Genomic DNA, 57,088 nt, shown 5'->3' with positions numbered 1-57,088 from the left:
GCGTCCGCAACCGCTCGATGTTCCCGACGCGGTAGGTACGCACGCGCGGCCCGGCGACGAGGTACCAGACACCGGCCTTGAGGACGAGGCCGAGCGGGTGCAACCGCCGCGTCACCACGCCGGGCTCCGGCGACCACCGGCGGTAGGAAACCTCGACGATCCGGTCCTGCCACAGCGCTTCCGCCGCCGCGAGCAACTGCGGCACCGGGTCCGCTTCGCGGTACCAGCCCGGCGCGTCGAGGTGGAAGCGCTGCCGGATCCGCACGGACGCGTCCCGGTACGGCGTCGGCAGCGCGGCCATCAGCTTCAGCTCGGCCGCGGCCACCTGGGCGCCCAGGCCCAGCTCCGCGGCCGGCTGCGGCAGGCCGGTGAGGAACAGCGACCCGGCCTCGCCGGCGGTCAGCCCGGTCAGCCGGGTGCGGTAGCCGTCCATCAGCTGGTAGCCGCCGTCCGGGCCGGTCTCGGCGTAGATCGGGACGCCCGCGGCCGCCAGCGCTTCGACGTCCCGGTAGACGGTTCGCGGGGTCACGCCCAGCTCCGCCGCCAGTTTCGCCGCGCTCATCCGGCCGCGGTTCTGCAGCAGCAGAAGCAAGGACACCAGCCGGCTCGCACGCACCCGGCGAAGTCTGCCAGCGGCCACTGACAGAAGGTGTCAGTGGCCGCGTCCCAAGATCGCCGTCATGAACGACTTCGACTTCCTCATCGGCTCCTGGACCGTGACGAACCGGCGGCTCGGCAAGCTGCTCGCCGGCAGCGACGACTGGACCGTCTTTCCCGGCACGGCGACCTGCTGGCCGCTCTTCGAGGGCGGTGGCAACCTGGACGAGATCGTCTTCCCCACGCTCGGCAGCCGCGGCTGCACCCTCCGGCTCTTCGACGTCGAGCGCGAGGAGTGGTCGCTGCACTGGGCCAACAGCCGGACCGGGCTGCTCCAGCCCCCGGTCGTGGGCCGCTTCGACGGCGGCCGCGGCGACTTCCACGGCGACGACACCCACGAAGGCGTGCCGGTGAAGGTGCACTACGCCTGGACCGGCACGACCACGTCCTCGCCGCGCTGGGAGCAGGAGTTCTCCGCCGACGGCGGGCGGACCTGGGAATCCAACTGGGTCATGGAGTTCGCCCGCGCCTGAGCGGGCACCTTTTCGGGCGCTTGACACCGCGTCTCGCATCACGCACTTTGTTGCCGAGGACGCAACTTCGTCGCCCGGAGGAACAGATGGCAGCACGGCCCCGGGTGGTCGTCGCCGGTGGTGGCCTGCTCGGCTGCGCGCTGGCGGACGAGCTGACCGAGCGCGGCTGGACCGACGTCACCGTCCTGGGCGCCGGCGAGGCGGACGAGGGGCCGGGCCTGGTGTTCCGGACCGACGCGGACCGCACGCTGACCGAGTTCGCGAAGTACACCGCCGCGAAGTACGGCGGCCTCGACGGCCAGTGGTGCTTCAACCCGGTCGGCAGCCTGGACCTCGCGACCACTCCCGAGCGGCTCGCGGACTTGCGGCGGCGCCACGGCTGGGCGACGTCGTGGGGCGTGCGCGGGTTCCTGCGCACGCCCCGCGAGTGCGCCGACCTGCACCCGCTCCTCGACGGAACCCGGTTGCTGGGCGGGTTCCACGTCCCCGGCGACGGCCTGCTCCACGCGCGGCGCGCGGCCGAAGCCCAAGCCCGGCGCGCGAAAGCCCGGGGCGCGCGGTTCAGCGCCGAAGAAGTCGTGAGGGTCGAACGGGCCGGCGGCCGCGTCACCGGCGTCGTCACGGCGGCCGGCCGGGTGCGGGCCGACGTCGTCGTCTTCTGCGACGGCCCGGACGGGCTCGCCCTGCCCGAAGCGCCGCTGCGGCTGCGGTACGCGCGGACGTCACCGCTGCCGGAACTGGCCGGGCACAACGACGACCACGTCCAAGCGGGCAAGCCCGTGCTGCGCGACCTCGACACCGGGCTGACCGTCCGCGAGCACGTCGACCGGCTCGGCATCGGCGGCGCGTGGGACACGGCGGTCGCGCTCCTGCCGGCGCTGCGGGACGCCGAAGCCGCGACCACGACGACGATCCCGCTGCCCGGCACCCCGGACGGGATGCCGGTGCTGGGCGAACACCCGGAGCTCGACGGCTTCTGGGTGGCGAAGGCCGTCCGCGCCGAGCACTCCGCCGGGATCGCGCGCGAGCTGGCGCGCTGGCTCGTCGACGGGCAGCCGGCGCTCGCACTGCACGGCTGCGACCTCGCCCGGTTCGCGCCGTCGTCCCGGTTCACCGCGGAGCCGGTGCGGACCGGCCCCTTCCACGAGCGCCAGGTCGCGCTGGGCGCGCACTTCGGCGCGGCGGACGGCTGGGCGCGGCCGGACCGGTACTCGGCCGAGGCCGGTGCGGAAGCGATCGTCACCCGCGAACGCGTCGCGATGTTCGACCTGACGTCCGCGCCGCGACTGGCCGTCACCGGCCCCGGCGCCCTGCCGTTCCTGCAGACCATGACGACCGGCGACCTGGCGCACCCGCCGGGAACGCTCACGGGAACGCTCCTGCTCGGCGAAGACGGTGGAGTGCGCGGCCGGCTCACCGTGGCGCGCCTCGGCGACGAACGGTTCCACGTCGGCGCCGGCGGGCGCCTCGACTTCGCGTGGCTGCGGCGGCACCTGCCCGGCGACGGAACCGTCCAGGTCCACGAAACGACCCCGGGGACGTGCTGCCTCGGCGTCTGGGGACCGCGGGCGGACTCCGTCCTCCCGGAACTGTCCACGGCGGACTTCTCCGCCGAAGAGACTTACGTTGTAGACGTCCCGGTCGTCGCGTTGCGACTGTCCACCGTGGGCGAACCCGGCTGGGAACTGCACACGACGGCGGACCTGGGCCGCCGGTTGTGGGACACGCTGCGCGAACGCGACATCGCCGTCGCGGGTTATCAGGCGTTAACGAGTCTGCGGATGGAGGCGGGGACAACCGTCGCCGGCGTCGACTTCACCACCGAGCACGATCCCTACGAGGCCGGGCTCGGGGACGCCGTCCACCGCGACAAGGGGTACTTCCTCGGCCGGGACGCGCTGGCGGGCCGTTCCGCGGCGACCGTGAGCCGCCGGCTGACCCGGCTGACGACCGGGCGGGTCTTACAAGGTAAGGAACCCGTGTACGTCGAGGGCCGCGCGGCCGGGTACGTCACCAGCGCCGGGTACGGCCACACCCTGGGCCACGCCATCGCGTACGCCTGGCTGCCGGTGGAGCACAGCCGATCCGGAACACCGGTGGAAATCGGGTACTTCGGCGAGCGCGTCCCGGGGCGGGTCGCATGAAGCACTACGACGTGATCGTGCTCGGCCTCGGCGGGATGGGCAGCGCCGCGGCGTACCGGCTGGCGCGGCGCGGGCAGCGGGTGCTCGGCGTCGACCAGTTCGCGCCGGTGCACAACCGCGGCTCGAGCCACGGCGGTTCGCGGATCACGCGCCAGGCGTACCTCGAAGGTCCCGAGTACGTGCCGCTCCTGCTGCGCGCCCACGAGCTGTGGGAGAGCCTCGAACGCGACAGCGGACGCCGGCTGTTCACCCGCTGCGGCGGGCTCATGGTCGGCCAGGCGGACTCGCGCACGATCACCGGCAGCGTGGCGTCGGCTCGCGCTTTCGGCATCCCGCACGAACTCTTGGACGCCGGCGAGATCCGCCGCCGGTTCCCGACCATGACGCCGTCGGCGGACGAGGTCGCGCTGTACGAACCGGGCGCCGGACTGGTGTCGCCCGAGGGCACCGTCGCCGCGCACCTGCAGCTCGCCGCGCGGTGCGGCGCCGAGCTGCACCACGAGGAGAAGGTGTTCACGTGGAGCACCATGGCCGGCGGCGTGCGCGTCGGGACCTCGCACAGCTACTACACGGCCGATCGGCTCGTGCTGTGCCCCGGCGCATGGGCCGGCGAGCTGCTGCGCGGCTTCGGCGTCGAGTTCACCGTACGACGTAAGGTGCAGTACTGGTTCGCGCCTTCGGGCGGAGCCGAACCGTTCCGGCGGCATCCCGTGTACCTCTGGGAGGGCGACGGTTACACGTTCTACGGCTTCCCGGCGCACAACGCGTCCGCGGACGGCGTGAAGGTCGCGTTCCACACCGGCGGCCGCGCGTGCACCCCGGACGGCATCGACCGGATGGTGACGGCCGAGGAGGTCCACGAGATCGCTTCGGTCGTCAAACGGCATTTGCCGACGCTGCCGGGAGCTTTCCTCCGCGCGGCGACGTGCATGTACACCGACACGGCCGACGAAAGCTTCGTCGTGGCCCCGCACCCGGAGGAGGAGCGGGTGGTGCTGGCGTGCGGGTTCTCCGGGCACGGCTTCAAGTTCGCCCCGGTGATCGGCGAGATCGTCGCGGACCTGGTGATCGACGGCGCGACGGACTTCCCGATCGCGAGGTTCGACCCGGCCCGGCTACGGGTTTAGCAGCGTCTTCGCGAGCGCTTCGAGGTCGACGTCCGCGACGCCGTCCAGCACGTGCCACGGCGCGAGCCAGCCCGACGCCGCCAGCTCGTCGTACACCGCCGCGCACCGGCGCTGGAGGCCGTCGTCGGTCTCGAACGCGTCGCGCTCGCGGTCAGTCTCCGCCTCGGCTCGCCGCTCGGCGCGCTCGGCCGCCACCGCGGGCGTGACCCGCAGCAGCAGGTGCGCGTCGGGGCGGGGCAGGCCGAACCGCCCGACCTCCAGCTCCCACACCCACTTCACGACTTCGCCGGCCGCGTCCTGACGCAGGCGCGCGGCCGCGTACGCGGCGTTGGACGCCACGTACCGGTCGAGCAGGACGACGTCGTGCGCGTCCCGCAGCGCGCGGATGTCCTCGGCCGCGCCGCTGCGGTCGAGCGCGTAGAGCACGGCCATGCCGTACACCGAGTCCGCGAGGTCGCCGTGTCCGCGGTGCAGCGCTTCCTTGACGAGGTCGGCGTGCACGCTCACGCCGTAGCGCGGGAACGCCAGCTTCGCGACGCTCGCGCCCTTCGCGCACAACGCGTCCGTCAGCCCGTCGGCGAGCGTGCGCTTTCCCGCGCCGTCGAGCCCTTCGATGACCACCAGTCGACCCACGGACGACACACTAACGGTGGTGGACCGGCGGGCTCGGTGGAAGGGGATCGACGCCGAGCCCGCCGGTTCGTCTTCAGGCGGAGATCCTCCGCAGGTGCAGCACGTAGCCCGCGCCGCTGACGGCCAGCACGCCGACGAGGATCAGCAGCGGCACCCAGCCGGTGTCGTGGCCGGACGGTGCCGGGCCGCCGTCGCCGCGGGGCATCACCTGCGACGTCGCGTCGTAGCCGCCCGCCTCGCCTTCGCGGGCGTAGGCCGAGCCGGGGAGCTTGTCCGCGTACCGCGCCGCGACCGTTCGCTGGTAGTCGGCGACGTTAACGGTCGTTCGCTCCGACAACGACGTCAGACGGCCGTCCCTTACGGCGTACCAAGCGTCGATCTGGGGTTCGTGCAGCAGCTGGGCACCCGCCGGCAGGGCGCGGGCGAACGCCGTCTCGACGTCGCCCGAGGCGATGTTGCCGATCTGCCAGGCGCCGTCGTCGCCGCGGACCGACCAGAGCGTCGCGGTCCGGCCGTCGGAGGCCCGCGCGGGCACCGCGAAGTAGGCGAAGTCGCCCGGTGCCGCGCCCGGCTTGCCGACGACGAAGTCCGGCGAGAGCTCGTAGACCGGGTAGGCGTCCGGCTCGACCTGGACCGTCACCGGGCCCTTCGCATCCGGTGCCTGCGCGAAGAACCGCACCAGTGTGTCCTCGAGGCCCGCCGCCGCGGCGTGCGCGGCCACGGCGTCGGCGCTGCTGATGACGGCGGCCTGGGCCGCGCCTGACACCGGTGCCGTCATCAGCAGCGCCGCGCCGGTCAGCACGGCGAGCACGAGCGCCCGCCTGCTCATCGGGAGATCCCGGTGAGCGTGTGCGTCCAGGTGAACGACGAGTTGTGCGTGTAGAAGCCGTAGGTCGACCAGTTGTAGCGCTTGGCCGGGCCGGGATCGCCCCAGTACACCCAGTCGCGGCTGGTGTCGTAGCCGTAGAGAACGTGCGTGTGGCCGCCGCCGGAGCGGTACCCGACACGGGTCTCGACCGGCCGGCTCGCCGCGGTCTGCGTCCGGATGTCGGCGTAGGGGATGCGGCGGTCGAGGTAGCGGCCGGGCGACGCGAACCCGAGCTTCGCGAAGGCGCGCTGCGGGTCGGCGAGGGTGCCCGGGAGGTTCGCGCAGTCCTTTCCGGTCTCGCCGTGGGCGAGCTGGCAGAACCGCGTCTGGCTGACGGCGGTGCCGTGGAAGGCGGCGATGGTGGCGCCCGAGCCCGCCCAGCACCACTGGTTCTTCTGCTGGGACTGCAGCATGATCCGGTTCCGGTACGTCGACGGCACTCCGGGCGCGGCTGCTTGCGAAACACTCGGCGCGACCAGGCACAACAGCAGGCAGACCGCCAACGTGGCGGGTGCTCGGCTCGACTTCACCAACACGGACGGCCTCCTGCTCGAACGTGGGCGAACCAGCGGTGGTCACAACGGTGAACAACGCGGTCACAAGGAGCAAGAACGCCATCTGGATGAACGGACCGTTCCGGGTCGTTGCCGGAACGCGGAACAGTCACCATAACGAGGCCAACCACCCTGAACGGGGGTCGGCACCTCCACCCTACGCTGCTAACGTGAACGTTCCGCGGTGTTCACGCCCAGCGCACACACTGGTCGGGTGAAGGGACGAGCGGTGGCACAAGACGGGAACCTCCCACTGATCATCGATGGCGCCCGCACGACCCGGGCATCGGTCGCCGAGCTGCCGAAAGAGCTGACCGAGGCGCTCCGCACCGGCGAGTTCCACCATGCCCTGAGACTGGCGATCGCCTACCGCGGCCTCTCGCTCGCGCGGCTGCGCGCGCACTTGGCGCTGCGCGGCGTCCAAATCGGACAGTCGACGCTGAGTTACTGGCAACGCGGGCTGCGCCAGCCCGAGGTACCCAAGGCGCTCCCGGCGGTCCGGGCCCTGGAATCGGTCCTCCAGCTGCCCGCGGACGCCCTCGTGGTGCTGATCGGGCCGCGACTGGTCCGGCGCGGCCACCAGCCGGCGGCGTCGTTCCACGACCTGCGTTCCGGTGACATGGGGTCGATCGTCGAGGACCTGCTCGCCGAGCTCGGCGCGTACCCGTCGTCGAACCACTACAACGCCGACCTCGAGCTGCTGTCCGTTCACGACACGATCACCTTCGACGCGGAACACCGTCAGGTCAGCCTGCGCACGCGGCTGGTGACGCGGGCACGGCGGCACGGGCCGGATCGCTACCTCACGGTGTACAACGGCGATCCGGGGTGCCGGATCGACGACGTCGAGCTGATCACCGACGAGGGCTGCCGCGTCGGGCGGATGCGCCGCAACCCGGACGCGGACACGATGGCGACGGAGCTGCTGTTCGACCGCAAGCTCGCCGAGGGCGACATCCACGTGTTCTGCTTCGAGGTCCGCGACGACTCGGGGTCGGCCTCGCCGGGGTACTACCGGATGCTGCGCGACCGGTGCGCGAGCTACCTGGTCCAGCTGCGCTTCGACCGCAACGCGCTGCCGGCCCGCTGCACCCGGCAGGTCCGGGCGCGCGACGACGCCCTGCCGGTGGTCGCGGAGGAGCTGGCGTGCGACATGGGTGGCGTGAGCAGCGCGTTCTTCAACGACGCCGGGCCGGGGCTGGCCGGCGTCGCCGTCGAGTGGAACTGATCACGCGACTCCTTCTCGCAGCGCGGTGAACAACCGCTCGAGACGCGCGCGGTGGTCTTCCGCCACGACGTCCGGGTCGCCGGCGTCGATGAGCCGGCTCGCGGTCCGCACCAGCACCGTGGCGTAGCCCGCGATGAAGAACGCGGCGAACAGCGGCCCGTCGCCGTCGAAGGCCGGGTCGCTCGCGAGCTCCTCGGCGAGGAGCCGCTGCAGGTCCGAACCGATCTCCCGCACGCGCGCGATCAGGGCAGGCGACGCCGCGACCGTCCGGAAGAACGGGATCGCCCCGTCGGCGACGCCGGACAGCCCGTGGCGCTCGTCGAGCAGCCGGAGGGTCTCGGCGCGCAGGGACGCGAGCACGTCGACGCCGGGAGCGCGGTCGCGCACCGCCGAGCGCAGGACGTCGGCCGCGTCGACCTGGCGGTCCAGGAGGAGGTCCTCCTTGCGCGGGAAGTGCTTGAAGACCGTCACGCTCGAGACGCCGGCTTCCCGCGCGACCTCGGCGACGGTGACTTCGTCGAACCCGCGCTCGAGGAACATCCGGGTGGCGACCTGCGAGATCTTCGCCCGCGTCTGCGGCCCGCCGCGTTCCCCGGTCCTGGGCATCCGGCACCCTCCATTGTCTCACTAAACTTAGTCAGTTAACTTAGTGGCATGCTCTCCGAACCGACCACCGGCATTGTCACCGACCCGGCCCCCCGATCCTTGCGGGAGGCGTGGGTGGCCCTGGCCGGGCTGTCCGCGGTGTTCCTCTTCGAGATGCTCGACAACTCGATCCTCAACGTCGCGCTGCCCACGATCGGCCGCGAGCTGCACGCGTCGACGACCGTCCTGCAGTGGGTGACCGGCGCCTACGCGGTCGTCTTCGGCGGGTTGATGCTGGCCTTCGGCGCGCTGGCCGACCGGTTCGGGCGGCGGCGGATCATGCTCATCGGCCTGGTGCTGCTCGGTGTCGCGAGCCTGGCGACCGCGTTCGTCACCACCGCGGAGCAGCTGATCGCCGTCCGGGTGGCGATGGGGGTCGCGGCCGCGATGACGACCCCGGGCTCGATGGCGCTGGCCTTCCGGCTGTTCGCCGACGACGGCCTGCGCGTCCGCGCGACCACCCTCATCTCGACCGTGGGCCTGGTCGGGCTCGCGATCGGCCCGACGGCCGGCGGGTTCGTGCTCGCGATCGCGCCGTGGCAGGTCCTGCTGCTGGTGAACGTCCCGGTGGCCGCGCTCGCGATCATCGGCGTCCGGTTCGGCATCGCCGCGGACGACCCGGCCGGCCTGCACCGCGACCCGGTGGACGTCCTCGGCGCGGTGCTGGGTACGGCGACGGTCGTGTTCGCGCTCGTCGCACCGACGTTGTTCGTGAACGAGGGCGCCAGCGCGTGGGCACCGTGGACGGCCACCGCCGCGGCGGTCGTGGCGGCGGTGTTGTTCGTCGTCCGCGAGCGTTCGGTCCGCTATCCGCTGCTCGACCTCAAGCTGGTCGCGCACCCGCTGGTGTCGAGCGGCCTGGCGTTCAAGGCCGCCGCCGGGCTGGCGACCGCCGGCCTCGGCTACCTGGTGACGCTGCAGCTGCAGCTCGACTGGGGCTGGCCGCCCGCGCTCGCCGCGGCCGGGATGCTGCCGCAGGTGGTCGTGCTCGTCGCGGGCGGCGCGTTCGTCAGCCCGTTCGTGCGCCGGGTCGGCCTCGAGCACGCGGCCTGGATCAGCGCGGCGGCGGTCGTGGCCGGGCTCGCCGTCTACGGCCTGTTCAGCCGGTTCGGCTACCCGTGGGTGGCAATCGCGCTGGTGCTGGTGGCGGCGGGGATGCGCGTGGTGGGCGTCGTCGCGGGCGTCAACGTGCTGCGCGGCCTGCCGGAGAACCGCACGACGATCGGCGCGGCCCTCACCGACACGGCCACCGAGGTCACGTCCGGCGCCGGCATCGCGACCACCGGCACGATCCTCGCGGCGCTGTTCACGGGGGATATCGCGACGACGCACTGGACCGTGCGGCAGACGGCGGAGTTCCGGGAGGCGGTGACGGTCGCGGGCTTGACGCTCACGATCGTCGCGGCGGCGCTCGTCGCCTGGGGATTCGTCCGCTCGCGACGCGTCTAGTGACCGCGGTGCTTGGCGCGGGCTTTGGCCCGGGCCAAAGCCCGCCGACGGGTGGCTTCGGCGGCCGCACGGCGTTTGCGGGCCGCCTTGTTCTCTCCCGCGCGCTCGGCCACCGCTTCCTTCAGCGCCCGCTGGGCGGTGGTCCCGATGCCTTGTTCGCTCTTCACCGGCTTCGCGCGCGGCTTCTGCTCCGGAACGGGCGGGGCCTTGCGCACTTCGTCGGACCCCGAACACCGATCGGGTGTCCTCGTCGAACTGGGCCACGAACTCGCGGGCATCCGGGATCCGGCACGACGCAGCACAAAGGGCCGCCCCGAACACTTTCGGGGCGGCCCTGACCTGCTGAAACGCTGAACCCTCAGTACCGGTAGTGCTCCGGCTTGAACGGGCCTTCGACGTCCACGTCGATGTACTCGGCTTGCTCCTTGGTCAGCTTCGTCAGCTCGCCACCCAGGGCGTCCAGGTGAATGCGAGCCACCTTCTCGTCCAGCTTCTTCGGGAGGCGGAAGACCTCCTTGTCGTACTCCTCGTGCTTGGTGAACAGCTCGACCTGCGCGATCACCTGGTTGGAGAAGCTGTTCGACATCACGAACGACGGGTGCCCGGTCGCGTTGCCCAGGTTCAGGAGCCGGCCCTCGGACAGCACGATGATCGTGTTGCCGTTCGGGAAGATCCACTCGTCGACCTGGGGCTTGATGTTGATGCGGCGGATGCCCGGGTAACGGGCGAGCCCCGCCATGTCGAGCTCGTTGTCGAAGTGGCCGATGTTGCCCAGGATCGCCTGGTGCTTCATCTTCGCCATGTCCTCGACCAGCACGACGTCCTTGTTGCCGGTCGTCGTGATGACGATGTCGGCCTCGGGGAGCGCGTTCTTCAGCGTGCGGACCTGGTAGCCGTCCATCGCCGCCTGCAGCGCGCAGATCGGGTCGATCTCGGTGACGATCACGCGCGCGCCCTGGCCGCGCAGGGACTCCGCCGCGCCCTTGCCGACGTCGCCGTAACCGCACACGACCGCGACCTTGCCGCCGATCAGCACGTCGGTGCCGCGGTTGATGCCGTCGATCAGGGAGTGGCGGATGCCGTAGCGGTTGTCGAACTTCGACTTCGTCACGGCGTCGTTGACGTTGATCGCCGGGAACAGCAGCTCGCCGGCCGCGGCCAGCTGGTAGAGCCGCAGGACACCGGTGGTCGTCTCCTCGGTGACGCCGCGGATGCCCTCGCCGATCTTCGTCCACTTGCCGGTGTCGGCCGCCACCGAGTCGCGCAGCAGCTCGAGGAACACGCGGAACTCGTCCGAGGTGTTCTCGTCCGGGGTCGGCACGACGCCCGCCTTCTCGAACTCGGTGCCCTTGTGCACCAGCATGGTGGCGTCGCCGCCGTCGTCGAGGATCATGTTGGGACCCTCACCGTCCCAGGTGAGCATCCGCTCGGTGCACCACCAGTACTCCTCGAGCGACTCGCCCTTCCAGGCGAAGACCGGGACACCCTTGGGTTCCTCCGGCGTGCCGTGCGGGCCGACGACGATCGCGGCGGCCGCGTGGTCCTGCGTCGAGAAGATGTTGCAGGACGCCCAGCGCACCTCGGCGCCGAGCGAAACCAGCGTCTCGATCAGGACGGCCGTCTGCACGGTCATGTGCAGCGAGCCGGAGACGCGCGCGCCGCGCAGGGGGTAGACCTCCGCGTATTCGCGCCGCAGCGCCATCAGTCCGGGCATCTCGTGCTCGGCGAGGCGGATCTCCTTGCGGCCGAACTCGGCGGCCTCGAGGTCGGCGACGGCGAACTCGATGCCGTTGCGGGTCTGGTGCCGCTTGGCAACGCTTTCGGGGGTCATAGTGGCGATTCCTCCAAGACTCGATGACGTCCGAACACTACCGTTGTCCGCTCGACCTTCCCTAGGATCGCGTAGGAGGCCTCCACCGTGCCCATGCCCGGCCCGGACACCCGCGTCGTCGAAATCCGCGTCGCCGGGCTCGTGGGCACCAGCGGCGAGACCCTGCTCGACGCGGTCTCCACCGTCGACGTCGCCGGCGACGGGCTGGGTCGCGTGATCCGCCCGGCGGACCGGCTGCGAAGGCCGGCGCCCGGGCCCGTGCTGCCGGCGCTGGGCCGGTCGATCCCGCGGACCCTCGAAGGCTACCTGTGGCACGGGATGACGTCCGGCGGCGCCGCGAAGGCGACCTGGGCGCTGCTGTTCCCGTTCTCCCTCGCCAACGTCGCGTTCTGGATGCTGCCGCCGGCCCCGCCCGGGCGACTGCTGCCGCGTGTGCTCGGCGCGGTCTGCCGCGGCCTGCTGCGCGTCGGCGCCCTGCTGCTCACGATGCTGCTGATGGGCCAGCTCGCGGCGATCGCGCTCGACCTGTTCGCGACGCAGTGCCTCGCGCCGGGTTCCGGCTGCCTGCCCGTGGTCCCCGACGTCCTCCGCTCGGTGCCGGCGCGGATCGCGGTCGGCGTCGTTCCCCTGCTGGTCGTGATCTTCGTGCTGCACCGGATCTCGTCGGCGACCTGGGCGGTGCACGCCGACGGCGACCTGACCCAGGGGCCGCTGCGGATGCGCGCCGACCCGGAGACGCCGGCGCTGCGCTGCCTGCACACCGTCGCGGCGCTGGTCTCGGTCGCGCTCCTGCTGCTCGGCGGGCCGTTCCGGGTGCCGGGGAACGTCTTCGACCTGGTGGTGTGGATCGTCACGCTGGCGCTGGTGCTCGCGACGGTCGTCGCGGCCGCGATCGGCGTCGACACCGGCCGCTTCGCCCGCCCCGGCGTGATCACGCTGGCCGCGGCGCTCGTCGTCGTGGCCGCGGTGCGGCTGCGGCCCGGCCCGGGCCCGCTGCCCGGAACCAACGGTGTCGTCGAGGGGCTCGGCGCGGCCCTGGTCGCCGTCACGGTGCTGTTCGCGCTGTTCCTGGCCCCGGCCGCGCTGCTGGCCCGGCCCGGCTGGGTGCACAAGCCGCGCCGGCTGCGGCCCTGGCTGGGCGGCTGGGCGGCCGCGCCGGTACTCGCGCTGGCCGGGCTGCTCGGCGGCGGGTTCGGTGCCGGTCTCGCCGAAGCGCTCCGCCGGCTTTCCGGCGCGGAGCTCCTGCACGTGCCCGATACGTACTTGCTGGTCACGGTCCTGTGGGGCGCCGGGCTGGCGTTGGCGGCGGTGCTCGCCGTGCTGGGCTTCGCGGTCGCCGTCCCGCTGCGCCGGCTGCGCCGCGGCGTCCCGGAGATCGTCGAGCTGATGGAGCACGACGAGCGGCAGGAGGCCCAGGCCGCGGCGGCGTGGGCACGCTCGGCGTGGGAGCGGCGGCACCTGCACCACCTGGCCCTCACGGTCGCCTCGGCGATGTCCGCGGGCGGCGCGGCCCTGCTGGTGCTGCGGTTCGGGTTCGGGCTGGTCCCCGGCTGGTTCGGGCCGCTGTCGGCGATCGGCGTGGTCGCGCTGGGCGCGCTGGCCGCGGGCCTGCTGCGCGTCGTCTACACGGCCGCGCGGACCCCGCAGCGCAGCCGGCACCTGGGGGCGCTGGCCGACCTCGTCTGCTTCTGGCCGCGGGCGGCGCACCCGACCGTGCCGCCGTGCTACGCGCTGAAGGTCGTCCCGGAACTGGCCGCGCGGGCGCGCGAGCACCTCGCCGAACCGGGGACGCGGGTCGTGCTGTCCGGCTACAACCTCGGCAGCCTGCTCACGGTCATGGCCGCCGCCCGGCTGACGGCCGAGCTGCCCGAGGCCGACCTCGAACGCGTCGGCGTGCTGACCGCCGGCTCGCCGCTGCAGTGGGGCTACCAGCGCGCCTTCCCCGCGTTGCTGCCGCAGGAAGCGCTCGAGACGCTCTTCGCCGACCTGAACGGCCGCTGGCGCGCGCTGTGCCGCGGCACCGACATCTTCGGCGGCGGCGTGACGACCTGGCGGCACGAGGTCTCCGACCGGTGGCTCTACGGCGTCGGCTACCAGCCCGAAGGCGGCATCGGGCCGCTGAAGGCGAAGGCCGACGCGAACGGCGTCCTGATCCTCGGCGGCGACCACTGGCTGCCGGACCCGCTGCGCGGCCCGACCGGGCGGCACCGCTGGGCGCCGGGAGTGCTCAAGCACCAGGACTACGTGGTCGACGCGGAGTGGGACCACGCCGTCGCGATGGCCGCCGGCCTCGGCAAGCCCACCGGCGGCGAGCAGGGACTGCTCTTCGGCGACTTCCCCCTGAAACAGTGAAGGCCCCTCGCCGGAGCGAGGGGCCTTCGACCGCGAGCTAGCTCAGCTTCACTCGGAAGCCTTGCGGCGGAACTTCAGCAGTGCGAGCAGGCCGCCACCGCCGAGGATCAGCAGGGCCGCGATCCACACCAGCCACATGTTGTCGAAGCCGGTGTTGGCCAGGCCGCCGCCGGTGCCGGACTCGTTGCCCGCCGGGACGACGGCCGCACCCGTGGTGCTGGTCGGCGCCACCGTGGTCTCCGAGGAGGCCGGAGCGCTCGGCTTCGTGGTCTCGGTCGGCTTGGTGGTCGGCGGCGTCTTGGTCTCGGTCGGCTTCGAGGTCTTCGTGCCGCAGAGGAACCACTTGTCGATGTTCGGCTGCTTGCCCTTGAAGGTCTTGGTCGCCTGGAGGTCCTTCCACGGCGCGGTCGCCGGGAACATCTCGCCACCCTTGCCGACCTTGCCGGGGATGTACTCGTTGAAGCCGTCGTCGCCGCCGATGACGACGATGCGAGTGACGGTCACGCCTTCGTGGACCTTGGTGATGGTCAGGCGGCTCTGGCCCTCACCACCGGTGAAGTCGACATCGCTCTGGTTGAGGTCCTTGCCCTTCGCGCACGCGGCGTGACCCCGGTCCGGGATCGGGTTCGGCCGGTTGTCATCGGTGTAGCAGGCCAGCGCGGAGCCGGCGGTGCCGATGAGGGCGGCGGTGGTCAGCGCCATGATCGCGACGGCGCCGCGGAAGGTACGTCTGCGCATTCAGAACTCCTGATACCGGCGGGGAGTGAGCACTTGAGAAATCTGGGGTCGCGAAACCACCGAGCGTGTGAATCACGCTGCTGTAATTCACCCGTCAGTGGCACACGAAGGATCGAAAGGTATCGCACGTCACTCGACCGGCTACACCGGGTCCCCTTTTAGGTACGAACAGCAAGATCGTCCGATGTGAAGTCGCGCGAAAAAGCCCCGCCGACCTGCGCGAACGCGGATCGGCGGGGCTTCACGAACGAGTGGGTGACGCTAGGCCTCCGGAGCCTTGACGGGCTCGTCGAGACCGTCGGCCTGCCGCTTGCCGAGCAGCGAGTGCCGCCGGCTGTAGCCGAAGTAGATCAGCACGCCCACGATCATCCAGGCGACGAACCGCAGCCAGGTCAGCACCGTCAGGTTCAGCATCAGCCACAGGCACGCGAGGATCGCCAGGATCGGGATCAGCGGCACCAGCGGCACCTTGAACGCGCGGGGCAGGTCGGGCCGCGTCCGGCGCAGGATCAGCACGCCCGCGGACACCAGCACGAACGCGAACAGCGTGCCGACGTTGACCATCTCTTCGAGCTTGTCCGCCGGGAAGAAGCCGGCCGCGAGCGCGACCAGGCCGCCGACGATCAGCGTCGCGCGCTTCGGCGTGCCGTGCTCACCGGTCTTCGCCAGGCCACGCGGCATGAGGCCGTCGCGCGACATCGCGTAGATGATCCGGACCTGGCCGAGCATCAGCACCATGACGACGGTGGTCAGGCCGGCCAGCGCGCCGAAGGAGATGATGTTTGCCGCCCAGTCGACGCCGTTCGCGGAGAACGCCGTGGCGAGGGTCTTGTGGCTGCCGTCGCCCGCCGAAGTCGCGAGGTCCTTGTACGACGTCATACCGACGACCACCAGCGAGACCGCGACGTACAGCACGGTGACGATCGCCAGCGAGCCCATGATCCCGCGCGGGACGGCCTTCTGCGGGTTCTTCGTCTCCTCGGCGGTGGTCGCGACGATGTCGAAGCCGATGAACGCGAAGAACACCAGCGAGGCACCGGCCAGCAGGCCGAAGACGCCGAACGAGCTGCTCGCACCGCCCGCGATCAGGGAGAACAGCGACTGGTCGACGCCGGTCTGGCCCGCGCCGCCGGTCTCGCCCGGCGGGATGTACGGCGTGTAGTTCGAGCCCTTGATGTAGAAGATGCCCAGGATGATCACGAACAGCACGACGGCGACCTTGATGCCGGTGATCACCATCGAGACCCGCGAAGACAGCTTCGTGCCGACGGCCAGCAGGAGCGTCAGGATCGCGACGACGACCAGCGCACCCCAGTCGACGGTCACGCTGCCGATGTCGAACGTCGTCTTGGCGCCCTTGCCGAACAGGTAGCCGAGCACCGTCTCGAGGTAGACCGACCAGCCCTTCGACACTGCGGCCGCGCCGACGGCGAGCTCGAGGATCAGGTCCCAGCCGATGATCCACGCCATGAACTCACCGAACGTGGCGTAGGAGAACGTGTACGCGCTGCCCGCGACCGGCACGGTCGAGGCGAACTCGGCGTAGCACAGCGCCGCCAGCGCGCAGGCGATCGCGGCGAAGACGAACGCCAGCGAGACCGACGGGCCGGCGTAGTCACCGGCCGTCCGCGCCGTGAGCGTGAAGATGCCGGCACCGATGACGACCGCGACCCCGAACACCGTGAGGTCCCACGCGCTCAGGTTCCGCCGGAGCTTGGTATCCGGCTCGTCTGTGTCCGAAATGGACTGTTCGATGGATTTAGTGCGCCACAATCCCGTTCCGGGCACCGTTGACCTCCTGCGGCTGGCCTGCGTGTATCGCGGTACGTCACCCTATCGGGTCAGACGCGTGACGGCTCGCCGAGCGAGCAGGCCTAGTTCGCGAGACTGCGGTCGAGGTCCGGTTCGAGGTAGATCAGCTTCGCGACGGGCACCTTCGCGCGCACGCGGGCCTCGGCGTCGTCGATGGCCGCGGCCAGCTCGGCGGTGTCGAGACCCGGCACCATCGCCAGCTTCGCCGCGACGAGCAGCTCGTCCGGCCCCATGTACTGGGTGCGGATGTGGATGACCCGCTCGACCTTGCCCGCGGCGAGCTCGTCGACGATCGTCGCGAGCACGGGCTCGTTGGCGCCTTCGCCGATGAGCAGGCTCTTCATCTCGACGATCAGGATGATCGCGATGACCCCGAGCAGCGCGCCGATCGCGAGGGTGCCGACGCCGTCCCAGACGGGGTTGCCGGTGATGACGGACAACCCGACGCCGAGCAGCGCGAGGACCAGGCCGATCAGCGCGCCCGCGTCCTCCAGGAGGACGACGGGGAGCTCGGGCTCCTTGGCCTGGCGGATGAAGCCCCACCAGCTCGCGTCGCCCTTGATCTTCTTCGACTCGCCGATGGCGGTGTAGAAGCTGTAACCCTCGAGGCCGACCGCGACGAGGAGGATGACCACGGCGACGATGGGCGATTCGAGCGGCTCCGGGTGGCCGATCTTGTGGATGCCCTCGTAGATCGCGAAGGCGGACCCGAGGGTGAAGAGCATCAGCGCGACGATGAAGGAGTAGAAGTACCGGTCGCGGCCGTAGCCGAAGGGGTGCTCCTTGTCGGCCGCCCGCTTCGACGTCTTCTGGCCGAGCAGCAGCAGGCCCTGGTTCGTGGTGTCGGCCAGCGAGTGCACGGACTCCGCGAGCATCGACGACGACCCGGTGACGAGGAAGCCGACGAACTTCGCGGCCGCGATCCCGGCGTTCGCCCCGAGCGCGGCGATGATCGCCTTGGTTCCGCCTCCAGCTGACACGACCGCTCCCCTGGTTGGTCCTGAATGTCCGGGTGGAGCCTAATAGGGGCGCGTGCCCGCGACGGTCCCCGCCCGGGCTAACGGGACTGCCGCTTTCTGTCGGACCCCTTCGCTACGGTGGCCGTTCCGGCACTGGGGAAGGTGGACATGGCTCACTTCGGCGTGCTCGGGCCACTCGCCGTCGAGGGGCCGCCCGGGCGCTGGGTCGCGCTGCGCGGCGACCGGCAGCGCACCCTGCTGGCCGTGTTGCTGCTCAACGCCAACCAGCACGTCCACGTCGATGTGCTGGTCGAAGCGCTGTGGCCGGAGCGGCCGCCGAAGTCCTACGCCTCGAACCTGCACACCTACCTCTCGCGGCTGCGCGAGCGGATCGACGGCCTGCGCGTCGAGCACGGTCCGCTCGGCTACCGGCTGAGCGTCGAGCCCGGCGAGCTCGACCTGCTCGTCTTCCGGTCGGCCGTCGCCGACGGGCAGCGGGCCGGGGACGCCCTCGCCGCGTCCGGGCACTACCGGCGCGCGCTCGCGCAGTGGCGGGGGCCGGTGCTGGCCGGGCTGCACGTCCCGCGGCTCGACGCCGACGTCGCACGCCTGGAGTCCGAGCGGCTCGCCGTGTTCGAGGACTGCGTGGACGCCGAGCTCACCGCCGGCCGCCACGGGGAGCTGACCGGCGAGCTGCAGGCCATGATCACCGAGCACCCACTGCGGGAACGGCTGGCCGCGCAGCTGATGATCGCGCTGCACCGGGCCGGGCGCCAAGGCGACTCCCTGGAGATCTACCGGCGGCTGCGGACCACGCTGGTCGAGGAGCTCGGCGTCGAACCGGGTGCCGAGGTGCGCCGCGTGCACGCCGCCGTCCTGCGCGGCGAGGACCCGGTGCCGCGCATGCCGCCACCGGTCTGGCCGGTGTGCCAGCTGCCCCCGGACATCGCGGACTTCACCGGCCGCGGCGCCGAGCTCGCCGAGCTGACCGCCGCGCTGGGCAGCGGCGCCGGCGTCCCGGTCGCCGTGGTCAGCGGCGAACCGGGCGCGGGCAAGAGCACCCTGGCCGTGCGCGCCGCGCACCGGCTGCGGGCGCGTTTCCCGGACGGCCAGCTGTACGTGCCGCTGGGGCGGCCCGTCGGCGAGGTGCTGGCCGACCTGCTGCGCGCGCTCGGCGTGCCCGGCCCGGCGGTGCCGGACGACGTCGGCGCCCGCGCGGCGGTGTTCCGCGGCCGGCTGACCGACCGGCGGGTACTGGTGGTGCTCGACGACGCCGGCGACCCCGAGGACGTCCGCGCCCTGCTGCCGGGTACGCCGGGGTGCGCGGTGCTCGTGACGAGCCGGCAGCGCCTGAGCGGGCTGGCGGGCGCGCACCGGCTGCCGCTCGGTCCGCTGTCCGGCGCCGAAGCCACCGAGCTGCTGAACCGGCTCGCCGGGGCACGCGTGGCCCGGGAGGGCGCGGACGCCGGCCGGATCATCGCGGCGTGCGCGCGGCTGCCGCTGGCCCTGCGGATCGCGGGCAGCCGGCTGGCGATCCGCCCGCACCTGCGGCTCGGCGAGCTGGCCGACCGGCTGGAGGACGAGGTCCGCCGCCTCGACGAGCTGACCGTGAGCGATCTGGCCGTCCGGAGCAGCATCGCGCTGAGCCACGAAGGGCTGAGACCCCCGGCGCGGCGCGCGTTCCGCCTGCTCGGGCGGTGCCGGCTCGTCGACCTGCCGGCGTGGGCGGTCACGACGCTCATCGGCGAGGACGCCGACGAGGCCGTCGAAGAGCTCGTCGAGGCGAGCCTGCTGGAGGCGCGCGAGCCGGACGCGACCGGCGAGGGCCGGTACCGGATGCACGACCTCGTCCGGCTGTACGCGGCGGAGGGACCGCCGGAGCCGGGCAGCGGCCCGGCGACGGTGCTGGCGGCAACCCTCGCGCTGGCCGACGCGGCCGCGGCCCGCCTGCCGCGCACGGTGCCGATGCCGGCGATGGCCCACTCGCCGTTCCCGCAGCCGTTGCCGAGTTCACTGGTCGAGCGGCTGCTGGAGCGTCCGGAGGAGTGGTTCGCCGCCGAGCGCGCGAACCTGGTGCGGCTCATCGGGTCGCTGGGGGCGCGGGAAGCGTTGCTGCTGCTGGACAAGCTGAGCGTGTACCTGTACCTGCACGGCCACTACGCCGACATGCGCGCGGCGTACGAAACGGTCTTGGCGGCGACGGACGACCGCCCGTCGGCGGCGATCGCCGAGGCGAACCTGGCGCTGCTGCGGCACGCACGCGGCCAGTACGAGGAGGCGGCGGCCGCGTACCGCGAATGCGCGAAGGAGCTGGAAGCCCACGGCGACCACCGCACGCACGCGTGGGTTTCGGCGAACCTGGCGCGCTGCCTGATCGGGCTGGGCCGCGCCGAAGAGGCACTGCAGACCGCCCGCAGTCTGTCTACTTTGGACGACCAAGTGGTCAGGGAGGCGGAGTCGGCGGCGTTGCTGCGCCTGGGCCGCGTGCCGGAGGCGCGGGAGGTCGACCGGGCGGCGCTGGCGTCGGCCCGGGCCACGGGGGACCCGCGCCGGATCGGCACGGCGCTGCACGGGTTCGCGTGGTCGTCCCTGCTGACGGGCGACGGCGAGCGGGCGCGGTCGGCGATCGCGGAGTCGGTGGAGCTGCTGCGCGGGACGATGGCCCGCTCGGCGCTGGCGAAGTCGTTGCGCACGCTGGGCGCGATCTCGGCGGCGACGGGTGCGCGTCGCGGTGCGACGGCGGCGTTCGAGGAGGCCCGCGCCCTCGCCCGGGATCTGGACGAGCGCCCGCGGGAGCTGTCGTGCACGCGTGCACTGGCGGCGAGCTGGATCGGCGAAGGCCGCGCGGCGCGGGCGATCCCGGTGCTCCGGGCGTGCCTGGACGAGTTCAGCGAGATGGGCGGCAGGTCCGCGACGTGCTTGACGTGGCTGGTGCTGAGCCGGGCGTACGAGGCAGCGGGCTCGCCGGCCGAAGCCGCTTCGGCGGCCGCCGAAGCAGCGGTGCTGTCGGATCCGCGCGACGCGAGCGCGGCAGCCCTGCGCCGAGCCCTGCTGCTCCTGACAGAACCAGCCTGACCCACCACTCCCGCTTGCTCCCGCTTGCTTTCGCTGCTCCCGTGTAGTCCCGCCGATCTCGCGTGATGCCCCTCGAATCACGCGAGATGCCTCGCCAATCACGCGAGATGCCTCGCCAATCACGCGAGATGCCCCGCCAATCACGCGAGATGCCCCGCCAATCACGCGAGATGCCCCGCCAATCACGCGAGATGCCCCGCCAGTCACACGAGACCCGCGCCCGATCATGCGAGATCCCGCCCCGGCCAGGGAAACCCGCGCCGGATCACACAAGATCCGACCGCAACCACGCGAGACCCCGCCAGGCCCACTCCCATCACGCGAACCCTGCCCCCGATCCCCGCCGAGGCCGGCCTTGGGCGTTGCCCGCCGGCCCGGTCCTCCCCGACCGGCCGGCGAGCCACCCCTCCCAGCACCCCTCACCGGAACACCCGGACCACCCGAACACGAGGTGGTGCCGCCCCCTCGCGGCACCACCCCAGCCCACGGGCGCCGGGCGTTGTCCGACCGGCGCCACCCCCAGCGGGCCGGTGACGCGCAGCACCGCACCAGGGTCATCCCTCTGGGTCGATCGTGGCCGAAGCCGCCACACGGAACGCACACGGAAACGTCCGCCCCGGGAACGACGAAGGCCACCACCGGAGGTCCGGTGGTGGCCTTCGCACAAACGTCAGTCCTCGCAGGTGCCCGCGGTCGCGCGGAACAGCTGGGCTCGTGCGCCGTCCAGTGCGCGTACCCGCACCGGTGGGTCCGCCGCCGGCAGCCACACCGACTGACCGCGGCGCAGCTCGACCTTCTCGCCGTCGTCCGCCGTCACCAGCAGGTCGCCCGCCGTGCACAGCAGGATCTGGGGGCCGACGCTGTCGACCGAGATCTCGTCGTCCTGGCCCGGCGCCCACTCGACGCGCGACAGCTCGAACTCCGGCGCGTCCGTCCGGTACACCGAAAGACGGTCGCCGCCGTCGCCGCACTGGACCGGCATCTCGCCGCACGCGAAGTCGACCACGCGCAGCAGCTCCGGGACGTCCACGTGCTTCGGCGTCAGGCCGCACCGCAGGATGTTGTCCGAGTTCGCCAGGATCTCCACGGCCGTGCCGTGCAGGTACAGGTGCAGGTTGCCGGCCGGCAGGTAGATCGCCTCGCCCGCGCGCAGCGTCAGCCGGTTCAGCAGCAACGCCGCCAGCACGCCCGCGTCGCGCGGGTGCGCCTCGCCGAGCTCGAGGATCGTCCGGCACTCGACGGCGAACTCGCCGTGCTCCTTGACGTGCCGGACGCAGGCGTCCAGCACCTCCGGCAGCAGCGAGTCCAGCGACCGCTGCGGCAGCGTGATCCACGTCGTGAACAGCGCCCGCAGCCCCGACGGGTCCGGCTGCGCCTCGATCAGCCCGGTGTACTTCGCCAGCCCCGGCGTCTCGATCGCCTTCAGCAGCTTCACCGTGCGGTCCGGCTCGCGGAACCCGGCCAGCGCGTGGAACTCCGTCAGCGCGCAGACGAGCTCCGGTTTCGCCGTCGGGTCCGGGTAGTTGCGGTTCGACGCGTCCCGCGGGATGCCCAGCAGCTCCTCGCGAGCGTGCCCCTCCGCGGCCTGGGCCGCCGACGGGTGCGCCTGCATCGACAGCGGCTCCTCCGCGGCGAGGATCTTCAGCAGGAACGGCAGCCGCCCACCCCACCGCTTCGCGCAGCGCTCGCCCAGCTGGCCCAGCGGGTCGGCTTCGACCAGCTCCAGCAGGCTCCGCTCGGTCCCGTCGGGGCCGATGACGTGCGACGGGTCGCCCGGGTGGGCACCCATCCACAGCTCGGCCTCGGGGTGCGGCGCGGGTACCGGACGGCCCAGCAGCTCGGGGATCGCCGTCCGCGATCCCCAGGCGTAGGGCCGCACCGCGTTGCGCAGCAGCTCCACTGTCACCTCAACTCCACTCCTTCGGCGCCGGCCGGGGCCGGTGCTCGGCGGGTCTCACGCCCTCGCGGGCGCGAAGCGACCCGCGCCGCCGATGCTGCCCGCCGCCAGCCCGAGATAGACCGCCGCCAGTTCGAACCGCAGCGCCAGCACCGCGGCCCGCACGATTTCGTCGGCCTCGATCTCCTCGGCCGGTGCGATGACCTCCGTTCCGGGCAGCAGATCCTCGGCCTGGTAGCGCGCCGCGTCCGTGGCCGGACCGGTTCGCACCGAGAGGAGCAGCACCCGAGTCGGGATGTCACCTGATGAATCGTCCGGATCGGCGAAGATGTCACGCGCCGCGCCACTCGCCAGTGCGGCGCGCCGCAATGCGGGACGCGCCAATGCCTGACGATAATCCTCGACGTCACAGACGGTAGCAGCGTGGGCGGCAAACGCGTGCGCAGCGTGTTCGCCGACGGCCACCGCGACCGGGTCGAGACCCCACAGCAGGGGCACGCGGTCGGCGACGCGCAGCGCGAGCGCCTTGGCCGGGTTCGCGAACGACTCGCGGGCCAGGTAGTCCTTCTCGGCTTCCACGTCGAGCTGGTCGGCCAACGCCTGGACGTCGGAGACCAGCAGGCCCAGCGCGTTCGCGGTGAGCAGCCCGGCGGCCAGGCCGCGCGGGAAGGCCAGCTCCGGCGGCACCGGGATGCGCGGCGCCAGCAGCACGCCCTTGCCCGCCACGGCGGCCGCGACCGGACCTTCGGCCGGCGCGGAGAGCACGACCGAGGCACCGAAGCGCGCGGCGCGCTCCAACGACGCGGCGAGCTCGCGGTCGCCGGGGTCGTCGGTGTGGGCGAAGACGACGTCGAGCGGGCCGATCCAGCTCGGCACCACCTCGGCGACGACGACCGGGACCGGGCACGACGGCGTCAGCAGTGCCGCGAGCAGCCTGGTGAGCGTCCGGCTCACGCCCGGCCGGTCGATCAGCACGAGGGCGCGCGGGCGCCCCACGTCGAGCCGGTCGGCCAGCCCCATCTCGGCGGCCATCTCGGCGGTCGCGCGCACCTGGGCGCCGGCCATCGCGGCCGCCCGGAGCAGCCCCGCGCTGTCGGCCTCGGCCAGCCGCGCGGGGTCGTCCAGCAGCGAGTCGTCAAGCACTGTCGGCATCGGATTTTCCGCTGTCGCCGGGAGTCCGGGCTTCGTCCAGGAGCAGGACCGGGATCCCGTCACGGACCGGATATACCCGGCCGCACTCCGTGCACGTCAGTGCGTCGGCCTCGGGGTCGTCCGGCGCCCCGGGGCGCAACGGGGCGTGATCGGGCGACGGGCACGCCAGGATCTCGAGGAGCTGGGCGTCGAGCGTGATGGCCATGGTTCCTCCATACCACGCGATGAGGTGTGGTGAAGGGCACCTTCGGGACACAGTTGGGCCCGGAGGCCCGCCCTTCACCGTGGACGGGTCAGCTGCGGATGATCGCGAGTACTTCGTCCACCAGCCCCTGCACGGCCTCGGCGTTCGCGGCCTCGACGTTCAGGCGGAGCAGCGGTTCGGTGTTCGACGGGCGCAGGTTGAACCAGGCGCCGCCCGGCAGCTGCACGGTCAGGCCGTCCAGCTCGTCGAGCTCGACGCCGGGGCGGGTGCCGAAGGAGTCCTTGACGGCCATCATCTTCGCGACCTGGTCGTCGACGGTCGAGTTGATCTCGCCGGAAGCCGCGTAGCGCGAGTACGCGCTGGTCAGGTCGGACAGCGGGCCGTTCTGCTCGCCGAGCGCGGCGAGGACGTGCAGCGCCGCCAGCATGCCGGTGTCGGCGCGCCAGAAGTCGCGGAAGTAGTAGTGCGCGGAGTGCTCGCCGCCGAAGATCGCGCCGGTGCGGGCCATCTCGGCCTTGATGAACGAGTGCCCGACGCGCGTGCGGACCGGCTTGCCGCCGTGCTCGGCGACGATCTCCGGCACGCCCTTGGACGTGATCAGGTTGTGGATGATCGTGCCGCCCGGGTCCTTGGCCAGCTCGCGGACGGCGACCAGGGCCGTGATCGCGCTCGGCGAAACCGGCTCGCCGCGCTCGTCGACGATGAAGCAGCGGTCGGCGTCGCCGTCGAAGGCCACACCGGCGTCCGCGCCGACCTCGCGCACCTTCGCCTGCAGGTCGACGATGTTCGCCGGGTCCAGCGGGTTGGCCTCGTGGTTCGGGAAGCTGCCGTCGAGCTCGAAGTACATCGGGACGACGTCGATCGGGAGTCCATCCATGCCCCCGCCACCACCCTCAGCGGAGGCGCTGCGCGCCGCAGAGCCCATCCCGAAGACCGTGGGGACGGTGTGGCCGCCCATGCCGTTGCCGGCGTCGACGACGATCTTCAGCGGCCGGTTGCCCGACAGGTCGACGAGGTTGCGCAGGTAAGCGGCGTAGTCGGCGAGGACGTCCCGCTCCGACACGGTGCCGCGCTGGCCCTCGAACTCGGGCACGCCCTGCTCGACGGTGTCGCGGATCTCGGCGAGCCCGGTGTCCTGGCCGACCGGGGACGCGCCGGCGCGGCACATCTTGATGCCGTTGTACTTGGCCGGGTTGTGGCTCGCGGTGAACATCGCGCCCGGCAGGTTCAGCGAACCCGAGGCGAAGTAGAGCTGGTCGGTGCTGGCCAGCCCGATGCTCACGACGTCCAGACCCTGCGAGGTGACGCCCTCGGCGAAGGCCGACGCCAGGCCCGGCGACGAGTCGCGCATGTCGTGCCCGATCACCACGGCCGGCGCTTCCGGCTTGATGAGCAGGGCGAACGCGGCGCCGAAGTCGCGGACGAGCGCCGCGTCGAGCTGCTCGCCGACCACGCCGCGAATGTCGTAGGCCTTCACGATGCCCGAAAGGTCTGGCACGCCGTCTCCCCGCGAATAGTCGTCCCGGCGCCCGCTGCGCCGCGCGGAAAGCCTACCGGCGGTGGTGGTGGGTTACGCGTTCAGGCGCGACCGGGGAGGACACGCAGGTGCCCGCGGCGCCCGGAGGGGCCTTCCGGCTCGGGCGCGGGGGCCGGTTTGCCAGGGCGGCCGGCCTCGCGCACGGCCTCGGCCAGCGCCGTCAGCTCGTCGGCCGACGGGTCCGGCGCGGCGAAGGCGCCTTCGTGCCGGACGACTTCCCAGCCCTTGGGGACGGTCAGCCGCAGCGCGTGGGCTTCGCAGAGGTCGTAAGAGTGCGGCTCGGAAGCGGTGGCCAGTGGGCCGACGACGGCGGTCGAGTCGCTGTAGGCATACGTCAGCGTGGCCACAGCCGGCTCGAGACAGCCGGTACGCGAACACTTCCGTACGCTCCGCACGATCCGAAACGATAGCGCGTCGCCGCAAGCTAGTAGGAGCGACACGCGCTGGGACGTGCCGACCGCATAGACTTCCGGGGTGGCGACGGCTCGTGACTACCGACAGCGGCGGCGCTCGCGACGGGACCGGCACGGCCGGGGCCTGCGCGGGACGCTGTACCCGGCGACCCTGCCCGCCGCCGCGAGCCGCGCGGAGAGGTTCGACGCGCTGGTGCTCGACGCGCTGGAACCGATCGAGGCCCGCTGGCGCCACGAGCTGACGAAGCTCGACGTGGCGGTCGACGACGTGCCCGAGGTCCGCGAGAACGGCCGTGCGCCGTCGGACGGCGTGCTGCACGACGGCGCGGTGCCGTTGTCGCGGCTGGTCCCGGCGGGCGTGGACCGGACGGGGATGCCGACGCGCGCGCGGATCGTGCTGTACCGGCGGCCGCTGGAAGCGCGGGCGAAGGATCCGTCGGAGCTGGCCGACCTGGTGCACGACGTGCTGGTCGAGCAGGTGGCCGGGTACCTGGGTGTGGAACCGGACGTCATCGAAGGCGAGTAGCTTCGCGGCGGTTCGCGGGCGGCGCTGGCGGGACGCGCACGAACGGTCCAGTCGCGCCGCTCGAGGTGTGCGAAAGGGCCACTCGCGCCTTCCAGACGTTGCGAAAGGGCCACTCGCGCCCTCCTCGCGTTGCGAAAGGCCACTCGCGCCCCCAACAACCACGCGAAAGGGCCAGTCGCGCCGCCCAAGCCGGGCCCTCACCTCACGGGCGGCGCCGGGCCGGGACCGCCGTCAGCAGCGTGAACAGCACCGCCGCCAACTGCGCGAGCAGCAGCAGGTTCCGTTCCGTGCCCGGGAACTCCATCGTCACCTCGGACGTCGACGGCGGCACCGACACCGCCACCTGGTGTCCCCACGCCGGCACGATCGGCACGCTCTTGCCGCCCACCGATGCCTTCCAGCCCGCTTCCTGCTCCGCCGCGAGCACCAGCAGGCGCCCGGTCGGCCCGTCCGACACCCGGACGCGCACGTCCGGCAGCCCCGCCTGGACCGGCGCCACGCCCGGCGCGTTCCCGGGCGCGCCGCCGCCCGTGACCGCCGCCTTCGCCTGCTCCGGGGAGATCAAGATCACCTGTCCGGCCGGCGGCAGCAGGCGAAGCACGCCACGGCCGTCGGACGTCGGGGCGGCCACCGACACCAGGTCCTTCGCCAGCGGCACGTACGCCTGCGGGTCGACGCCCGCCGGCAGCACCACGAACTGCACCCCCGCCGCTGCCGCCGCGGCGAACGCGCGCTGGACCGCCGCCGCGTCGCCCTGGCCGAGGTCTCGGCGCCACGACGCGAGCCGGGCCGGGGTGCCGGGCGTCGGGGCCAGCTCGTCGTCGCCGTAGTGGGGCAGGCGGCCGCCGATCTGGCGGGTCGCGTCCGTCGCGAGGTCGAGCACCGACCGGCCGGACGCGGACAGCTCCGCCGCCACCTCCGGCGCGAGCGCGGGCCGTTCCCCGGCGCGAAGCGGCCCCTGGCCGCCGACGACCACCGCGCCGGCCGCCAGCGCGAGGAACACCACAACTCCGGCGACCGCGAACACCTTCGGCAGCCACGTCGCGGGCACCCCGGCCGAACCGCCGCGCTGCCACGAGCCGAGCACGACCCACAGCAGCCCCGCGCCGACGATCAGCAGCGGCACGCCGGTGTGGCCGTGCGCGGGTGATCCACCCTGCATCGGCACCGCCGTCACCAGCCGCACCAGGACGAGCCCGCCCGTCCCCAGCGCGGCCAGCGCGAGCCCGCCCGCCGCGAGCTTCGTCGGGCGGACGACGATCGCGATCAGGGCCGCCGCGATCACCGCGACGCCGATCGGCCACGCGCCCGGCCCACCGGGGTCGAGCCCGGCCAGGTCGGTGCCGGACACCGCCGAAGCCGCGCCGCCGAGCCCCTGCACCAGCAGCTCCGGGTGCCGCAGCAGGACCGTCGGCCACGGCAGCAGCAGCGCCAGCGGCAGGAGCACCACGATGCCGACCGACGCGATCCGCCGCGCCAGCCCGGTCGGCGCGGGCAGCACCACGAACCCGATCAGCAGCCCGGCGAGCGCGAGCCCGTGCGCCAGCGGCGAGAACGCGCCGAGCAGCGCCATCCCGATCGCCGACAGAGCCGAGACGTGCAGCCAGCGCGTGTCCGCCCGCACCAGCAGCCCCGCGATGCCCGCGGCCACCAGCGGCAGCACCAGGTGCACCACGACGACGTCGAGCCGGCCTTGCGCGACGCCGGCGGTCGCGGCGGGCAGCAGCGCGTACGTCGCGGCGATGACCGCGCGGACCCAGCGGCGCACGCGCAGCCGTCGCGTCGCCACGTACGCGCTCAGGGCGGCCAGCGGGATGTCGCCGAGGAACAGGATCGCCACCAGCGCGGCCGGGCCGCCGAGCGGCGCGAACACCGCGCCGAGCGTGCCGAGCACCGGCAGCGTCGCCGACGCGGGCGCGCCGGTGCCGCCGGCGATCGCGTGCCACGGCGTCAGGTATGACGACCAGAGCTCGCCCAGCCCGCCGACCGGCAGCAGCTTGCCGCCGAAGAGGTCGAGGCCGAGCCGGGCACGGTTGACGACCAGCCCCAGCGCGGTCATCACGACGAGCAGCACCACCGGCGGCGCGAAGATCGTCGCCGCGAGCACGCGGCGCCGGTTCACCTCGACGAAGACGATTTCCGGCTCTTCGACGGCGGTTTCAGTGGCATCGGCGTCAGTGTCTTCGGCGTCTTCGGTGGCCGAGACCGGTTCGGGTGCGGCGGTTTCCGGCAGCGCGACGGCGACGAGCGTGCCCGGCCGGCGCAGCCCGGATCCGCGCGAGCTGAGCCCGCGCAGGGCACCCGCCGGCAACGCGTCCGGCCCGACGGGACGCGTCTCGCGCGCGTCGAGCGCTTCGGGCGTCACCCACGCCGACTCGGTTTCGACGGTCTCGGGCACGCGACCCAGCGCGAGGTCTTCCTCGACGCCGCGGCGGACCAGCCCGACGACGCCGGCGCGGACGGCGTTGCGCAACCGCGTCACGCGTCCGGTGAAGAGCCCGCGAACCGTTCCCGGCCGCGGATTCCGCCGTCGGCGGGCGCGTGCGGCGCGCAATCCGCCGCGTCCACTGAGGAGGTACGTCGCGGCGGCGAACTCGGCCCGCGCCTCGCCGGTCCGGCGCAGCAGGACGAACGCCAGCGCGCGCAGGAGGGAGAGCAGCGGGAGCCGGATCATCCCCAGCCAGAAGGAAAACGGCGAGCAGTTCACGAGGAACACCCGCAGCCCGTGGGCGCGGTTCGCGGCCGCGAGCGGGGCGGCGACGGCGTCCGCCGCGCGCTGCCCGGTCGTGACGGCGCGCGCGTGCCGCACCCGCGCGGTCGGCACCGAGAGGACGAGCCCGCCGGCGGCGTTCGCGCGCCAGCCGAAGTCGAGATCCTCGCGCAGCAACGGGAATTCGGGGTCGAAGCCGCCGAGCTCGTCCCAGGCGTCGCGGCGCACGAGCGAGCCGGCGCTCGGCACGGCGAGCACCTCGGCGGGCTCGTCACCGAGCGCGGCGACCTGCTGGCGGTGCCCGGAAGCGTCGGTGGACAGGCCGGCTTCGACGATCAGCCGCGGGTCGGTCCAGTCGAGACCGAGCGAGCCGAGCACGGTCGCCGACGGCGTTTTGGTGGCGACGCGCAGCAGTTCGTCGAGGCAGTCGGGCTCGGGCGCGCAGTCGTCGTGCAGCAGCCACAGCCACGCACCGGGGTCGCCCCAGCGCTCGGTGGCGTGCTCGACGGCTCCGGCGACCGCGGCGGCGAAGCCGGTTTCACTCGACAGTGTGATGACGCCGGAGAGCACGGGCGCGGAATCCGGGCCGGGATCGGCGGCCGCCTCGGCGAGCAGCCGCGCGGTCGCGTCGGTGGAACCGGTGTCGACGGCGAGGACGTGCCGGGGCCGGACAGTGCTGCGGCGCAACGAAGAAAGCGCCAGCGGCAGCCAGTTCTCGCCGTTGTGACAGACCACAATGGCCAGAACGGGCGCGGTGCGCAGGGCGGGCGGCGCGGCGGTGCGGGGCAACGACTGCTCCAGATCAAGCGGCGGATCGGTGCGGCCACCCTACGGCCCCGGTCCGTCACCCGATGGTGAACCCACGCCGAGTGTCGGAATCGCCGGTGACGCACGCATCACCGGCGGTTCCCCCCTCTAGACCGCGCGTTTCTTCAGCTTGCGGCGCTCCCGCTCGGACAGACCGCCCCAGATGCCGAAGCGTTCGTCCTTGGCCAGCGCGTACTCAAGGCACTCGTCCTTGACCTCGCAGCCCAGGCAGATCCGCTTGGCTTCCCGGGTGGAGCCGCCCTTCTCGGGGAAGAACGCCTCCGGGTCCGTCTGCGCGCACAAAGCGCGTTCCTGCCAGTCCTGCTCTTCTTCGGTGGCATCGATGAGCTCGGTGAGATCTCCCAGAGCCTGCTCCGGGATCTCGCCCCAACCCATGACGTGCCCCCATTCCTTACCATCGGCTTCCAACCGCACGTCCGCCTCCTCGCTCCCTAGCACTCCCCAGGCTGGCGGTGGTGAAACGACACTCGCCGTCCCCTCGACGACGAATGACATCACTGTGATTACACCCGTGTAGTGCGGTCAGGTCAAGCGGAGTAGCGAGTTCGGGGGACGTTCGGGCCCGATCGCGCAAGGGGACACGCCGGTAACTTCACACCGGGCATACGGAACACTGGAAGCGTGCAGAAGTCAGCAGTGCGCCCCAGCCCGGTCTTCCTCGGCATCCTCGCGCTCACCGTCGCCGGTGGCGTGATGGCCGCGTTCGGTGACATCAACACCGTTTTCGTCCGCGACCGCGACCCGCTGCTCATCGCCGGGGTCGTGATCTTCGTCGCCGCCGGCTGGGTGGCGTCGCTGTCGCTGCACGAGTTCGGCCACGCGATGGTCGCCTACCGCGGCGGTGACTACAGCGTCGCCCACAAGGGTTACCTGACGCTGGACGTGCGGAAGTACACCGACCCGGTCCTGTCGATCATCCTGCCGCTGATCTTCCTGATCATCGGCGGCATCCCGCTCCCGGGCGGCGCGGTCTGGATCAACCGCGGCGCGCTGCGGTCGCGCGGGACGTCGTCGTGGGTGTCGCTGGCCGGGCCGCTGAGCAATCTCGCGGTGGGCGCGGCGCTGGCACTGGTGGTCGCGCTGGTCCCGATGGCGGGCGGCCTGGTGATCGCGATGTCCTACCTGGCGCTGCTGCAGATCGTGACGTTCATCTTGAACATCCTCCCGATCCCGGGCCTCGACGGCTGGGGCGCGATCGAGCCGTACCTGCCCCCGCAGGCCCGCGAGCTCGGCGCCAAGGTCCGTCCGTGGGCGCCGATCATCCTGTTCGCGATCCTGTGGTTCTTCAAGCCGGCGAACACGGCCCTGTGGCAGGGCGCGTACTCGATCTTCGGCGCGTTCGGGGGCTATGTGGACGGTGCGCAGATCGGGTTCAGCGTGTTCCAGTTCTGGAACTGAGGCCGGGCCGGGCACCGCGCGGGAGCTCAGGCGCGGTGCCCGGTCAGCCAGACGTGCGCCCGCTTCCAGACTTCGCGCAGCCCCGATCGCTCGCCGAAGTAGTCCCCCGCCGCGCCGACGACCGGCAACATGCCGATCGCACGGTGCAAGAAGTTCCCGCGTGGCCGCTTCTCCAGCTCCTCGGTGATCCCGAGCAGCCCGCGCCCGAGGCGCCACAGCGTCCCCGCCGCCGCCTTCACCGTCGCCTTGCCGTGCTTCTTCTCCGACGCCGTCAGCTCTTCGGTCAGTCTCGCCGCTTCGTCCGCCTCCGCGGCTTCGTCGTGCTCCGGGTGCCTGCCCGCCGCGAGGTCGGCGTCGATCTCGCGCTCGAACAGCACCGACGCGATCAGCTGCACCCGCGTCCCGACGTCCGTCACGCCGTACTCGCCCGCGATCGCGCACAGCAGCAGCCCCTGTGACGCCGCCCCCAGCGTGTCCTGCACCGGCAGCCGGTCGGCCAGCGCGCCGCCCAGGCCCGGGATCGACGTCAGCAGCGCCGTGAAGCGGCCGACGCGGTTCATCCACCAGCTCGACCGGTCGTAGCCCGTCATCCGCGCCCACGCGGCGGTGCCGGGCACCTTCACCGACGTCACGCCGTGGATCAGCTTCGCCTTGAGCCCGGACTCGACCTCGGCCAAGTCCTCCTTCTCCCGCGCCTGCAAGCCGAACGGATCGGACTCGCGCAGCGCGTCGAGCATCGGCCCGCACGCACGCACGAACGGCCGCAGCACCGCCACGACCTGCTTGTCGGAGATCGCCTCAGCCACGTCCCGGACTCCTTCCCGCGGCCCGGCCCAGCCCGCCGCCGAGCACCAGCGCGCCCGGTAGCGCGCTCGCGCCGAGCAGCACCAGCGCGCGCCAGTCCTGGATCAGCACCAGGTCGCCGCCCGGGCCCAGCAGGCCGAACCCGAACACGACGACCACCCACACCGCCAGGGGTACCCACGAAAGCCCCGGCCGCACCAGCTTCGCCGTCGTCGACACCAGCCACGGCGTCGTGACGGCTCCGACGATCACCGTCACCGGCAGCGGCACGACGCCGACGCGCAGCGGCAGGAAGAACAGCTCCAGCACGGCCAGCAGCACCGTGTCGAAGGCGAGCAGGAGCAGCAGCAGCCTCTGCTCCCAGGTCAGCGGCTCCGGCACCGTCACAGCCCGCCGAACAGGTCGTCCGCCGCGCCTTCGGCCGGGCCGTGGGCCAGGACGAAGGAGTCGTGCGCCGGGATCGGCTGCGCGAGCCCGTTCGTCAGCGCGAAGTACGGGACGTCGCCGTCGACCACGGCCAGCTGCGTCGCGTGCGCGCGCAGGGCCGCCAGCTTCGCCGGGACGTACGCGGCGACGTCGAGCTTCGTCGTGATCTCCTCGTCCGGGGTCACCGGCAGCTCGTCGTCGGGCGGTACGGGGTACTCGGTCTCGCCGAGCCGCAGCGCGGCCAGCCCGGCGCGCACCGCGTCACCCGACGCGACCGTGTGGAACACCCTCGTCACCGACTCCGCGCCCGGCGCCGCCGCCATCGTGATCTCGTGGGCACGAACGTGGTCGGGGTGGCCGTAGCCGCCGAAGGAGTCGTAGGTGACGACGACCTGGGGCCGCACCTCGTCGAGGATCTCCGCGAGCTGCGCCGCCTGCTCGTCGGCGCTCCCGCCGGTGAACGCCCGCGGGTGCGCGGCCGACGGCGTGCCCGCCATGCCCGAATCGCGCCACCGGCCGATGCCGCCCAGATAACGATGTCGTGACACCCCCAGCGCGGCGCACGCGGCCTTCAGCTCGGCGACGCGGTAGCCGCCCAGCTGGTCGGCCGCCCAGGCGCCCAGCCCGGCCAGCTCGGGCAGGCCGGCCATGATCTCGCCCTCTTCACCGAGCGTGCAGGTCACGACCGTCACTTCGGCGCCTTCGGCGGCGTATCGTGCGATCGTGGCGCCGGTGGTGATGCTCTCGTCGTCGGGATGGGCGTGGACGAGCAGCAGCCTGCGCGGTACCGGGGAGATCACGGGTTGAGCGTAATTCCCGTGCTCCGACCTTCGTCGGGGACACCCTCGGTTATCCTCGCGCGAGTCGCGACCGCCGCGTCGCGATCGTCTGTACCCCCACGAAGGGCATCTTGGTGAGCACTGAAGCAACTTCGGCGGACGTCGCCGGCGTGTCCGGATCCGTTCTGTCGATCTCCGACCTGAGCGTGTCGTTCCAGACCGAGGACGGCGTCGTGGACGCCGTCAAGGGCATCGGTTTCGACGTGCAGCCCGGCGAGATCGTCGCCGTGGTCGGGGAGTCCGGCTCCGGCAAGTCCGTCACGTCGATGTCGGTGCTGGGCCTGCTGCCCAAGACCAGCCGGATCGCCGGCGAGCTGCGCCTCGGCGAGCGCAACCTGGCGGATCTCAAAGAGAAGGAAATGCAGAAGATCCGCGGCAACCAGGTCGCGATGATCTTCCAGGAGCCGATGACGGCGCTGAACCCGGTCTACACGGTCGGCTGGCAGCTGCGCGAGGCCCTGCGCTCGCACCTGGACATCTCCAAGGCCGCCGCGGACAAGCGCGCGGTCGAGCTGCTGGACATGGTCGGCATCCCGAACCCCGAGCTGCGGTTCAAGCAGTACCCGCACCAGCTCTCGGGCGGTCTGCGCCAGCGCGTCGTCATCGCCATGGCGATCTCCTGCGACCCGAAGGTGATCATCGCCGACGAGCCGACCACCGCGCTCGACGTCACGGTGCAGGCGGAGATCCTCGGCCTGCTGCGCAAGCTGCGCGACACCCTCGACACGGCGATCGTGCTGATCACCCACGACATGGGCGTCGTCGCCGACATGGCCGACCGCGTCATCGTGATGTACCAGGGCGAGATCGTCGAAGAGGCCCCGTCGCGCGAGCTGTTCGCGTCGCCGAAGGAGGACTACACCCGGCGGCTGCTGGCCGCGGTGCCGGTGCTCGGCCAGCGTCCCGAGGGGCGCCGCCTGCTCGACGACGCCGGGATCGCCTCCGACAGCACCGAGGCGGCCAAGATCGCCGAGGAGATCCGGCTGGCCGACGCCGAGCTGGAGGCCGTGATCGAGGAGGCCGCGCCGGCCCTCGAAATCAAGAACCTGGTGCTCGAGTACCCCGGCCGCCGCGGCCAGGGCAAGAACCGCGCGGTCGACGACGTCTCGCTGTCCATCGCCAAGGGCGAGATCGTCGGCCTGGTGGGCGAGTCCGGCTCGGGCAAGACGACCGTCGGCCGCTGCGCCGTCGGCCTGCTCCAGGCCACCGAGGGCACCGTCGCGATCGCCGGCAAGGACATCACGAAGATGTCGGCGAAGGAGCTTCGCCCGCTTCGCCGGTACTTCTCGATCGTGTTCCAGGACCCGGCGTCCACGCTGGACCCGAAGATGACGATCGGCGAGTCGATCGCCGAGCCGATGGTGCTGCACAAGGTGCTCGGCGGCAAGGAGCTGTCGGCCCGCGTGCGCTCGCTGCTCGACAAGGTCGAGCTGGGCGGGCACTACATGAACCGCTACCCGCACGAGCTTTCCGGCGGCCAGCGCCAGCGCGTGGCGATCGCCCGGGCGCTGTCCCTGGACCCGGCGCTGCTCATCGCGGACGAGCCGACGTCGGCGCTGGACGTCTCGGTGCAGGCCCGCGTGCTGGACCTGTTCCTCGACCTGCAGCAGTCGCTGCAGTTCGCGTGCCTGTTCATCAGCCACGACCTGGCGGTGGTCGACCTGCTCGCCGACCGCGTCGCGGTGATGCAGCACGGCAAGCTCGTCGAGATCGGCACGCGCGACCAGGTGCTGCACTCGCCGCAGCAGGACTACACGCGCCGCCTGCTGTCGGCGGCGCCGGTCGCGGACCCGGTACTGCAGGCGGAGCGCCGCGCGGCCTGGGAGGCCGGCAAGCTGGCCCCCGTGGCCGACTGAGGCTCTGAACGCACGGAAGGCCGCCACCCCTTCGGGTGGCGGCCTTCCGTCGTTCACGGGCTTGGCAGGGGGCCCGGCGTGAAACGGAAGCGGGGGTGACCGGAAACCGGTCACCCCCGCTTCACGCGTTCAGGCGGTCAGGCCTTCATCCTCCGCTGTCGCGGGTCGAAGGCGTCGCGAAGACCGTCACCGATGAAGTTGATCGTCAGTGAAATCAGCACGAGCACGATGAACGGCCCGAAGAACAGCGCCGGCCGCGTCTGCAGCTGGGCGTAGTTCTCCAGGATGACGCGGCCGAGCGAGGTGTCCGGCAGCTGGACACCGAGGCCGATGAACGACAGCGCGGCTTCCGCCAGCACGGCCTGGGCGACCGCGAGGGTCGCGTTGACCGTGATGCTGCCGACCATGTTCGGCACCAGGTGCTTGAAGATGATCCGGAACGTGCCGGCGCCCGAAGCGCGAGCCGCGTCGACGAACTCGCGCTGGGACAGCGACATCGCTTCGGCGCGGGTGATCCGGGCGATCTGCATCCAGCCGAACGACGCCAGCACCAGCGCGACGATGTACCAGGAGCCGCTCCCGAACACCTTCGCCAGGATGGCCGCCGCGGCGATCTGCGGGATGATCAGGAACAGGTCCGTCACCCGCGAGACCGCCGAGTCGGTGAACCGGCGCAGGTAGCCCGCCAGTGCGCCGAGCACGACGCCGACGACGGTCGACAGGATCGACACCGTGAGGGCGATCAGCAGCGAGAACTGGGTACCGCGCAGGATCTGCGACACCATGTCCTTGCCGACCTGCGTGGTGCCCAGCGGGAAGTCGCCGCTCGGCTTCGCGAAGGACGGGAAGGAGCTGTCCTCGTAGCTGTGCTTCCAGAACAGCGGCAGCAGGATGCTGAGCACGATGATCAGCACCAGCACCGCGGTCGACGCCATCGCCAGCTTGTGGTGCAGGAACTTCCGGAGCACCAGCTTGCCCTGGCTCCGGGGTTCGGGCAGCGCTTCCGGCGGGAGGGTGCCGTCCTTGGTCGCGGCTTCGCTCGCGAGAAGGGAGTTCAAGTCAGCCAACGCGAATCCTCGGGTCCAGGATGCCGTACACCAGGTCGGCGATCAGGTTGGCGACGATCACGCTGGTGGCGATGACCACGAGCCAGCCCATCATCACCTGAGTGTCGTTCTTGTTGACGGCTTCCACCAGCAACGTGCCCATACCGTGCCAGTTGAACACCGTTTCGGTGATGATCGCGCCGGCGAGCACCGACCCGAAGTTCACCGAGAACAGCGTCGTCACGGGGATCAGGGCGTTGCGGAACGCGTGCCGGAAGATGACCCGGCCGTTCGCGAGGCCCTTGGCCCGCGCGGTGCGCACGTAGTCCGAGTTCATCACCTCGAGCATCGAGGCCCGCTGGAACCGGCTGTACGCGGCGAAGCTGATCGCCATGATCGACAGCGTCGGGAGCAGGTAGGCACCGATCGTGCTCGTGATGAAGTCCCCGACGCCGTCCGTTTTCAGCTGTTCCGGGCTGGTCGTGCGTAGCCATGGATTGCCGAGGACGTCCTGCAGGCCGAGGTCGCGCACCCACCCGTTGATCTCGATGGCGTAGTTCTTCAGCACGATCGCGATGCAGAAGATGGGCATCGAGAACAGCAGGAAGGCGAGCGTGGTGGCGAGGTAGTCGATGATCGAGTACTGCTTCACCGCGGCGAGCACGCCGACGATGATGCCGATGATCAGCGCGAGGATCTCGGCTCCGACGACCAGCTTGAACGTGACGCCGAAGGCCGCCATCACCTTGGGCGCGACCGGCTGGAGCGCGTTGCCCTGCGCGATCGACGTGCCCCAGTCACCCGACAGGAAGTCCCCGAGCCAGCTGAAGTAGCGCGGCACGACGCCCTGGTCCAGGCCCAGCTTGTGGGAGAGGGAGTCCAGGGCTGCCTTGCTGATGTTCGGGTTGTGCCGAAGCTCGCCGAGCGGGTCACCGGTGGCGGCGACCATCACGAACGACAAAAAGGTCCCGACCAGGAGGACGGGAATCGATATCGCCAGACGGCGAAGGATATAGATCACCAGGTTCAACGAACTGCTCCTCATCCGGGCCTGGTCGTCAGAAGTGCGCTGGACCGCCGCCCGGTTGTCTACCGTAATGGGGGTAACCCTACGGTCAACAGCTACTTCCGGTGGGTACCGGGGCCCGGCTCGTGGCCGGACCCCGGTACCTCCCAGGTCATCTGGAGCGAGGGAAACGAAGAGGCGGGACGAGCCCTACTTCTTCTGCTCCCACTCGCCGACGTTCCACAGGACACCGTTGTAGGACTGCATGTACGCGCGGTCAATGCCCTTGAACGCCCACATGCTCGGCGTCTGGAACAGCGGGAGCGTCGCGTACTTGTCCGCGATGGCCTTGTCGGCTGCCTGGTAGCTCTGCAGCTTGACCTGCTCGTCGGTCGCGCCGACCGCGGTCTTGAACGCCTCGTCGATCTTCGGGTCGCAGAGGTTCTGGTAGTTCTGGTCACCACCGGCGTTCGGGCAGACGTAGATCGAACGCGACTGCGACTTGAACGGCGGGGAGGACCAGCCGAACAGCGCGATGTCGTAGTCACCGGTCGAGACGCGGCCGCCCTTGAGGAAGTTGGCGTCGGTCTCGTCCTTGACCTCGATACCGGCCGCCTTGGCCTGCGAGATGATGATCTCGACGGTCTGGCTGCGGCGGGCGTTCTGGTTGTGCGTGATCTTGAACGAGGCCCGCTGGCCACCCTTGGCGAAGATGCCGTCGCCACCCTTGACCCAGCCGGCGTCGGTCAGGGTCTTGGCCGCGGCCTCGGCACCCAGTCCGGCCTTGCTGCCGTAGAGGTCGGTGTAGCCCTCTTCACCCTGGAAGAACACGATCGAGTTCAGCGGAGCCGCGTCGGCCTGGACTTCCTTGAGCAGCTTGTCGGTGATCGCCTTGCGGTCGACCACCTCGAAGAACGCCTTGCGGAGCGCGTCGTCCTTGAACATGCGGTTGAACTGCAGGTCCAGGTGCTCGTAGGTCAGCTGCGAGGCCGACCCGTAGGTCACGCCCTGCGCCGCGAGGCCCTTCATCGTGGCCGCCGCGGTGGCGTCCGGCTGGGTCGACGCCGCGACGTCGATCTCACCGTTCTGCAGCGCGGTCGCCATGGCCTTGGTGTCTTCCATGGCGCGGACCACGAGCTTGGCCGGGCCGCCCTTGCCGCCCGCCCACTTCGGGTTCTTCACCAGCGTGACGGACTTCTGGTTCGCGTCGAACGAGTCGATCATGTACGGGCCCGAGGCCGGCATGATCGACTTGTCGAAGCCCTTCCACTTGTTCGTCCAGAAGTCGCCGGCCTTGGACAGCTGGGCCGGGTCACCGGTCGGCGCGAGCTTGGTGATGTCCGCGATGCCGGTCTTCTGCTCGAGGATGTGCGCCGGCAGGAGCTGAACCCCGCTGAACAGGCCCTTGTAGTCGAGGTACGGCTCGCTGAAGTCCGTCTCGAGGGTCAGGTTGTCCTTGCAGGTGGCCGTCTTGATCTTGTCGTAGCCGGTGGTCGAGGCCGCGTCGAACGGGTTCTTGCCCTCCGCGCCCTTCGCCTGCCCGCTCTGGGCGAGCCAGGCCAGGTAGAAGTCCTTGCAGTCGAAGGGGGCGTCGTCCGACCACTTCAGGTTCGGCTTGATCTTGTACGTGACGACCTGCGGGTCCTTGGAGGTCACGTCGACCGAGTCGAGAATGTCCTTGTTGAGCAGGATCTTGTTGTTGCCGTCGAGGACGAACGCGTCTTCGAGCACGGCGGTCAAGATGTAGGTGTTGTACGAGCTGTTGGTGTCCGGGGTGTTGTTGTTGTACCCGGAGTACCCGTCGTCGATCCCGACCGTGACCGTGCCGTCCCAGCCCTTGACGTCCGCGAGCTTGAACGTGTCACCCTGCTCGGCCTTGCCGACCGCCATCGACTTGACGTCGGTCGACGATCCGTTCTGGTCGGTGCTGCCCGAGCCCGAGTCGCCACCGCTGCAGGCGCTCAGCAGCAGCGAGGCGCCTGCGACGAGCGACAAGGCGGAGACTGCTTTGGTTCTCCTCATGAAGTGTGCCCTCCTAGCACTGAGCCCTTGAATTGTGACAAGGACCCACACCGCTCCGGTTTGGTGCCGGAGCCTACGACACGCCAAGCGACACTCAACTGGCGCACTGCGGGTGCACGCTAGAAAGGAAAAGTACCGACAGTCACCAGTTCAGGGTCGATCGTGACCAAAGGGTGACTTCCAGTGGACATCCAGAAATACGACGGTTACCTCACGGATTCACCGAGTCCCACTCGAAGGCGTGCGTCAAGATCACCCGGTAGTACTGAATGCGTAGTCGCGCGATTACTTCGGGCCGCGAGTCCAGTTCACGGCGGACCCGAACGGGCCCACCATCGGAGGACCCGGGGTTACGCCCGAGATGCCCGAACCGATCGCCAGGGTGTCAGCCAATTGGAACAGCGGGATCACCACGTTCTGGCGCCAAAGTTCAGGCTCAAGAGTGGTCAGGGCCTCGGTGACCGGGGTCGCCCCGGACAGCGCCGCGTCGATCGACGGCTGCAGTGCCGGGTCGCAGAACCCCGCCGAATTGCCCGGAACGACGGGCTTCGCCGGGTCCGTCCCCGCTGCCGTCTGTTCGGGGCGGCAGCCGAAGGTCGACGCGAGCACCGAGGCCGTGTCGCCGCCGACCGCCTGCGGCACGACCGCGATGTCGACACCGACGCTGCCCGCCGAGTCGCCGGTCGGCTGCTGGATCCCGCCGGTGACCGGCATCGCGAGCAGGCCGCTGAACAGGTCGCGCGGCTGTGGCGTGATCGCGTTGACCTCGATGCCCTGCGCGGACAGCTGGCTGGTGAGCTCCTTGGCGATCGTCGCGTACGGCTCCTGGGTGCCGGGCGAGGCGATCACCAGCGAGAGCGCCTTGCCGTTCTTGCGCCAGGTGCCCGCGGTCTTGGCGTAGCCGGCCGCCTTCAGCGACTCCTCCGCCTTGGCCATGTCGGGGGCGGTGGGCGGGCCGGGCGGGATGGTCGCCGTGTACCCCTTCACCGACGGCGCCGTCACCTGCGCGTCGGCGTGCAGCTGCGACGACGGGCCACCGTTGACGCCTTCGGTGACCAGCTTGGCCCGGTCGATCAGTGCGGCGATCCCGGCGCGGACCTGCGTGTCGTGCAGCGTCGCGCTGACCGGCCGCAGCAGCACGTCGGCGACCAGCGGCCGGGCCACAGTGTGCAGCTGCACGGCCGGGCCGAGCTCGCCGAGCAGCTTGAGCTCGTCGCCGGTGGTCCTGGCCAGCGCGAACTGGTCGTTGCCGCTGCGCAACGCGGCCAGCAGCGTGTTCTGGTCCGAGCGGCGCAGCACGATCCGGTCGATCGCCGCGGGCTTCTCCCAGTAGCGCTCGTTGCGCTCGAGGATCACCTCGCCGCGGGCGGTGTCGAGGCTCTTGATCGAGAACGGGCCGGCGATGGCCGGGAAGTTCGAGGCCAGGGCCCCGCGCCAGCCGTCGGGCGCGTCCTTCAGCAGGTGGGCGGGCAGCAGGTCCGAGAACAGCGTCTGCCAGCCCGGGTAGGGCTTCGCGAAGGTGACCTCGACGCGCTTGCCGCCTTCGCGGGACTGCAGGTCGGTGATCTGCCGGTAGCCGGCCGGCCCGATCACGCCGGGCTGGTCGCGCATCTGGGTGCGCAGGTAGTCGAAGTCCTCGGCGGCGATGGGCGCGCCGTCGGACCAGGACGCGTCCGGGCGGATCTCGTAGGCGACCACGAACGGCTGCTGGGAGACCACCTCGGCGGACTTCATGAGGTTCTTGTCGAGCTGGGTGCTGCCGTCGTCCTTCTGGCGGAACACCGAGGGCAGCAGCAGCTGCGACAGCGCGGAGGTCACCTGCGAGGAGTCGGCCAGGTTGTGCGGGTTGTACCCGCCGAGCACGTCGTCGACCCCGACGACGATCTGCGACGGCGTCTTCCCGGTGGTCGGCGGGGGCGGGACCGACGAGGACACCACCGGCGGCGGCGGGGTGTTCGAGCAGGAGGTGACCAGCACGGCCGCGAGTGCCAGTACCGGCACCGCCTTGCGATTCACCCGCACGCCCCGTTCCTCCCAGAATCTCCCCGATCGGGTCAGCCATGCTCCCACGGCCGCGTCCGCGGCCGGAACCGGGATTCCCGTACCCGGATCGGCCGGGCGCGGCGCCGCTTGGTGCCGCTATCGAAAAAGACGCGCGGCGCACCGTCCGGGTTCCCGGACCGTTCCGGAACGGCGGAACGAACACGCCCCGGACACGAGACGGGTTCGACCCGGTGGTGAACACCAGGCGTCGAATCCACGAAAACCCCTATAAAGATATAAGGAGAAGAACAGCGGAATTCGTGACTTCGCGTCGGTCTATTGTCCACCCAGGGTGACGGGCTCGCAATGCAAAAACCTCCCGGCGTGGTACGCCGGGAGGTTTTTACGCGATTTTCTGCTGATTCAGCTGTTGTCGCGGCTCTTCGCGCGCGAACGCTCCTTCGCCCGGGTGTTGATGTCCAGGGTGACCTTGCGGACCCGGACGACCTCGGGCGCGACCTCGACGCACTCGTCGACGGAGCAGAACTCCAGCGCCTCTTCCAGGCCCATCTTGCGCGGGCGGGCCAGCGTCTCCATCACGTCGGCGGAGGACTGACGCATGTTCGTCAGCTTCTTCTCCTTGGTGATGTTGATGTCGAGGTCCTCGAAGCGCGGGTTCTCGCCCACGACCATGCCCTCGTACACCTCGGCGCCCGGCTCGACGAAGAAGGTGCCGCGGTCGGCCAGCTGGATCATCGCGTACGCGGTGACCGGGCCGGTCCGGTCGGCGACCAAGGAGCCGCTGTGCCGGGTGCGGATCTCGCCGGCCCACGGGAAGTAGCCCTCGAACACGTGGTTCGCGATGCCGGTGCCGCGGGTCTCGGTGAGGAAGTCGGTGCGGAAGCTGATCAGGCCGCGCGACGGGAGCACGTACTCCAGCTTGATCCGGCCGGTGCCGTTGCCGCTCATGTCTTCCATGCGGCCCTTGCGCGCGGCCAGGAGCTGGGTGATCGCGCCGAGGTGCTCCTCCGGCGAGTCGATGTAGAGGCGCTCGAACGGCTCGTGCAGCTTGCCGTCGATCGTGCGCAGCACCACCTGCGGCTTGCCGACGGTCAGCTCGAAGCCCTCGCGCCGCATCTGCTCGACGAGGATCGCCAGCGCCAGCTCGCCACGGCCCTGGACCTCCCAGGTGTCGGGGCGCTCGGTCGGCAGGACGCGGATGCTGACGTTACCGATCAGCTCCTGGTCCAGGCGGGCCTTGACCAGCCGCGCGGTGACCTTGTCGCCGCCGTTGCGCCCGGCCAGCGGCGAGGTGTTGACACCGATGGTCATCGAGATCGCGGGCTCGTCGACGGTGATCCGGGGCAGCGCCACCGGCGTCTCGGAGTCGGCGAGGGTGTCGCCGATGGTGATCTCCGGGATGCCGGCGATGGCGACGAGCTCGCCGGCGCTGGCCTCGGTCGCCGGGACGCGGGTGAGCGCCTCGGTGACCAGCAGCTCGGAGATGCGGACGTTCTGCGTCGTGCCGTCTTCGCGCATCCAGGCGACGGTCTGGCCCTTGCGGAGCTTGCCGGCGTGGATGCGGATCAGCGCGATGCGGCCGAGGAAGTTCGACGCGTCGAGGTTGGTGACGAGCGCCTGCAGCGGCGCGTCGAGGTCGGCGGCGGGCGGCGGCACGTGCCGGAGCAGCGTCTCGAACAGCGGGTCGAGGTTCTCGCTCTCGGGGATCTCGCCGTCGGCGGGCTGCTCCAGGCTCGCCTTGCCGGCGCGCGCGGAGGCGTAGACGACCGGGAGGTCGAGGATCGCGTCGTGGTCGGCGTTCTCGATGTCGCTGGCCAGCTCGAGCAGCAGGTCGTGGGTCTCCTCGACGACCTCGGCGATCCGCGCGTCCGGGCGGTCGGTCTTGTTGACCAGCAGGATCACCGGCAGGCCGGCTTCGAGCGTCTTACGCAGTACGAAACGGGTCTGCGGGAGCGGGCCCTCGGACGCGTCGACCAGCAGGACGACGCCGTCGACCATGGCCAGGCCGCGCTCGACCTCACCGCCGAAGTCGGCGTGGCCGGGGGTGTCGATGACGTTGATCGTCACCTGGCCCTCGGGCGTCTGGCGGTGGATCGAGGTGTTCTTCGCGAGGATCGTGATGCCCTTTTCGCGCTCGAGCTCGCCCGAGTCCATGACCCGGTCGACGAGCTCGGCCCGCTCGGCGAAGGCGCCGGACTGGCGCAGCATCGCGTCCACGAGGGTGGTCTTGCCGTGGTCGACGTGGGCGACGATCGCGACGTTGCGCAGGTCGGGCCGGGTCTTACCGGTCGGCCGGCCGGTTTCGACGGTAGCGCTGGCTGCGGGCACGCGAGAACTCCTGAACTTCAAGGGTTGGATGGCCGCGTAAGCCCGTCAGGCATCCCGTGACCGGCTCTGGTCACACGCGGACCTCACCCAGGATACCTGCCACCCCTTTGTGAGCGGCCCCACGCCCCCACGTCGGTTAGCCTGACCTAACGTGGAAACCCGGTGAACGTCGCCGATTCGGAAGGTGCGTGCGCGTGGGCAAAAAGCCGGACGACCCGCGGAAGGTCGTGCGCAAGCTGATGAAGGCCGGCAAGGTCAAGAAGAAGTGCTGCCGGTCGAAGCCGCGCTGCAAGAAGTGCCCGGTGCTGGCGCTGAAGAAGGCGAAGCTGGACCTCGCCGCCTAGCTAGTGCGTGATCGCTTCGTTGAGCAAGCGCAGCTCCGGAGCGGTCTTGGTCGGCGAGAACTCGATGACCTCGTACTGGGCGAGGTGCCGCACGCAGAAGGGGTCGGACGCCAGGATGGCGTCGAGCTTCCCGCGGTTCAGCGGGCGCGTGATGATGACGCCGCCGATGCGCGGGTTCCGCCGCCCGGACGCCAGGAAGTGGCCGTGCTCGTACTGCCTGTTCAGCCACTCGGCGTGGTCCGGGAGCGCCAGGTCGATGTCCTCGATGGGAGCCGTGTAGTTCAGCAGGACGACATACATGGTTAAGACGGTAGACCCGCTCGCGCGTTCCCGCGTCCGGACGATACCGAGTGGTGACGGACATCGGCTAAGCTCGCCGCATGCACGCGCAGACGTCCAGCTGGTGGCCGCCCCAGGCGGCCGTCTAGTCCTGCGCTGATCACCAGCGGCCGCCCCGGACGGGCGGCCTTTTTCATGCCTTTTCCGGGGTGGTCCCCTCGGAAAGGAAGACCATGAGCAAGCTCTCCGGCATCACGCCCTCCGGTCACGTCCACCTGGGCAACTACCTCGGCGCCGTGCGCCGCTGGGCTCGCGAGGGCGGCGTGGACGACCTGTACTTCGTCGCCGACCTGCACGGCATGACGACCCCGCACAACCCGGCGAAACTCCGATCCTTGGCGAGCGAGCAGCTCGCCGTGCTGATCGCCGCCGGCATCGACCCGGAGCGGGTGTTCGTCCAGTCCGACCTGGCCCGCGAGCTGGGTGCGCTGACCTGGGTCCTGGAGTGCACCTGCAACTACGGCGAGGCCGCGCGGATGATCCAGTTCAAGGAGAAGTCCAAGGGCCAGGCCGGCGTGCGGCTGTCGCTGCTGACCTACCCGGCGCTGATGGCCGCGGACATCCTGCTGCAGGGCGCGGACGAGGTGCCGGTCGGCGAGGACCAGCGCCAGCACGTCGAGCTGACGCGGACGCTGGCCAAGCGGTTCAACGGCACCTACGGTGACGTGTTCACCGTCCCCCGGGCGGTGCTCCCGCCCGCGGGGGCGCGCGTCAAGGACCTGGCCGACCCGGCGCGCAAGATGTCCAAGTCGACCCGGGACGCGGTGGGTGTGGTGTTCGCGCTCGACGAGCCCGACCAGATCCGCCGCAAGATCCGCCGCGCGGTCACCGACGGCGAAACGGTCCCGGCGCACGACCCGGAGACCCGGCCGGGAATGGCGAACCTGCTGGAGATCCTGGCCGCGTGCCGGGGTGGCGCGCCGACCGACCTGGCGGCGGAGTTCTCGTCGTACGGAGCGGTGAAGGACGCCGTCGCGGACGCCGTGATCGAGGAGCTGCGGCCCCTGCGTGAACGAGCGTTAACGCTGCTCGACGACGTCGCGGAGCTGGACCGGGTCCGCAAGGCGGGCGCGGAGCGGGCCCGGGAGCGCGGCTCGCACCGGCTCGACGCGGCGCTGCGGATGATCGGCGCTAACTGAGCAGCGCGCGCAGGGCCGGGAGCAGGATCCGGTCGGCGGGCAGCCAGTCGAGGCCGTCGAGGTCGTCGAGCCCGAGCCAGCGCACGGCTCGGTGCTCGACGGCGCGCGGCTCTTCGCCGGGCGAAACGAGCGTCGCGGCGTAGATGCGGAGGACCTTCTCACCGGGCAGCGGCACGTCCTCCCCGACGCGCGCGCCCACCTCGATGACGACGTCCAGCTCCTCGCTGCACTCGCGGGCCAGCGCGAAGGCCTCGGACTCGCCTTCCTCGACCCGGCCACCGGGCAGTTCCCACTGCCCCGCGTGCTTCGGCGGCCAGGCCCGCTGCTGGGCGAGCAGCTTCCCGTCCCGCACCAGGGCGGCACCCACGATCACACCGTTCACAGCCCCGGAATCTACCCGGAAGCCCTCCTGCCGGGCGGACCCGCAGCCTTACAGCGTAAAACCCGACTTACTACGTAAGGCGTCTTACGACGTAAGAAGCACCGGGGCAGCTTCAGCCGCGTGAACCGCCGTCCTCACCCGCGGCCGCGCGCCAGACGACGACGAACCGCGCCCCGCCGTCCGGAGACTCCCCCACCTGCACCCGGCCGCCGCGCCGCCGGACCGTCTCCGCCACCATCGCCAGCCCCAGCCCCGTCCCACCGGACGACCGGGCCCGGTCGTCCGCGATCCGGTAGAAGCGGTCGAACACCTTCTCGCGGTGCTCCGGCGGGATGCCCGGGCCGTCGTCGTCGACCACCACCCGGACCGACGACCTCGACGCCAGCACCGACACCACGATCTCGCCGCGCGCGTAGCGGCACGCGTTGCGCAGCAGGTTGTCCAGCACCAGCTCCACCTCGGCGTGCGCGGACGACGCCCACGCCTGCGCGACCGCATTGCTCACCCGCGTCTCCGGCGCCCCCGCCGGCAGCCGCGCGACCGCCGCGCGGACCTCGCTCACCAGCTCGACCGGCTCCGCGGGCGGCACCTCCCCCGCGTCCGACCTGGCCAGCGACAACAGCCCGTCCAGCAGCGACGACAGCCGCTCGGCCTCAGTCAAGATGTCCGACAGCGTCTCCTGGGACAGCTCCGGATCCGGGTTCGTCACCGCCACCTCGGCCTGCACCCGGATCGAGGCGACCGGCGACCGCAGCTCGTGCGCCGCGTCGCCGGTGAACCGCCGGAGCCGGTCACTGGCCTGCTCCTGCCGCTCCAGCAGCGCGTTGAACTCCTCCGCCAGCGCGCGCAGCTCGTCGTGGGAGTCCGGCAGCGCCAGCCGCGCTCCCGGCGGCAACGCGCGCACCGAACCCCGCATCCGCGCCACCGGGCGCAGCGACAGCCGCACCACCAGCCACGTCGCGAGCCCCGCCACCAGCGCCCCGATCGAGGCGACGACCACCAGCCAGACGCCGCCGTAGTGCACCGCCGCGGAGAACCCGACCAGGCCCGCGCCCGCCACGACCAGCCGTTGCGACCCGTCGGGCGCGCTCACGACCGTGCCGAGGTACCGCGCGCCGTCGCGCTGGACCGGCTGCCCGGCCTTGAGCGTCGAGATGTCGTACAACGTAAGGCCGGTCGGGGTGCCGCCGTCCACCGGCGCGCCCGCGGTGTCCAGCACCCGCAGCGTCACCGGCGCCGCGCCGGAGAGCGGGCGCCCGGCGCTCACTTCGGCGCTCGCGGGCCCGAGAGCGGCCGACAGCTCGCGGTCGACCGAGCCGATGAGCAGCGGCGAGAGGTTCGACGCGGCGAGCGCGGCCAGCCCGAGCAGGCAGGCCAAGGTGATCATCGCGGCCAGCAAGGTGATCCTGACCTGCAGGGACCGGCCCCGCCACCACGAGATCACGGGGTGATGACCTGGTCGAGCTGCGCGTCGGACGCGAGGTAGCCGTGCCCGCGCACGGTCCGCAGCAGCGCGCCGGCGCCGACCGCGTCCAACTTACGTCGTACGTATCCGACGTACACCTCGACGAGGTTGCGCGTCACGGCCTGCTCCTCGCCCCAGACCGCGCGCAGCAGCTCGTCCTTGGTGACGACCGTCCCGGCGCGGCCGACGAGCACCTCGAGCAGCGCGAACTCGCGCGGGCTCAGCCCGACCTCCTCGCCGTTCCAGTGCACCTGCCGCAGCCCGCGGTCGACCGCCAGCGCACCGAGGCGCAGCGTCCCCCGCCCGGCCTCCGGACCGGCGCGGCGCAGGGTCGCGCGGACCTGCGCGACCAGCACGACGAAGGAGAACGGCTTGACGAGGTAGCCGTCGGCGCCGAGGTCGAGGCCGTCGGCCTGGTCGACCTCGCCGTCCTTGGCCGAGACGAGCAGCACGGGCGTCGTGACGCCGTCCTTGCGCAACCTCTCCAGCACGCGATAACCGGACAGTCCCGGCAGCATGATGTCGAGCAGGATGACGTCGAAGGACCCCGTGCTCGCCAGCTGCAGCCCGGTGGGGCCGTCCGCGGCGGTGACCACGTCCATGTCCTCCGCGCGCAGCCCGCGCTGCAGTGCCTTCCGCACGCCCGGTTCGTCGTCGACCACCAGCACCCGAGGTTTCACGAGGTTCATCATGGCCGGTTCGCGCAGGTCGCGTGGGATCTCTCAGCACGATCTCAGCCGGAGAGGGAGAACCTTCAGGGGTATCTCAGTCTCGAGAGGGAAGCGTCGGAGCCAGGGAGCCGGGCACACTCGGGCTCGGGAACACCACAGGGAGAGACGCATGAAACCGAAGACGAAGGGCATCACGGCCGCGGTCGTCGGCACCGCGCTCGGTGCGGGCGGGCTCGCGTTCATCGCGATGCCGGCCAGCGCCGACGACAAGCCGGCGCTGCCGCAGGTGAGCGCGGAGGACCTGGTGCAGTCGGTCATGACGGCGAAGCCGGGCGCGTTCGACGGCACGGTCAAGGTCAGCAACGACCTGGGGCTGCCGTCGGTGGGGAACGCGCTGCCGGGGGCGTCGGCGCTGAACATCGACTCGGCGCACATCTTCAGCGACGGCGCGGGCAAGAGCCGCCTGGCCGCCACGCAGGGGGCCAGCCAGGAGACCGTGGTCCACGACGGCACGACCGTCTGGGACTACAGCTCCAAGACGAACACCGCGACGAAGGTGACGATCCCGGCCGACGTCGCCAAGCAGAAGGGCGCGGGCAGCGAGAAGCTGGCCGACCCGGTCGCGGCTTCGACCGAACTGCTCGCGAAGGTCCGCGAGAGCAGCACGGTGTCGGTCGACGGCACCGCGACGGTCGCCGACCGCCCGGCCTACGAGCTGGTCCTGACGCCGAAGCCGGGCGAGCGGACGCTGCTGCGCGAGATCCGCGTCGCGGTCGACTCGCAGACGCGGATGCCGCTGCGGGTGTCGGTGCTGAGCAACGGCACGTCGACGCCGGCGCTCGAGGTCGCGTTCAGCGAGATCCAGTTCACGCAGCAGCCGGCCGACCTCTTCACCTTCACCCCGCCGAAGGGCGCCAAGGTGCAGGAGAAGACACCGACGGTCGACCAGCAGCACAAGGACCTCGCCGAGCAGGCCAAGCAGGACACCAAGGTCGTCGGCGACGGCTGGGACACCGTCATCACGGGCAAGGTCCCGGCGGACGCGCTGAACGCGGCGCCGAAGCAGCAGGCCGGCCGTGAGGGCCGGGGCGGCAACGCCGACCCGAAGGCACTGCTCGAGCGCTTCGCCAAGAAGGTCAGCGGCACCTGGGGCAGCGGCTACCTCGTCACCACGAAGGTGGGCAGCGCGGTGCTGACCGACGACGGCCGCTTCGCCGCCGGCGCGGTGCCGGAGCAGGTCCTGTACGAAGCGCTGGGTCAGAAGTGACCAGCACGACTGTCGAGTCCGGGGCGGACGTCTCTGCGGAGGCGTCCGCCCCGGCGGTTCCCCTGGCGGCGCGCACCCGGGGACTGCGCAAGGTCTACCGCGGCACGGTCGCGGTGGACCACGTCGACCTCGACATCCCCGAGGGCGCGGTCGTGGGGATGCTCGGGCCGAACGGTTCGGGCAAGACGACCACCATCCGGATGCTGCTCGGCCTGGTCCGGCCGACCGAGGGCGAGGTCGAGCTGCTCGGGCGCAAGATGCCCGAATCCGCCGCGCACGCGCTGCCGGACGTCGGCGCGCTGGTCGAGGGGCCGGGCTTCCACCCGTTCCTGTCCGGGCGCGACAACCTGCTGCGCTTCGCCGCGGCCGAACCCCGGCTGGCCGCGGGCGGGATCCCCCTCGCGGTGGATTCGGCGCTCGAGCGCGTCGGGCTGACCGTCGCGGCGCGCCGGCGCTACAAGGGCTATTCGCTCGGCATGAAGCAGCGGCTCGGGCTCGCTTCGGCGTTGCTCGTGCCGCGGAAGATGGTCGTGCTCGACGAGCCGACCAACGGCCTCGATCCTGCGGGTACCAGGGAGATCCGCAGGATCGTCGCCGAGCTGCACGCCGACGGGGTCACCGTGCTGGTGTCGTCGCACCTGCTGGCCGAAGTGGAGGCGACGTGCACGCACGTCGCCGTGCTGCAGGCCGGCAACGTCGTCGCGCAGGGCGAGCTGGCGGAGCTGCTGGAGTCCGGGAACGCGGCCCTGCTGGTCCGCACGCCCGACGCCGAGCAGGCGGTGGAAGTGCTGCGGGAGAACCGGATCGGTGCCCGGCTCACGCCGGACGGCGTCCGCGCCGACCTCACGGCGGCGGAAGCACCGCGGGTGCTGCAGGTCCTGGTGGGCGCGGGGGTCGCGGTCCACGAGGCGACGCGGGCCCGCACCGGGTTGGAAGACCTGTTCGCACGGCTGACGGAGGGATCGGAATGACGGCGGTCCTCGAAGCACCGGCGGCCCGCACGGGCCACGACACGGTGCCGCTGCCGCGCCTGCTGGCCGCGGAGCTGCGCTGGATCTTCCGGCGGCCGCGCACGTTGGCCGTGCTCGGGCTACTGGCGCTGATCCCGGTGATCATCGGCATCGGCCTGACGCTGGTGAGCGACAACGCGCAGGGCGGCGGCCCGGACGAGGGCGGCGGCGCGTTGCTGGCGTCCGCGGTCAACAACGCGTTCGTCCTCCCGATCGCGGCGGTCGTGATGTCGCTGGCCCTGCTCCTGCCGCTGGCATCCGCGATGGCGGGCGCGGACGCGATCGCGGGCGAGACGGCCCACGGCACCCTGCGCGGCTGGCTGATCGCCCCGGTCGGCCGAGGCCGGTTGCTGGCGGTCAAGGCGTTCGGCGTCGCGACGGTGTCGGTGGTCTCGGTGCTGGCGATGTGCGTGACGGGCGTGGTGACCGGGCTGATCATCAACGGCACGGACTCGCTGTTCACGCTGTCCGGCACGACGCTGACCCTGGGCGGCGCGCTGGCCCGGATCCTGCTGATGGCGGGCTGGGTGGTGCTGCAGCTGTGGGCGGTCGGCGCGGTGGCGCTGGCGATCTCCAGCTGGACCGAGCACCCGATGCTGGTGGTGGCGTCGGTCCTGGCGGCCGACATCGTGTTCACGATCCTGGGGTTCCTGACGTCGCTGGACTGGCTGCACCCGTTCCTGCTGACGAAGGACTGGTCGATGGCCCCGGCGGAGGTCCTGCAGGACCCGATGGGCACGCAGATGCTGGGCGAGGGAGCCTTGCGGGCGGCGTGCTACATCGTGATCGGGCTGTCGCTGGCGTACGCCCGGCTGTCCACCCGCGACGGCTGAGGTTCGTCCCCGGGCCAGGTCTTTCGACTCGGTCCGGGGACACCGGCATACTCACGCCATGACCACGGATCAGCCCGGCGAGATCCGCCCGGGGGACATCTACGAGGACTGTTCCTTCCACCCGGTGCTCTGCACGTACATCGATGACGGCGACGAGATCGGTGGCATCTCGCTGATCGACGCGTCGTCGCCGCGCGCCTGTTCGCTGTCGGGGTGCGCGGTCATCAAGTTGTCGATCGACGACGTGATCGCGGCCAACGCCGACTGGCCCGCTTACCTGGCCCGGCGCAAGTCCGAGTTCGACAGCTGACCGACCAGCGCGACGCCGTCCGGGTCGAACTCCAGCTTCACCGCGTCCCCCGCCCGCAGGTCCGACGCCGCCGGGGCGATCGCGTCCACAGTGGACTCCGCCAGCTTCACCACCAGCCGCACGTGCTCGCGCCGGTGCACGGCCGCCACCACTTCGCCCGGCACGCCTTCGGCGGCCACCCGCAGCGCGTGCGGCCGCAGTCCCAGTCGCACCGGCCCGTCCACGACGTCCGGCAGAGCGACGTCACCCAGCGTCGTGTGCGCCACGCCGCCCGCGACGACACCGTCCGCGAACGTCGTCACGCCGAGGAAGCGGGCCACATCGTCGTCCGCGGGGTTGCGCCACACCCGGCGGACCGCGCCCTCCTGGCGGACCTCGCCCGCGTCCAGCACCGCGACCCGGTCGGCCAGCGTGAACGCCTCCTCCTGGTCGTGCGTCACCAGCAACGCCGTGATCTTGCTGCGCCGCAACAGGTCCGCCAGGTCGATCGCCAGCTGCTCGCGCAACCCCGCGTCCAAACCGGACAGTGGCTCGTCGAGCAGCAGCAGCCGCGGCTTCGGCGCCAGCGCCCGGGCCAGCGCCACCCGCTGGGCCTGCCCGCCGGACAGCTCCGTGACGCGCCGCCGTTCGAAGCCGGAGAGGCCCACCAGCGCCAGCAGCTCGGCGACCCGCGCACCCCACGAAGACCGCGGTACGCCGTGCATCCGCAGGCCGAACGCGATGTTCGCGGCGACGTCGCGGTGGCCGAACAGCTGCCCGTCCTGGAACACCAGACCGAACCCGCGCCGGTGCACCGGCACCGCGCCGAGGTCGTCGCCGTCCCAGCTCACCGAGCCGCGCGCCGACGGCTCGAGCCCGGTGATCGCGCGCAGCAGCGTCGACTTCCCCGAGCCCGACGGGCCGAGCAGCGCCAGCACTTCGCCGTCGGCGATTTCCAGGCGGACGTCGCGGACCGCCGCGAACGATCCGTAGTGGACGGTCAGGTCCCGCACCGAAAGCGCCATCAGAACTCTCCCACCCGGCCGCGTCCCAACCGGTCGATCAGCGCGACCGCCAGCACTGTCACGAGCATCAACAGCGCGCACGCCGCGTACGCCATCTGGTTGTTCAGCTCCCCGGGGCGTCCCATCAACGACGCGATCGCGACCGGCAGCGTCGGCGCCGTCGGCCGCGCGAGGAAGCTCGTCGCGCCGAACTCGCCGAGCGCCACGACGAACCCGAACCCGGCCGCCGCGACCAGCGGCCGCAGCGTCAGCGGCAGGTCGATCTCGCGCCACACCCGCAGCGGGCTCGCGCCGAGCGTCGACGCGGCCTGCCGCAATCGGACATCGACCGAGCGCAGCACCGGCAGCACCATCCGCACGATCAGCGGGATGATCACCAGCGCCTGGGCCAGTGGTACAAGGTAAGGCGACGTCCGGAGGTCGCCGGGCAGCGCGTCGAGCGTGACCAGGTAACCGAACCCGACGGTCACCGCGGACACCCCGAGCGGCAGCATCAGCACAGCGTCCATGGTCTCGCCGAGGCCGCGCGCGGCTTTCGCGGGCGAGCGCCGCAGCGCCACCAGCACCACGGACGCGAGCACGCCGACGACCATCGCGAGCAGCGTCGCGTCGATGGCCACCTTCAGCGAGTTCAGCGCCGCGTCCCAGCCGGAAACCTGCAGCGCACCCTTCTCCCCGGTGCTCGTTAACGCTCGATAACCGGCGAAGCTCCAGCCGTCGGGAGTGGACACCGATTCGACGAGCAGCGCGACGATCGGCGTCAGCAGCAGGGCCAGCACGACGCCCGCGGCGCCGACCACCGGCCATTCTCCGCCGCGAGGACGTCGTGTTTTCGCGGCGCCGATCCGGGCGCCGTCCTTGCGCCGCCGCGCCAGCCCGCCGAGCACGAGCGCGGCGACCACGGCCGCGAACTGGATCAGCGAAAGCGCCGCCGCGCCCGAGAGATCGAGCAGGTCGACCGTCCGCAGGTAGATCTCGGTCTCCAGCGTCCGGTACTTCGCGCCGCCGAGGATGAGGACGACGCCGAAGCTGGTGGCGCAGAACAGGAACACCACAGCCGCCGCGGACGCGATCGCCGGCGCCAGCGCGGGCAGCGTCACCGAGCGGAACGCCCGCCACGGGGACGCGCCCAGCGCGCGGGCGGCGTCGGTCGTGCGCGAATCCAGCCGCGCCCAGAGCCCGGCGACGGTCCGCGCGACGACGGCGACGTTGAAGAAGGCGTTGGCCAGCACGATCGGCAGCACCCCGCCGTCCGGCCACAGCGCCCGGAACGCCAGGCCGACGACGACGGTCGGCAGCACGAACGGCACCAGCACCAGCGTCCGCGCGAGGCCGGCGCCGGGCAGCTTCACCCGCGCGAGCAGGAACGCCACCGGCAGCCCGGCGACGATCGCCACCAGCGTCGACGCCGCCGCGCTCGCCACGGTGAAGCCGGCCAGCTGCCACGTCCGCGCGTCACCGAGGACGACGTCGAGGCCGCCGTCGGCGAACCCGCGGCCGATGATCGCCAGCACCGGCCACGCGAAGAACACCACCAGGAACCCGATCGGAGCCAGCCCGAGCAGCGCCAGGCCGAGCCCGCGGGCGGTCCGCGGCGGGGCCAGGACTGGTGCTTTCCGGGGTGTCACTGCACGAGCGAGCGCCATTCGCCGATCCACTTCTCGCGCCCGGCCTGGACCTGGTCCGCCGTCAGCGCCTGCGGCTTCTGCGGCAGCGGCGCGACCTGCGCCCAGCCCGCGGGCAGGTCGACGCCCTGGCGCGCCGGGTAGACGTACATGTTGGCCGCGACCGTCGCCTGGAACTGCTGGGAGAGCAGGAAGTCGACGACCTTGCGCGCGTTCTCGGCCTGCTTGCCGTTCGCCAGCACCCCGGCGTACTCGACCTGCCGGTAGCAGGTGTCGAGCAGTGCCTTGGTGCGCGGCTTGCCGTCGTCGCCGACCTCCGCGGCCGGCGAAGACGCGTACGAGACGACGATCGGCCGCGGTCCCTTGCCGGACGAGCCGGAGAAGTCCTTGGTGTAGGCCTCTTCCCAGCCGCTGACCACCTTGACGCCGTTGGCCTTCAGCTTCGTCCAGTAGTCCTTCCAGCCGGACTCGCCGTACTTCGCGATGGTGCCGAGGAGGAACGCGAGGCCGGGCGAGGCCGTCGCCGGGTCCTCGGCGACCAGCAGGTCCTTGTACTTCGGGTCGGCCAGGTCGTCGTACGACGCCGGCGCCGGGATGCCCTTGCTCGTGAAGTAGTTCGTGTCGACGTTGACGCACACGTCACCGACGTCGACGGCGGACAGCCGGTGCTCGGGGTCGACGGCGTAGCGCTGCGGCCCACGATCGGCCTCCGGGCTGGTGTATGGCTCGAAGACGCCTTCCTTGAGCGCGCGCGAAGCGAAGGTCGAGTCGACGCCGTACGCGACGTCGCCGATCGGGTTGGCCTTCGTCAGCACGAGCTTGTTGGTCAGCGAGCCGGCGTCGCCCTGCTTCAGCACGGAGACCTTGATGCCCGACTGCTTCTGGAAGGCGTCGAGCACCTCCTGCGGAGCCAGGAAGGAGTCGTGCGTCACGAGGGTGACGGTGGGCGTCTGCTGCGTGCCACCGTCACCGTCCGACAGCGAGCACCCAGCGGCGACGGCGCTGACGGCGGCGATGGCCGTCGCGGCGCGCACAGCCCTGCTTTTCATCTACCCTCCTGCACTTCACCGGACGAGGAGGGAAAGCCCTCCCTTCGCCGGCATGATCCGGTCAGGTGCGAACGGTCGCGGGTGACCCCGCCTCTCAGCCCGGCTCGACCGGACTCCCGTGGCAACCGTGCAGCGTAGTCCAGGACGCAGGACGATGGAGACATGACGGAAATCTTGAGCGACTCCGAGGCTGACGAACGCTTGAGCGCGGACTGGACCAGGTCCGGGAAGGTCATCTCCCGCGAGGTGGAGCTGGCGAGCTTCCCGCAGGCGATCGAGGTGGTGGACCGCGTCGCGGTGCTGGCCGAGGCGGCCGACCACCACCCCGACATCGACATCCGCTGGCGCACGCTGACGTTCCGGCTCTCGACGCATTCGGCGGGCGGCTTGACGGAGAAGGACTTCTCGCTGGCGGCCGAGATCGACGAGGTGCTTTCTTCTCTGTGATCCTGGTTACGCTGAGTGCACTTTTCTGCGGTTTCGACGTCTCTCGGTAAACGACTTTGCTAGGAGAGACGGTTATGACGCAGGCGATCGTGGTCGGCACGGCGGCATTCGCGACGATGGTGGCAGCGGCCGGCGGTGTGCTCTGGTTCACTGTCCGGTCCCGCCGTCACTCGGACGGCTGAGCGCTTCCGGTGAGTTCGATCACAGCAGCTAACAAAGGGCATGATCAGCGCGCTGAGCAGGGCGGAAGCATCGGTTTTCGGCCTTAGGAAATGCCATGAACAGCACCGCCACCGCCCGCCTCACCGCCGCCCAGCGCGCCTGGATCAGCGCCCTCGCCCCCGCCGCGGTGCTGATCGCGATCGCCCTGATGGGCCTCCTCGGCTGACGCACCGGGCTCCGCCGCCCTGATCTTCGGCGCGGCGGAGATCACGCTGGTGTTCGGCTACCCGGCTCGCCCGATCCGGTCGACGGGCGGGAACTCCGCCGGGGTGTCGTCGCTCGTGGTCCAGTACTCGAGCCCGGACAGGCGCCCGCCATCGGCGAAGACGATGAGCCCGCCGTCGGGCGCATCGGCTTCGACCGGCTCTCCGAGATCCGCCGTCGGCAGGGTCGCGTCGACTTCGAGGTCGATGGTCGGACACCCACAGCCGCACCGGCCGGTGACCCGGGCCGTTTCCGCCTGGGCGCGCAGTTCGGCCGCGCCGGGGAAGTCGCCGGCGAGCAGGAAGGTCAGGACCTCCCGCTCGGCCGGCGTCAGCGGGCGGCTCATACGTTGAAGCGGAACTCCACCACGTCACCGTCGGCCATGATGTAGTCCTTGCCCTCCATGCGGACCTTGCCCGCCGCGCGGGCGGCCGCCATCGTGCCGGCGGCCATCAGGTCGTCGTACGAGACGATCTCCGCCTTGATGAAGCCGCGCTCGAAGTCCGTGTGGATGACGCCCGCCGCCTGGGGAGCGGTCGCACCCTGGGGGATCGTCCACGCGCGGGACTCCTTCGGGCCCGCCGTCAGGTACGTCTGCAGGCCCAGCGTGTGGAAACCCGCGCGGGCCAGGGAATACAGGCCCGGCTCCGGCTGGCCGACCGACTCCAGCAGCTCGCGGACCGACTCCTCGTCGTCCAGCTCCAGCAGCTCCGCCTCGACCTTCGCGTCGAGGAAAACCGCGTCCGCCGGCGCGACCAGCTTCGTCAGCTCCTCGCGGCGGGCTTCGTCGGTGAGGACGCCTTCGTCGGCGTTGAAGACGTACAGGAACGGCTTCGTCGTCAGGAGGCTGTGCTCGCGAAGCAGTTCGAGGTCGACGTCCTTCTGAGCCGAGAAGAGCGTGCGCCCGCTGTCGAGGATCTCCTTCGCCTTCTGCGCGGCCTCGAGCGCGGGCTTCGCTTCCTTCTTGGTCCGCGCTTCCTTCTCCAACCGCCAGACAGCCTTCTCGAGGGTCTGCAGGTCGGCCAGGATCAGCTCCGTGTTGATCGTCTCGATGTCGCTCAGCGGATCGATCCGGCCGTCGACGTGGATCACGTCCGGGTCGTCGAACACGCGGATGACCTGGCAGATCGCGTTGGCCTCACGGATGTTCGCCAGGAACTTGTTGCCCAGCCCGGCACCCTCGGACGCGCCCTTCACGATGCCCGCGATGTCCACAAAGGACACGACGGCCGGCA

General features: G+C 71.4%; 51 protein-coding genes and 1 riboswitch (2 of these 52 running past the window's edge). Of the genes, 17 read left to right on the top strand and 34 right to left on the bottom strand.

Annotation, left to right across the window (positions count from 1 at the left end; translation table 11 throughout):
* Window positions 1-616, bottom strand: the 5' portion of a protein-coding gene (locus AA23TX_RS03260) for a helix-turn-helix transcriptional regulator (RefSeq protein WP_155541099.1). 353 nt of this gene lie to the left of the window's left edge; 616 of the gene's 969 nt are visible here — the first part of the coding sequence; it begins with the start codon at window positions 614-616; its stop codon lies off the left edge, out of view.
* Between the two features lie 64 nt (window positions 617-680).
* On the opposite strand from AA23TX_RS03260, the gene AA23TX_RS03255 reads away from it, so the two are divergent.
* From AA23TX_RS03255 to solA, 3 genes are all read left to right on the top strand, one after another.
* Window positions 681-1,130, top strand: a complete 450-nt coding sequence (locus AA23TX_RS03255; RefSeq protein ID WP_155541098.1) for a hypothetical protein — start codon at window positions 681-683, stop codon at window positions 1,128-1,130.
* Window positions 1,131-1,216: 86 nt separating this feature from the next.
* Window positions 1,217-3,274 (top strand): FAD-dependent oxidoreductase, encoded by a 2,058-nt coding sequence (locus AA23TX_RS03250; RefSeq protein WP_155541097.1) that lies wholly within the window; start codon window positions 1,217-1,219, stop codon window positions 3,272-3,274.
* Entirely contained in the window at window positions 3,271-4,401 is a 1,131-nt protein-coding gene (gene solA, locus AA23TX_RS03245) for an N-methyl-L-tryptophan oxidase (RefSeq protein WP_155541096.1), read from the top strand. The genes AA23TX_RS03250 and solA overlap by 4 nt, the downstream gene beginning before the upstream one ends.
* On the opposite strand, the gene AA23TX_RS03240 is transcribed toward solA, so the two are convergent.
* The 3 genes from AA23TX_RS03240 to AA23TX_RS03230 all read right to left on the bottom strand — a co-directional run bounded on the left by AA23TX_RS03240 (window position 4,390) and on the right by AA23TX_RS03230 (window position 6,438).
* Entirely contained in the window at window positions 4,390-5,043 is a 654-nt protein-coding gene (locus AA23TX_RS03240; protein ID WP_155541095.1) for a dTMP kinase, read from the bottom strand. The genes solA and AA23TX_RS03240 overlap by 12 nt on opposite strands.
* A gap of 64 nt (window positions 5,044-5,107) precedes the next feature.
* On the bottom strand, window positions 5,108-5,863 hold the full coding sequence (locus tag AA23TX_RS03235) for a hypothetical protein (protein WP_155541094.1): 756 nt from the start codon (window positions 5,861-5,863) through the stop codon (window positions 5,108-5,110).
* Complete coding sequence (locus AA23TX_RS03230; protein WP_155541093.1) at window positions 5,860-6,438, bottom strand: papain-like cysteine protease family protein; 579 nt, start codon at window positions 6,436-6,438, stop codon at window positions 5,860-5,862. The genes AA23TX_RS03235 and AA23TX_RS03230 overlap by 4 nt, the downstream gene beginning before the upstream one ends.
* 247 nt (window positions 6,439-6,685) lie before the next feature.
* On the opposite strand from AA23TX_RS03230, the gene AA23TX_RS03225 reads away from it, so the two are divergent.
* The gene (locus AA23TX_RS03225) at window positions 6,686-7,684 is read left to right on the top strand and encodes a hypothetical protein (RefSeq protein WP_103341215.1); all 999 of its coding nucleotides are present in this window, start codon (window positions 6,686-6,688) and stop codon (window positions 7,682-7,684) included.
* Here the strand turns inward: AA23TX_RS03225 and AA23TX_RS03220 are convergent, their stop codons facing one another.
* On the bottom strand, window positions 7,685-8,290 hold the full coding sequence (locus AA23TX_RS03220; protein WP_155541092.1) for a TetR/AcrR family transcriptional regulator: 606 nt from the start codon (window positions 8,288-8,290) through the stop codon (window positions 7,685-7,687).
* A gap of 48 nt (window positions 8,291-8,338) precedes the next feature.
* Between AA23TX_RS03220 and AA23TX_RS03215 the strand changes: the two genes are divergently transcribed.
* Window positions 8,339-9,778 (top strand): MFS transporter, encoded by a 1,440-nt coding sequence (locus tag AA23TX_RS03215; protein ID WP_155541091.1) that lies wholly within the window; start codon window positions 8,339-8,341, stop codon window positions 9,776-9,778.
* Here AA23TX_RS03215 and AA23TX_RS03210 read toward each other — a convergent pair.
* Together AA23TX_RS03210 and ahcY are read right to left on the bottom strand one after the other, a co-directional pair.
* The gene (locus AA23TX_RS03210; protein ID WP_230862320.1) at window positions 9,775-9,993 is read right to left on the bottom strand and encodes a DUF2992 family protein; all 219 of its coding nucleotides are present in this window, start codon (window positions 9,991-9,993) and stop codon (window positions 9,775-9,777) included. The genes AA23TX_RS03215 and AA23TX_RS03210 overlap by 4 nt on opposite strands.
* Window positions 9,994-10,136: 143 nt before the next feature.
* Complete coding sequence (gene ahcY / locus AA23TX_RS03205; protein ID WP_155541089.1) at window positions 10,137-11,609, bottom strand: adenosylhomocysteinase; 1,473 nt, start codon at window positions 11,607-11,609, stop codon at window positions 10,137-10,139.
* 93 nt (window positions 11,610-11,702) lie between these two features.
* On the opposite strand from ahcY, the gene AA23TX_RS03200 reads away from it, so the two are divergent.
* A complete protein-coding gene (locus AA23TX_RS03200; protein WP_155544227.1) occupies window positions 11,703-13,961 on the top strand; it encodes a hypothetical protein in 2,259 nt (752 codons plus the stop codon).
* 48 nt (window positions 13,962-14,009) lie between these two features.
* Here AA23TX_RS03200 and AA23TX_RS03195 read toward each other — a convergent pair whose 3' ends face one another.
* The 3 genes from AA23TX_RS03195 to AA23TX_RS03185 form a co-directional block, all read right to left on the bottom strand.
* On the bottom strand, window positions 14,010-14,699 hold the full coding sequence (locus AA23TX_RS03195) for an LPXTG cell wall anchor domain-containing protein (protein ID WP_155541088.1): 690 nt from the start codon (window positions 14,697-14,699) through the stop codon (window positions 14,010-14,012).
* 261 nt (window positions 14,700-14,960) lie between these two features.
* Window positions 14,961-16,487, bottom strand: coding sequence for an amino acid permease (locus AA23TX_RS03190; protein WP_155541087.1), 1,527 nt, complete (start codon window positions 16,485-16,487; stop codon window positions 14,961-14,963).
* A gap of 86 nt (window positions 16,488-16,573) precedes the next feature.
* The gene (locus tag AA23TX_RS03185) at window positions 16,574-17,491 is read right to left on the bottom strand and encodes a cation diffusion facilitator family transporter (RefSeq protein ID WP_155541086.1); all 918 of its coding nucleotides are present in this window, start codon (window positions 17,489-17,491) and stop codon (window positions 16,574-16,576) included.
* Window positions 17,492-17,638: 147 nt separating this feature from the next.
* Here AA23TX_RS03185 and AA23TX_RS03180 point away from each other — a divergent pair, with 147 nt between their 5' ends.
* Window positions 17,639-20,545 carry an AfsR/SARP family transcriptional regulator gene (locus AA23TX_RS03180; RefSeq protein ID WP_155541085.1) on the top strand — a complete coding sequence of 969 codons (2,907 nt, stop codon included), beginning with the start codon at window positions 17,639-17,641 and terminating at the stop codon, window positions 20,543-20,545.
* Window positions 20,546-21,215: 670 nt separating this feature from the next.
* Here AA23TX_RS03180 and manA read toward each other — a convergent pair.
* The 5 genes from manA to AA23TX_RS03155 all read right to left on the bottom strand — a co-directional run bounded on the left by manA (window position 21,216) and on the right by AA23TX_RS03155 (window position 25,731).
* Window positions 21,216-22,445 (bottom strand): mannose-6-phosphate isomerase, class I, encoded by a 1,230-nt coding sequence (manA, locus tag AA23TX_RS03175; protein ID WP_155544226.1) that lies wholly within the window; start codon window positions 22,443-22,445, stop codon window positions 21,216-21,218.
* Between the two features lie 54 nt (window positions 22,446-22,499).
* Window positions 22,500-23,594, bottom strand: a complete 1,095-nt coding sequence (locus AA23TX_RS03170; RefSeq protein WP_196425169.1) for a hypothetical protein — start codon at window positions 23,592-23,594, stop codon at window positions 22,500-22,502.
* Window positions 23,578-23,799, bottom strand: a complete 222-nt coding sequence (locus tag AA23TX_RS03165) for a Trm112 family protein (RefSeq protein ID WP_155541084.1) — start codon at window positions 23,797-23,799, stop codon at window positions 23,578-23,580. Before AA23TX_RS03165 ends, AA23TX_RS03170 begins: the two co-directional genes overlap by 17 nt.
* Window positions 23,800-23,887: 88 nt before the next feature.
* Window positions 23,888-25,297, bottom strand: coding sequence for a phosphomannomutase/phosphoglucomutase (locus AA23TX_RS03160; protein ID WP_155541083.1), 1,410 nt, complete (start codon window positions 25,295-25,297; stop codon window positions 23,888-23,890).
* An 80-nt stretch (window positions 25,298-25,377) separates the two neighbouring features.
* Entirely contained in the window at window positions 25,378-25,731 is a 354-nt protein-coding gene (locus AA23TX_RS03155) for a DUF3499 domain-containing protein (protein ID WP_026468546.1), read from the bottom strand.
* A 79-nt stretch (window positions 25,732-25,810) separates the two neighbouring features.
* Here AA23TX_RS03155 and AA23TX_RS03150 point away from each other — a divergent pair, with 79 nt between their 5' ends.
* On the top strand, window positions 25,811-26,275 hold the full coding sequence (locus AA23TX_RS03150; RefSeq protein WP_167379605.1) for a metallopeptidase family protein: 465 nt from the start codon (window positions 25,811-25,813) through the stop codon (window positions 26,273-26,275).
* Window positions 26,276-26,477: 202 nt separating this feature from the next.
* Here AA23TX_RS03150 and AA23TX_RS03145 read toward each other — a convergent pair whose 3' ends face one another.
* The gene (locus AA23TX_RS03145) at window positions 26,478-29,774 is read right to left on the bottom strand and encodes a glycosyltransferase family 2 protein (protein WP_155541082.1); all 3,297 of its coding nucleotides are present in this window, start codon (window positions 29,772-29,774) and stop codon (window positions 26,478-26,480) included.
* Window positions 29,775-29,900: 126 nt separating this feature from the next.
* Complete coding sequence (locus AA23TX_RS03140; protein WP_230862597.1) at window positions 29,901-30,188, bottom strand: WhiB family transcriptional regulator; 288 nt, start codon at window positions 30,186-30,188, stop codon at window positions 29,901-29,903.
* Between the two features lie 261 nt (window positions 30,189-30,449).
* On the opposite strand from AA23TX_RS03140, the gene AA23TX_RS03135 reads away from it, so the two are divergent.
* Entirely contained in the window at window positions 30,450-31,211 is a 762-nt protein-coding gene (locus tag AA23TX_RS03135) for a site-2 protease family protein (protein ID WP_155544224.1), read from the top strand.
* A gap of 26 nt (window positions 31,212-31,237) precedes the next feature.
* Here AA23TX_RS03135 and AA23TX_RS03130 read toward each other — a convergent pair whose 3' ends face one another.
* From AA23TX_RS03130 to mshB, 3 genes are read right to left on the bottom strand one after another with little or no spacing between them, the layout of a single operon-like run.
* Window positions 31,238-32,017 (bottom strand): hypothetical protein, encoded by a 780-nt coding sequence (locus tag AA23TX_RS03130; protein WP_155541080.1) that lies wholly within the window; start codon window positions 32,015-32,017, stop codon window positions 31,238-31,240.
* Window positions 32,010-32,402, bottom strand: coding sequence for a hypothetical protein (locus tag AA23TX_RS03125; RefSeq protein ID WP_155541079.1), 393 nt, complete (start codon window positions 32,400-32,402; stop codon window positions 32,010-32,012). The genes AA23TX_RS03130 and AA23TX_RS03125 overlap by 8 nt, the downstream gene beginning before the upstream one ends.
* The gene (gene mshB, locus AA23TX_RS03120; protein WP_155541078.1) at window positions 32,399-33,241 is read right to left on the bottom strand and encodes an N-acetyl-1-D-myo-inositol-2-amino-2-deoxy-alpha-D-glucopyranoside deacetylase; all 843 of its coding nucleotides are present in this window, start codon (window positions 33,239-33,241) and stop codon (window positions 32,399-32,401) included. The genes AA23TX_RS03125 and mshB overlap by 4 nt, the downstream gene beginning before the upstream one ends.
* A 113-nt stretch (window positions 33,242-33,354) precedes the next feature.
* Between mshB and AA23TX_RS03115 the strand changes: the two genes are divergently transcribed.
* A complete protein-coding gene (locus tag AA23TX_RS03115) occupies window positions 33,355-35,136 on the top strand; it encodes an ABC transporter ATP-binding protein (RefSeq protein WP_196425168.1) in 1,782 nt (593 codons plus the stop codon).
* Window positions 35,137-35,273: 137 nt separating this feature from the next.
* On the opposite strand, the gene AA23TX_RS03110 is transcribed toward AA23TX_RS03115, so the two are convergent.
* The 5 genes from AA23TX_RS03110 to typA all read right to left on the bottom strand — a co-directional run bounded on the left by AA23TX_RS03110 (window position 35,274) and on the right by typA (window position 43,542).
* Window positions 35,274-36,203, bottom strand: coding sequence for an ABC transporter permease (locus tag AA23TX_RS03110; RefSeq protein ID WP_155541077.1), 930 nt, complete (start codon window positions 36,201-36,203; stop codon window positions 35,274-35,276).
* On the bottom strand, window positions 36,196-37,212 hold the full coding sequence (locus tag AA23TX_RS03105) for an ABC transporter permease (RefSeq protein ID WP_155541076.1): 1,017 nt from the start codon (window positions 37,210-37,212) through the stop codon (window positions 36,196-36,198). The genes AA23TX_RS03110 and AA23TX_RS03105 overlap by 8 nt, the downstream gene beginning before the upstream one ends.
* 186 nt (window positions 37,213-37,398) lie before the next feature.
* Window positions 37,399-39,210 carry an ABC transporter family substrate-binding protein gene (locus AA23TX_RS03100; RefSeq protein WP_196425167.1) on the bottom strand — a complete coding sequence of 604 codons (1,812 nt, stop codon included), beginning with the start codon at window positions 39,208-39,210 and terminating at the stop codon, window positions 37,399-37,401.
* A gap of 285 nt (window positions 39,211-39,495) precedes the next feature.
* Complete coding sequence (locus AA23TX_RS03095) at window positions 39,496-41,232, bottom strand: ABC transporter family substrate-binding protein (RefSeq protein WP_155541074.1); 1,737 nt, start codon at window positions 41,230-41,232, stop codon at window positions 39,496-39,498.
* Between the two features lie 384 nt (window positions 41,233-41,616).
* Entirely contained in the window at window positions 41,617-43,542 is a 1,926-nt protein-coding gene (gene typA / locus AA23TX_RS03090; RefSeq protein WP_155541073.1) for a translational GTPase TypA, read from the bottom strand.
* 194 nt (window positions 43,543-43,736) lie between these two features.
* Between typA and AA23TX_RS49515 the strand changes: the two genes are divergently transcribed.
* Window positions 43,737-43,886: a hypothetical protein gene (locus AA23TX_RS49515; protein WP_020641186.1), complete on the top strand. Its 150-nt coding sequence runs from the start codon at window positions 43,737-43,739 to the stop codon at window positions 43,884-43,886.
* On the opposite strand, the gene AA23TX_RS03085 is transcribed toward AA23TX_RS49515, so the two are convergent.
* Entirely contained in the window at window positions 43,887-44,186 is a 300-nt protein-coding gene (locus AA23TX_RS03085) for a YciI family protein (protein ID WP_155541072.1), read from the bottom strand.
* Window positions 44,187-44,398: 212 nt separating this feature from the next.
* Between AA23TX_RS03085 and trpS the strand changes: the two genes are divergently transcribed.
* Complete coding sequence (gene trpS, locus AA23TX_RS03080; RefSeq protein WP_155541071.1) at window positions 44,399-45,364, top strand: tryptophan--tRNA ligase; 966 nt, start codon at window positions 44,399-44,401, stop codon at window positions 45,362-45,364.
* Here trpS and AA23TX_RS03075 read toward each other — a convergent pair.
* The 3 genes from AA23TX_RS03075 to AA23TX_RS03065 form a co-directional block, all read right to left on the bottom strand.
* The gene (locus AA23TX_RS03075; protein WP_155541070.1) at window positions 45,357-45,746 is read right to left on the bottom strand and encodes an NUDIX domain-containing protein; all 390 of its coding nucleotides are present in this window, start codon (window positions 45,744-45,746) and stop codon (window positions 45,357-45,359) included. The two genes, trpS and AA23TX_RS03075, sit on opposite strands and share 8 nt — an antisense overlap.
* Window positions 45,747-45,858: 112 nt before the next feature.
* Window positions 45,859-47,190: a sensor histidine kinase gene (locus AA23TX_RS03070; RefSeq protein WP_155541069.1), complete on the bottom strand. Its 1,332-nt coding sequence runs from the start codon at window positions 47,188-47,190 to the stop codon at window positions 45,859-45,861.
* The gene (locus AA23TX_RS03065; RefSeq protein WP_196425166.1) at window positions 47,187-47,903 is read right to left on the bottom strand and encodes a response regulator transcription factor; all 717 of its coding nucleotides are present in this window, start codon (window positions 47,901-47,903) and stop codon (window positions 47,187-47,189) included. The genes AA23TX_RS03070 and AA23TX_RS03065 overlap by 4 nt, the downstream gene beginning before the upstream one ends.
* A 148-nt stretch (window positions 47,904-48,051) precedes the next feature.
* Between AA23TX_RS03065 and AA23TX_RS03060 the strand changes: the two genes are divergently transcribed.
* From AA23TX_RS03060 to AA23TX_RS03045, 4 genes are read left to right on the top strand one after another with little or no spacing between them, the layout of a single operon-like run.
* A complete protein-coding gene (locus tag AA23TX_RS03060) occupies window positions 48,052-49,149 on the top strand; it encodes a LolA family protein (RefSeq protein ID WP_155541068.1) in 1,098 nt (365 codons plus the stop codon).
* Window positions 49,146-50,120 carry an ABC transporter ATP-binding protein gene (locus AA23TX_RS03055; RefSeq protein WP_155541067.1) on the top strand — a complete coding sequence of 325 codons (975 nt, stop codon included), beginning with the start codon at window positions 49,146-49,148 and terminating at the stop codon, window positions 50,118-50,120. Before AA23TX_RS03060 ends, AA23TX_RS03055 begins: the two co-directional genes overlap by 4 nt.
* Window positions 50,117-50,992 carry an ABC transporter permease gene (locus tag AA23TX_RS03050; protein WP_155541066.1) on the top strand — a complete coding sequence of 292 codons (876 nt, stop codon included), beginning with the start codon at window positions 50,117-50,119 and terminating at the stop codon, window positions 50,990-50,992. The genes AA23TX_RS03055 and AA23TX_RS03050 overlap by 4 nt, the downstream gene beginning before the upstream one ends.
* Before the next feature lie 58 nt (window positions 50,993-51,050).
* Window positions 51,051-51,302, top strand: a complete 252-nt coding sequence (locus tag AA23TX_RS03045; protein WP_155541065.1) for a hypothetical protein — start codon at window positions 51,051-51,053, stop codon at window positions 51,300-51,302.
* Here the strand turns inward: AA23TX_RS03045 and AA23TX_RS03040 are convergent.
* The 3 genes from AA23TX_RS03040 to AA23TX_RS03030 all read right to left on the bottom strand — a co-directional run bounded on the left by AA23TX_RS03040 (window position 51,266) and on the right by AA23TX_RS03030 (window position 54,980).
* On the bottom strand, window positions 51,266-52,306 hold the full coding sequence (locus AA23TX_RS03040) for an ABC transporter ATP-binding protein (protein WP_155541064.1): 1,041 nt from the start codon (window positions 52,304-52,306) through the stop codon (window positions 51,266-51,268). The genes AA23TX_RS03045 and AA23TX_RS03040 overlap by 37 nt on opposite strands.
* On the bottom strand, window positions 52,306-53,862 hold the full coding sequence (locus AA23TX_RS03035; RefSeq protein WP_155544221.1) for an ABC transporter permease: 1,557 nt from the start codon (window positions 53,860-53,862) through the stop codon (window positions 52,306-52,308). Before AA23TX_RS03035 ends, AA23TX_RS03040 begins: the two co-directional genes overlap by 1 nt.
* Before the next feature lie 68 nt (window positions 53,863-53,930).
* Window positions 53,931-54,980: a thiamine ABC transporter substrate-binding protein gene (locus AA23TX_RS03030; RefSeq protein ID WP_196425165.1), complete on the bottom strand. Its 1,050-nt coding sequence runs from the start codon at window positions 54,978-54,980 to the stop codon at window positions 53,931-53,933.
* A gap of 21 nt (window positions 54,981-55,001) precedes the next feature.
* Window positions 55,002-55,110: riboswitch (TPP riboswitch) on the bottom strand.
* A gap of 32 nt (window positions 55,111-55,142) precedes the next feature.
* Between AA23TX_RS03030 and AA23TX_RS03025 the strand changes: the two genes are divergently transcribed.
* Window positions 55,143-55,427 (top strand): 4a-hydroxytetrahydrobiopterin dehydratase, encoded by a 285-nt coding sequence (locus AA23TX_RS03025; protein WP_155541063.1) that lies wholly within the window; start codon window positions 55,143-55,145, stop codon window positions 55,425-55,427.
* Window positions 55,428-55,872: 445 nt separating this feature from the next.
* Here the strand turns inward: AA23TX_RS03025 and AA23TX_RS03020 are convergent, their stop codons facing one another.
* Window positions 55,873-56,199 carry a hypothetical protein gene (locus AA23TX_RS03020; RefSeq protein ID WP_155541062.1) on the bottom strand — a complete coding sequence of 109 codons (327 nt, stop codon included), beginning with the start codon at window positions 56,197-56,199 and terminating at the stop codon, window positions 55,873-55,875.
* Window positions 56,196-57,088: the 3' portion of a redox-regulated ATPase YchF gene (gene ychF / locus AA23TX_RS03015; protein WP_155541061.1), read on the bottom strand. Its footprint extends 190 nt past the window's final position; the window shows 893 of its 1,083 coding nt (coding positions 191-1,083); its start codon lies beyond the right edge, outside the window; the stop codon is at window positions 56,196-56,198. Before ychF ends, AA23TX_RS03020 begins: the two co-directional genes overlap by 4 nt.

It is taken from the genome of Amycolatopsis camponoti (assembly GCF_902497555.1).
Classification (GTDB): Bacteria; Actinomycetota; Actinomycetes; order Mycobacteriales; family Pseudonocardiaceae; genus Amycolatopsis; species Amycolatopsis camponoti.
Note: the sequence above shows the minus strand (reverse complement) of the source record. Positions and strands in the feature narration are given on the sequence as shown.

Bases quoted from the DNA above. Each gene is read 5' to 3' on its own strand.
- AA23TX_RS03100 (WP_196425167.1), bottom strand. From the start codon at position 39,210: ATGAGGAGAACCAAAGCAGTCTCCGCCTTGTCGCTCGTCGCAGGCGCC.
- AA23TX_RS03030 (WP_196425165.1), bottom strand. From the start codon at position 54,980: ATGAAAAGCAGGGCTGTGCGCGCCGCGACGGCCATCGCCGCCGTCAGC.
- AA23TX_RS03195 (WP_155541088.1), bottom strand. From the start codon at position 14,699: ATGCGCAGACGTACCTTCCGCGGCGCCGTCGCGATCATGGCGCTGACC.
- AA23TX_RS03025 (WP_155541063.1), top strand. From the start codon at position 55,143: ATGACGGAAATCTTGAGCGACTCCGAGGCTGACGAACGCTTGAGCGCG.
- ahcY (WP_155541089.1), bottom strand. From the start codon at position 11,609: ATGACCCCCGAAAGCGTTGCCAAGCGGCACCAGACCCGCAACGGCATC.
- AA23TX_RS03255 (WP_155541098.1), top strand. From the start codon at position 681: ATGAACGACTTCGACTTCCTCATCGGCTCCTGGACCGTGACGAACCGG.
- AA23TX_RS03200 (WP_155544227.1), top strand. From the start codon at position 11,703: ATGCCCGGCCCGGACACCCGCGTCGTCGAAATCCGCGTCGCCGGGCTC.
- AA23TX_RS03065 (WP_196425166.1), bottom strand. From the start codon at position 47,903: ATGATGAACCTCGTGAAACCTCGGGTGCTGGTGGTCGACGACGAACCG.
- AA23TX_RS03250 (WP_155541097.1), top strand. From the start codon at position 1,217: ATGGCAGCACGGCCCCGGGTGGTCGTCGCCGGTGGTGGCCTGCTCGGC.
- AA23TX_RS03235 (WP_155541094.1), bottom strand. From the start codon at position 5,863: ATGAGCAGGCGGGCGCTCGTGCTCGCCGTGCTGACCGGCGCGGCGCTG.
- AA23TX_RS03170 (WP_196425169.1), bottom strand. From the start codon at position 23,594: ATGCCGACAGTGCTTGACGACTCGCTGCTGGACGACCCCGCGCGGCTG.
- AA23TX_RS03220 (WP_155541092.1), bottom strand. From the start codon at position 8,290: ATGCCCAGGACCGGGGAACGCGGCGGGCCGCAGACGCGGGCGAAGATC.
- AA23TX_RS03140 (WP_230862597.1), bottom strand. From the start codon at position 30,188: ATGGGTTGGGGCGAGATCCCGGAGCAGGCTCTGGGAGATCTCACCGAG.
- AA23TX_RS03060 (WP_155541068.1), top strand. From the start codon at position 48,052: ATGAAACCGAAGACGAAGGGCATCACGGCCGCGGTCGTCGGCACCGCG.
- AA23TX_RS03165 (WP_155541084.1), bottom strand. From the start codon at position 23,799: ATGGCCATCACGCTCGACGCCCAGCTCCTCGAGATCCTGGCGTGCCCG.
- AA23TX_RS03045 (WP_155541065.1), top strand. From the start codon at position 51,051: ATGACCACGGATCAGCCCGGCGAGATCCGCCCGGGGGACATCTACGAG.
- AA23TX_RS03020 (WP_155541062.1), bottom strand. From the start codon at position 56,199: ATGAGCCGCCCGCTGACGCCGGCCGAGCGGGAGGTCCTGACCTTCCTG.
- AA23TX_RS03215 (WP_155541091.1), top strand. From the start codon at position 8,339: ATGCTCTCCGAACCGACCACCGGCATTGTCACCGACCCGGCCCCCCGA.
- AA23TX_RS03180 (WP_155541085.1), top strand. From the start codon at position 17,639: ATGGCTCACTTCGGCGTGCTCGGGCCACTCGCCGTCGAGGGGCCGCCC.
- AA23TX_RS03040 (WP_155541064.1), bottom strand. From the start codon at position 52,306: ATGGCGCTTTCGGTGCGGGACCTGACCGTCCACTACGGATCGTTCGCG.
- solA (WP_155541096.1), top strand. From the start codon at position 3,271: ATGAAGCACTACGACGTGATCGTGCTCGGCCTCGGCGGGATGGGCAGC.
- trpS (WP_155541071.1), top strand. From the start codon at position 44,399: ATGAGCAAGCTCTCCGGCATCACGCCCTCCGGTCACGTCCACCTGGGC.
- AA23TX_RS03085 (WP_155541072.1), bottom strand. From the start codon at position 44,186: ATGTATGTCGTCCTGCTGAACTACACGGCTCCCATCGAGGACATCGAC.
- AA23TX_RS03050 (WP_155541066.1), top strand. From the start codon at position 50,117: ATGACGGCGGTCCTCGAAGCACCGGCGGCCCGCACGGGCCACGACACG.